This window comes from Natronobeatus ordinarius (assembly GCF_024362485.1).
Taxonomy (GTDB): domain Archaea; phylum Halobacteriota; class Halobacteria; order Halobacteriales; family Natrialbaceae; genus Natronobeatus; species Natronobeatus ordinarius.
In genome coordinates this window covers 2891831-2948605 of sequence record NZ_CP101456.1, presented here as the reverse complement: position 1 = coordinate 2948605, position 56775 = coordinate 2891831, and the positions used below count along the sequence as shown (strand labels likewise).

Genomic DNA, 56775 nt, shown 5'->3' with positions numbered 1-56775 from the left:
CGACCGGCGAGGTCGTCGCCCAGCCCGGCGACCTCACCGACGAAGACGACATCGTGGCGCTGGTCGAGACGACCGTCGACGAGTTCGGCGGCCTCGACCACCTCGTGACGAGCGCGGGTGGGCCGCCGTCGGGGCCGTTCCTCGAGACCGACGACGAGGACTGGTACGAGGCCTACGACCTGCTGGTGATGAGCGTCGTCCGTCTCGCCCGGGAGGCCGAACCCTACCTGCGTGACGGCGACGGCGGCACGATCGTCACGATCACCTCTCGCAGCGTGAAGGAGGCCATCGACAGTCTCGTGCTCTCGAACGCCGTTCGGATGAGCGTCATCGGCCTCGAGAAGACGCTCTCGAAGGAGTTCGCGCCCGACGTCCGTGCGAACGCAGTGTTGCCGGGTCCCCACGAGACCGCCCGCATCCGCGAACTGGTCGAACAGGCAGTCGAGCGCGGCGATTACGACGGCTACGAGGAGGGGCTCGCCGACTGGGGTGCTGGCGTGCCGCTCGAGCGTATCGGCGACCCGATGGAGCTCGGAAACACGGTCGCGTTCCTCTCCTCGCCGCTGTCGGGCTACGTCAACGGCGTCGCGGTTCCGATCGACGGCGGTTCGGGAGCGTCGAACCTATGAAGCCCGTCGAATTCGACGAGGCGGAGACGTACGAGCCCGAGGAGGGCTGGCGTCGCGTCTCGATGGCCGGCAGCGAGGCGTTCGCCTTCGAGTGGTTCGAGAAGCCGCCGGGGCACAGTTCGCCGATGCACGACCACGAGAACGAGCAGGTCTGCATCTGTCTCGAGGGCGAGCTGACGGTCGTGACCGAAGACGACGAGATCACCCTGCAGCAGTACGATTCCGTCTGGCTCGACGCCTGGGAGGCCCACCGGGTGGAGAACACCGGCGACGAGCGAGCCGTCGGCCTCGACGTGTTCGCGCCCGGACGTTCGTTCGACTTCTGGACCGATCGCGAATGAAGTACCTCGCACGCACCGCAGCCGGCCGACCGCTGCTCGGCGACGACGAGGGGTTCGTCCCGCTCTCGGCGGCAGACCCCACGCTGGGAAGCGTCTGCGAGGCGCTCCCGAGAGCCGCGGCGGGGACGCTCCCCGACGTCGAGACGGCGACGGCCGACCGGATCGACGCCGACGCGGTCCGGTTCGGTCCGCCACTCGCGTCGTTCGGGAAGCTGTGGGGTATCGGCCTGAACTACGCCGAACACGCCGGCGACCTCGACGAGCAACGGCCCGACGAACCGGCGAGCTTCATGAAGCCCGGGACCGCCGTCACGGGGCCGGGCGGCCCGATCAGGCTCCCGCCGCTCGAGCAGAGCGAGCGGGTCACCGCCGAGGCGGAACTCGGCGTGGTGATCGGCCGTGAGTGTCGCGACCTCGAGGAGGAGTCCGTCGACGACGTCGTCGCGGGCTACCTGCCGGTCATCGACATGACCGCCGAGGACATCCTCCAGCGCAACCCCCGCTTCCTGACCCGGGCGAAGAGTTTTGACAGCTTCCTCGTCGTCGGACCGGCGATCGCCGTCCCCGACGAGCCGCTGGCGCTCGAGGAGGTGACCGTGCAGACGGTCGTCGACGATCGAGTCGCAGCCGAGAACGAGATCCGGAACATGCTGTTCTCGCCGCGAGAACTCGTCTCGTTTCACTCGCGCGTGATGACCCTCGAGGTGGGCGACCTGATCAGCACGGGGACGCCGGGTGCGGAACCGATCGAGCCGGGCGATCACGTCAGCGCTGCCGTCGAAACGATCGGTACCGTCGACGCGCCGGTGATGCGGTGTAGTACTCGTTGAGACGACTTTCACCCGGCTACAGTCGAGCGGCCAGCCACAGCCGAGCGGCCGGCCTCGGCAACGAGGTCGAGGCTGGCCGCCGATGTTCGTGGCCAGGTGTGCAATGACGTTCAACGAGTACTATCTCGACCGAGAGGAAGTCCCAGCCAACACCGATGTGGATCTCGTACGACGCGCTACGGTCGGTTCTGCCAGGAGGCGATTAATCTTGAGCAGTATATATTACGACAATAATGAAAAACCACATACGATATTCAGTAACATTTATTAGTTCATGTTGGTGTGTAGCAATTGTAATGACTGGCTCTAGCCGTTACGGATACGACCGTCGGACGTTCCTGAAAGCGACGAGTGTGAGTGCAGCCGGTGGACTCGCTGCGATGGCGGGCTGTCTCGGTTCCGACGACCAGTTCGTCACCATCGGAACGGGCGGAACCGGTGGCGTCTACTACATCCTCGGTGGCGGGATCGCCGACTTGCTCAACGAGGAACTCGAGGGGATCAATGCGTCTGCGGAGTCGACTGGCGCGAGCGTCGAGAACGCTCGAGAGGTCGGCGGCGGGGAGATGACGATGGCGCTCGCGCTCAGTAACTCGGTGTTGCTGGCGGTCGACGGAGAAGGCGACTTCGACGAGCCCGAACCGCTCCAGGCGATGTTCGGCGCGTACGTCAACCACACACAGGTCGTCGTCCCCGAAGACTCCGAGGTCGAGACGCTCGACGACCTCGAGGGACTCGACGTGAGCGTCGGTTCGCCCGGCAGCGGCACGGAGGTCATCGCCCAGGAACTGCTCGAGTGGTACGGCCTGAGCTACGACGACATCAACGAAGAGCGGCTGTCGTTCGCCGAGACTGCCGATGCGCTGATCGACGGACAGATCGACGCCGGCTTCTGGAGTGTCGGCCCGCCGACGTCCTCGATCGAGGAAGTCACCAGTCAGCGTGACATCCGCCTGCTGAGCTTCCCCGAGGACGACCTCGCGGCGATCGACGACGAGTTCCCCTACTACACGGCAGCCACGATCGAGCCCGACACCTATCCCGACCAGGACTACGAGGTCCACAACCCCGGCGTCGTGAACACCATGATCGTCAACGAGGACGCTGACGAAGACCTCGTCTACGACATCACGGAAGCGATCTACGAGAACCTCGACGACCTCGCTACCATCCACGACGTCGTCGGGGAGTTCGAGGGGACCGCTCGCGGCTCCCCGATCGACCTCCACCCGGGATCGGAAGCGTACCTCGACGATGTCGGCCTGTAAGGCGTCGAGGATACTCCGCGTCGCCGGCGCCTCCATCCTCGTCGGTGCGGTCTTCCTGCTCGCTGTAGCCGCGGCCGCGCCGACGATCACGACGGTACAGCTCACCGACAGGGAGTCGGGAGAAACACTCGCCGTCTACCCGCTCGAGGAGGGCGAGGAGTTCGAGATCCGGTACGTCCACTCTTTCGAGAAGACGCCGATCCACGAGACGTACGTCGTCGACGGTTCCGACATCGTACAGGTTCGTGAGGCGTACGCCTACCACGCAGCGGGCCTCGAGCACAGTCGCGAGACGTACCGGGAGGGGAACATGACCGTCAGCGAGTTCGAACGTGAACTGGGGACGTTTTCGGTACGCGTCGCGTCGACGACCGAACAGGACCTCGTGATCGACGGGCGGGAACGGCCGCTCCAGTCGTACGCAGAGAGTGGGTCGACGATCCAGTTCTCGGCCGAACGGACCAACTACGCCGTCTATCGGCTGCTCTCCGCGGCCGGCCGCTGGTAAGAGGGAACACGACAACCGCCAACCATGAGTAGCAGTAATCCAAACGAAGGGCTCGACATCGATCTCAGTGAGGAAACGGACGAATCCACGAGAGGTAGTCACTTCAGTGGGATGACCAAGCGACCGCTATCGGGCAGAATCATGCATCTCGCGATGGCGATCGCCGTCGTCGCGGGGATTTACCACACGGTGACGCCCGCACCGTGGATCGGCGTTCCGGGCGCGTTCATCCACCGACCGATCCACCTCGCGTTCATGGCGGTGCTGGTGTTCCTCTGGTATGAGTCGCATACGGGCGAGTCTTCGGGCCGCGTCCCGTGGTACGACTGGCTGCTCGTGGGCATCACGATCCCGAGCGTCCTCTACCTCGCGTACGCCGTCGAGTACGGCGACTTCGCGGCGCGAGCGGGCGCACCGACGACGCTCGACATCGTCTTCGGCGTCCTCTCGATCCTCGTCGTCCTCGAGATGACCCGGCGGACGACCGGTATCATCCTCCCGCTCATCGCGATCACGTTCATCGCCTACGCCTTCCTCGGGCCGGTCATGCCCGGGCTCCTCGCCCACCGCGGCTACGGCGTCGAGCGCGTCGTCTCACACCTCTACCTCTCCACCGAAGGGATCTTCGGTATCCCACTCGGCGTGAGCGCCACGTTCGTCGTCCTCTTTATCATCTTCGGGGCGTTTCTCGAGGTCACAGGCATCGGCGACTGGTTCATCGACCTCGCGTACGGCTACACCGGACGGATGGCGGGCGGCCCCGCCAAGACGTCCGTCCTCGCGAGCGGCTTCATGGCGAGTCTGAACGGAAGCGCCGTCGCGAACACGGCGACGACCGGAGCGTTCACCATTCCGCTCATGAAACGGACCGGGTTCGACGACCACTACGCCGCCGCCGTCGAGTCCTCGGCCTCGAGCGGCGGTCAGATCATGCCGCCGGTGATGGGCGCTGGCGCGTTCATCATGGCCGTCTGGACCGGCATCTCGTACGTCTACATTATCGCCGCGGCGGTGATCCCCGCCCTGCTGTACTTTCTCTGCGTCGGCATGGCGGTCCACTTCCGCGCAAAGAAACAGGGGCTCGAAGGGCGACCGAAGTCCGAACTACCGGACTCCTGGGAGCTGCTCAAAACCGGCGTTCACTTCACGATCCCGATCATCGCGCTGGTCGTCCTGCTCGTCCAGGGCTACACCGCGATGCTCGCCGGGTTCGTCGCGATCGTCCTGACGGTCGTCGTCGCAACGCCCCCATCTGCAGTGATCGCGTTCCTGCGGGCGCTCGGCTCGGGTGACACGCAGACGGCCCGATCGATGGCCGCCACTGCGGCCGGGACCGCAGTGGGTGCGTTCGACCGCGGAATTCGGATGACGCTCGTCGTCGCGGCCGCGTGTGCCACGGCGGGAATCGTCGTCGGCGTCGTCACCCTCACCGGGCTGGGGCTGGCGTTCAGTTCGCTCGTGGCGAACCTCTCCGGCGGTGTGCTCATCATCGGCCTCGTGCTGACGATGATCGCGTCGATCGTCCTCGGGATGGGACTGCCGACGACCGCAGCGTACGTCGTCGTCGCAGCGCTCGGTGCACCCGCGCTCATGGACCTCGGCGTGCCCGAACTCGCAGCGCACCTGTTCATCTTCTACTTCGCGATCATCAGCGCCATCACGCCCCCGATCATGCTCGCGGTGTTCACCGCCAGCGGGATCGCCGAATCCGACCCGTGGCGGACGGGTGCCACCGCACTCGGCATCGCGCTCGTCGGGTTCATCATCCCCTTCCTGTTCGTCTACGGACCCGAACTCATCCTCATGGCCGACCCGGCTTCGGTCACGATGGGGCACGTCCCGGCGATCGCCCTCAGCGTGGCGACCGCCATCGTCGGGGTGGTCGCCCTCTCGGCGTCGACGCAGGCGTACCTCTTCGACGATACGTCCGTGCCCGAGCGGCTCGTCCTGTTCGCCGGCGCGCTGACGCTGCTGGCCCCCGGCGTCGCGACTGACGCGATTGGACTCGCCGTGGTCGTCGTTATCGCCGGTCGGCAGTACACCGTCGTGAACGGCGGACTACCGTTCGTCTCCGGCGCGAAGCGATAATCCTGCGTCCGGTCCGTCGACGAAACGGATCACTGACGCGCCGTCGGCTCGTTCCGTTTTATCGCGACCGCAGGACGGATCGCGACCGAATCAGCAACCAGTCACGACCGGCAAACTCACACGACGACGACGGGACGGTCCAGCGACAGGATCACCGACTGGGCGACGCTCCCGAAGACCGCTTTTCCCGCCGGCGTCCGATCGCGGCCGCCGAGGACGACGTACGCCGCGTCACGCTCGTTGGCGTACTCGACGATCGATTCGGCCGGCTCACCGTCCAGTCCGGCGATCTCGATCGCGTCGTCCTCCGCGTTCACGAGTTCGCGCGCCCGTTCCGCCGCGACGTCGCGCCGGCTCAGGACGCCGCCCTCGGCGTCGGTACTCGAGACGTGTTCTCGTTGGAGTTGCGCGAACTCCGCCGAGCCCACCGCGTGAACGACGTGGAGCGGAACCTCGAGCGCGCTGGCGAGTTGCGTTCCCTCCGCGATCACGTCCTGTGCATCCTCCGATCGGTCAACCGCTGCGACGACGACCATACGCTCTCACTCGCTTCGAACCGGATAACCGTTATGTCACGAATAAATTGATTACGGACGAGCAGGCCGGTAGGACGGCTCGTCGGGTCCGTCGTGAGCCGTGGGACGATCCCGCCGAAAACCGTCAGACGACCTGGTCCTCGCGCAACCGTTCTCGTTCGTCCGCCGAGTACCCGAGTTCGGCGAGCACCTCGTCGGTGTGCTCGCCGAGTTTCGGCGGGTGGCTGCGGATCGTCGTCGGCGTCCCCGAGAGGTGCATCGGGCTGCCGGCCATCTCGATCGATCCCACGTCGGGATGGGGGACCTCGTGGTGCATCCCTCGAGCCTCGACCTGTGGATGGTCGAAGACGTCCCCCACGTCGTGGACCGCGCGAGCGGGGACGTCGCCCGCCTCGAGCGTCTCGACCACCTCCTCGGTCGTCCGGTCTGCGAACTCGGCCTCGAGGAGTTCCTCGAGCGCCTCGCGGTGTTCGACCCGGTCGGCGTTCGTCTCGAAGCGCTCGTCCTCGAGGAGGTCCGCGCGCTCGAGGGCACGACAGAGGTTCCGCCAGAGCTTCTCGGAGGCCGCCGCGACGACGACGTAGCCGTCCCGGGTGGGGAACGCCTGGTAGGGGGTGATCGTCGGGTGTTTGCTGCCCATCCGTCCCGGTGGCTCGCCCGTCGCGAAGTAGTAACTTGCCATGTACGAGAGCCAGGCGACCTGGCCGTCGAAGAGGCTGACGTCTACCTTCTGGCCGCTCCCGCCGCGCTCGCGGTGGAACAGCGCAGAGAGGATCGCTTGCGTGGCGTACATTCCCGCGCCGATGTCGGCGATGGCGACGCCGACGCGAACCGGTGGGCCGCCTTCTTCGCCGGTGATGCTCATGAACCCGCCCTCGGCCTGCATGATCAGGTCGTAGGCGGGCCGCTCGGCGTACGGCCCCCACTCGCCGTAGCCCGATAGCGAGCAGTACACCAGGTCGGGGTTCTCGGCCGAGAGCTCCTCGTAGCCCAGTCCCCACTCCTCGAGCGTGCCGACCCGGAAGTTCTCGACGAAGACGTCCGCGTCGCGGGCGAGCTCGCGAAGCAGCTCACGACCCTCCTCGGACTTGAGGTTCAGCGTGATCGAGCGCTTGTTCCGGTTGACACTCGAGTAGTAGGCGCTGACGCCCTCGTCGCCCTCGCCGAACTGGGGCGGATGCCAGCCGCGCGTCTGGTCGCCGACGCCGGGGCGTTCGACCTTGATCACGTCCGCGCCCAGGTCGGCCAGTTGCATCGTACAGAACGGCCCGACGAGCACCTGCGAGGCGTCGAGGACGGTGATCCCCTCGAGCGGCCCCGTCTCGGAGTCGGGCTCGCGTGCTTCTCCGACCATCTGCTCACTCGAAGGCGGCGATGCCCGTGAGGTCGTGGCCGAGGATCAGCGAGTGGATGTCGTGGGTCCCCTCGTAGGTGTAGACGGTCTCTAAGTTGGCCATGTGGCGCATCGGCGAGTAGTCGGACGTGATGCCGTTGCCGCCGAGCATCTCGCGGGCGACCCGCGCCTGGTTGCGTGCCATCCGGACGTTGTTGCGCTTGGCCATCGAGACCTGCTGGGGGCGGAGCTCGCCGCGCTCTTTGAGGTCGGCCAGTCGGTACGCCAGCAGCTGCGCCAGCGTGATCTGAGTGGCCATCTCCGCGAGCTTCTCCTGCTGGATCTGGAAGCGAGCGATCGGGCCGCCGAACTGCTCGCGATCCAGCGCGTACTGCCGTGCGGTCTCGAAGCAGTCCCGGGCGGCGCCGACGGCGCCCCAGGCGATGCCGTAGCGCGCCTGGGTGAGACACGACAGCGGCCCCTTCATGCCGGTGACACCCGGCAGGACGTTCTCCTCTGGGACGTGCACGTCGTTCAGGCCGATCTCGCCGGTGATCGACGCGCGCAGCGAGAGCTTCTCGGTGATCTTGTTGGTCGAGACGCCGTCGCGGTCGGTCTCGACGACGAACCCGCGCACCGGCTCGTCCTCGCTCGAGCGGTCGCGCGCCCAGACGACCGCGACGTCGGCGATCGGAGAGTTGGTGATCCAGGTCTTCGAGCCGTTGAGCACGTAGCCGTCTTCGTCGCGTTCGGCGTGGGTCTCCATCCCCGACGGGTTCGAGCCGTGTTCGGGCTCGGTGAGCCCGAAACAGCCGACGGCCTCGCCCGAACCGAGTTTGGGGAGCCACTCTTCTTTCTGGGCCTCGCTGCCGAAGGCGTGGATCGGGTACATCACGAGCGCCCCCTGCACGGAGGCCATCGAGCGCAGTCCCGAGTCACAGGCCTCGAGTTCCTGCATCAACAGGCCGTAGGCCGTCTCGGAGACGTTCGGCGAGCCGTAGCCCTCGAGGTTGGGTGCGAAAAAGCCCATCTCGCCCATCTCGGGGATGAGTTCGGTCGGGAACGTGCCGTTCTCGTAGTGTTCGCCGATGTCCGGCTGCACCTCTTCGGCGACGAATTCGCGAGCGGTGTCACGGATGAGTCGTTCCTCTGCGGAGAGGTCCGCCTCCAGGTCGACGTAGTCGAGCATACACCAGTAGGTATTTTCAGGGAGACCATAATCTTTCGCGTTCTGCCGCTGTCCGTCCGAGACTGCGCTCCCGGTCGCTCGAGGTCGCGTCAGTACTCCGCCAAGCGTCGACTGCATGGTCGAACCGGCCTTCAGCGACGAATTCGACCCTGCAGAGCAGGCTTGGCAAAGCACTCAGCGATAGGTGAGTTTCAGCTCGATCTCGTTCACTGCGCCGAGAAGCAGGTCCGGAATCTCGGTCCTGAAGTACTCCCCCGTCAGCCGCTTGGCCGGACCGGCAACCGAGACCGCGCCGTGAACGTGCCCGTCGAGCACGATCGGCGTGCCGACCGCGCGGATCCGGTCGTGTGATTCCCGGTCGTTGAACGAGACGCCGCGCTCGCGGATCTCCTCGAGTTCGCGCTGGAGCTGTTCGCGGGCCGTGATCGTCCGGTCCGTGGCGGGCGGGAGCTCGCGACCCGCGACGATCGCTTCTAGCCGATCCTCGGGCAGGTGCGCGAGGATCGCTTTCCCCGCGGAGATGGCGTGCAGTGGCTTTCGCTTCCCCACCCAGGAGTTCGTCGGCACCCCGCGTTCACCGGTGAGTCGGTCGACGTAGACGGCCTGTCCGTGTTCTTCGACCACGAGGTTCACCGTCTCGTCGGTCTCCGCGACCAGTCCCTCGAGCGCCGGCGTCGAGGCCTCGACGAGGTCCCGGTATCGGCGTTTCGCCTGCGTCCCGTGGTCTAAGAACTTCAGCGAGAGGCCGAACTCGCCGTCTTCCTCGACGACGTAGCCGAGTTCCTGCAGCGTCGCGAGGTGTTCGTGGGCGGTGCTGTTGGCGATGCCGACCCGGTCGGCGAGTTCCGTCAGCCGAGCCCGCCGCGTGTCGTGCAGCGCTTCGACGATGGCGAACGTCGTTCGGGTCGACTTGATCCCTCGTCCCTCGTCCGGTGTGGCTGGCATTCGATACTACACAGGCGTATTACCCCTATATTGCTTGCTATCACGATCTCCAGACGGGTTCGATCGGTGCCGTCGTTCGCCGTCACGTCCCGATCGTGTCGAACGCGGCTCACGTCCGTCGCGCCTCGATTTCGACAACGCCGAAATTCGACGTCGAACGCGTTCGTCGTGACGTCGGACGACGACGCGCCGGGGCGCAGTCCGCTCTGAGGCGTCGCCGACTGCGATCTCGCGGCGCTCGAAGAAACTGCTCGGCTGGCATCGAGTCGTGATCGGACCGATAGCCTCGAGAAAGATCCCGTGTTGGCGACAATATGTTACAGTCTTATGCCTGTAACGGACGGTCGCCATCGAGCGATCTTGCCGACGAGGTTAATTTCGACGACGCCGAAATACTGGTGAACGACTCGAGTTCGCAGCTGGCGGTCAATCGGGCCCGACCGGCGATCCCAACGACGAAGTCACACTAACAAATACAATTAGAATATCTAGTAAGTAGTGCTGGCAGGCGGCCTATTCGCCACCGAGTGATCGCCGATCAGTCTTGAGTCAGTTACTCGCCTTCGGGTTCCACGTCGCGGCGCGAACGGCGGTTCCATCGGGACACCCTCCTCCGGCTCGTGTCTCGGAGCGCGTTGGACGATACGGCGGTTTACGACGACTGACCGTGGGTCTAGCTCTGGTAGCCGTGCTGAACGATTCGATGCGGATCGTCACCGAGTCCAATATGACTGCCCGCCAGGGTTAGTCCAGTAATAGTGGTATGCTGTCATACTCGGATCGAGTCACACTTCGCGTCTCGAGAGCGAACCCGGGTCGTGGCCTCGAGTACCTGACTCCCGTTCGACTCGAGTGACACCCGTCGCGATCGACCACCCTTCACGAACACGCCTTTACCACGGCCTTCGCCGCCTGGCGACCACTCTCCATCGCACCCTGGATCGACGACCAGCGGGTGTAGTCACCGGCGAGGTACACCGGCCCCTCGGGTGCGCGAACGTCAGGGAGTCCGTCGTGAATGCCGGGCGGCTGGGCGAACTGGGCGAACGGCACGCGCTCGGTGTGCAGGAGGTCGAACCGGCCGAACAGCCGTTCGGGATACCACGACTCGAGCGCCCGGTCGGTCGCCTCGGCGAGTTCCTCGTCCGTCGCGTCGGGGTCGCCGAGGAAGGTCGCGCTCACGAGCGTGACGTCGTCGGGGGCGTATTCGGGCGCGACCGCGCCCAACGGGGCGACGTGGTTGGGGCCGTCTTCCCCGGCGTTGAGCAGGAGTCGGCGGCCGGTCTCGAGGTCGGCCCGTTCGTCGAGGGCGTAGTACTGAGTCACGCAGGCGCGGGCGGCCGTCGGGATCGACTCGAGCCCGGTGAGTTCGCGGGCGCGTCGTGGATCGGTGGCGACGACGACGGCGTCGGCCTCGTGCGTTTCGCCGTCGACGGTGACGGTCGCCCGCCCGTCGTCGGCGGTGACCGACGTGACCTCGGCTCCGGTCTCGATCGCCGCCCCGGCGTCGCGGGCGTGCTCGGCCAGCTGGCGCGGAATCGCCCCCATTCCCTCGGCGGGGACGGCGATGTCGCCCCTCGAGAGCGACCGGAACGTGTACTCGAAGACGCGCTTCGAGGTCGACAGCGAGCGGTCGAGCGTGATGCCGCCGTAGAACGGGGCGGCGAAGTTGTCGACGAACCGGTCGGAGAAGCCCTGCTGGCGGAGGAAGTCGGCGATCGAGGCGTCTTCGCCGGCGAAGATCGTCTCGGGGTCGGTGCGAGCGAGCCGTCGCCGGAGACGAAGGACGCGGAGCTTGTCGCCGAGGGTCACGTCGGGGTTGAAGATCGTCGCCGAGAACGCCCGCGGATCGCGAAGCGGATCCGACAGCGTCGAGCGGTGTCCCGCCCGGGCGATGGTCGCCCCCGGGGCGAACCGCCGGAGGTCGAGCGACTCGAGGTCGAGTTCGCGCGTCACGGCGGGGTAGGCCGTAAACAGCACCTGGAATCCGCGATCGAAGCGGTAGCCGTCGCGCTCGAGCGTCCGCACGCGGCCCCCGACCTCGGGCCGTCGTTCGAACAGCGTCACCGCTCCCCCACCGGCGGCGAGGTGGCGGGCGGCGACGAGACCGGCCAGGCCGCCACCGACGACGAGGACGCGTGGTGTCGACGTCATGGCCGACTGTTCGGACGCGAGGTATAAAGTCGTCGACCCAACGCAGGTGGGTCGGTCGAGGCCGCGTGGCGGGGTCGAAGCGGTGTGGCGCACAAATATTGATGTGCACTCGAGCCGACACCTCGGCTATGACTCCTGACGAGCGAGGACGTGACGTGGTCCTCGTCGACGGTGCTCGGACGCCACACGGAACGTTGCTCGGCGGGCTCGCCGACGTCGAGGCGGTGTCGCTCGCGCGGACGGCGATCGACGGGTTGCTCGAGCGGGCCGACGTCGACGGCGACGAAATCGACTGGGTGAGTCTCGGCAACGCCATCCAGGCGGGGATCGGCCAGGTTCCCGGCCGGCAGGCCGTCGTCGAGTCGTCACTCCCGAACGAGACGCCGGCGACGACGGTGAACGAGGCCTCGGGTTCGGGGCTGCGGGCGATCACCCTCGCGGCGGATCGGATTGCGGCTGGCCGGTCGAAGTTCGCGGTCGCGGGCGGCTTCGAGTCGATGACCAACGCCCCGTGGATCCTGCCTGAGTACCGCAAGGGACGCCGGTACGGCGACGTCACGCTCACCGATTCCATGATCCTCGACTCGCTCTGGGACGTCAACCTCGACGTCCACATGGGCGAGATCACCGAGGGACTCGTCGACCGCGAGGACGTCTCCCGGGCAGCCCAGGATCGGTACGCCCTCGAGAGCCACCGGCGGGCAGCCGAGGCGATCGACACGGGCGCGTACGACCCGGAGCTCGTCCCCGTCGAGACGCCCGATGGGATCGTCGAGCGCGACGAGGGGCCGCGTCCCGAGTCGACGTTCGACGACCTGGCCGCACTGGCGCCGGCGTTCCGCGAGGACGGGACGATCACCGCGGCCAATGCCTCGAAGCTCAGCGACGGCGCTGGCGTCGTGTTGCTCGCCGACGCCGAGGCGGCCGCCGACCACGGGCTCGAGCCGATGGCGACGGTCGCCGACTACGACCTCGTCTACCGGAATCCCGACGAGTTCAACGAGGCGGTGGGCGACGTCGTCGAGGGGTTACTCGAGCGCAACGACCTCGCGGTCGACGACGTCGGCGCCTGGTGGCTCAACGAGGCGTTCGCCGCCCAGTCGGTGTACGTGATGGAGCGACTCGGGATCCCCCGCGAGAAGCTGAATCCGCGCGGTGGTGCGATCGCCTACGGCCACCCGATCGGCGCCTCCGGCGGGATGCTCGCGACCTCGCTGGCCTACCAGCTCCACGACGAGGGACTCGAACGCGGCCTGGTCGGGATGAGCGTCGGCGGCGGCGGTGCGATCGTGGCGCTGCTCGAGCGGCGGTAATCGTCACCGACGGGCGTCGACGTCGCTTCCGAACGTGATAGTGGACCGAACAGCTTACTATCGACGAGCCGTCGACTCTGGTATGACGCTTCCGCCCACCAGCCGCTCACGTCGACTGGACGGTGAGCGGTGATGTCGCTGGCTTCCCTGAGCGCCGCGTCACGAACCCCCCTGATCATCGCAGCCACGGAGTGTCGACGGACGGTGCGCGTGGTCGCCGGTGACCGGACGAAGCTTCTCCTGCTCGGCGTCGTCGCCCTGTTCGCTCTCGGACCGTCGCTGCTCGTCGGGCTGCTGTTGCTCCCCGTCGCCGGCGAGCACCTCGCGGCGGAGGGTGCCGACGCGTTCGGACCGATCTCGGCTGTCGAGGCCGTCACCGGCGCGACCGCGCTCGTCTGGCTGTTGCTGACGCTGATGGCCACGATCCGGACGGTTACGACCGTTGCCGACGTCGACGAGCCGGCGTGTCTCCTCGTCTCGACGCGACTCCGGAACGTCGTGATCGGACTGGTCGGAGCCGAGGTAGCGTTGTTCGCCGCCTGGGTGCTTCCACCTGCGGTGGTCCTTTCAGCGGCGTTCGCACGCGGCGCGGGCACGATACGTCCCGTTCTCGTCGTCCCGGCCGTCGCCGTCCTCGTCTTGCTCACCGCCGTCCCCGTCGGCTTCCTGCTCGGCATCTGGATCCGACACCTGCTCACCGTTTTCGAACCGATCGCCCGGTACCGGACGCCGCTGATCGTCGTCGTCGCCGTCGCCTACTTCGGGGCGATCGCGGCGGGCTGGCTGGACGCCATCACGGTACACCTGTTCGGCCTGCTCTCGGGGAGCCCGCTGGGCTGGCCCGGCCACCTCTTGCTCGTCGCCATCCCGGGCGTCTCACCGTCGACCGTCGGCGTCGGTGGCGCGATCGTCGGCTCGGCGTTCTTCGCCACGCTCGCCGTTGCCGGGGGCGTCGCCTCCGCCCGCGTCCACTGGTTCGCCGACCCCGCCCGAACCGACGAAGAGCCGACGGCCGAGGTCGGCTCTTCTGACCGACTCGGGAGCCTGCTCGAGCGCGTCGGTTCACGCCCCGTCCGGACGGTGGCCGTCACCGCGATCCGTCGAACGCGGCGAGCACCGATCCGGCTGCTGTACGTCGTCTATCCACTGTTCGGCGCGATCTTCGTCGTCGACGACGTCGTCGCGACCGGGACGCTCCCGACGCACGTGGCCGTCCTGCTCTGTTTCTACGTCGTCTGGGGGGCCGGCGCGCTGTTCACGCTCAATCCGCTCGGCGACCTCGGGCGATCGCTCCCGGCCGTGATGACGTCGACCGTCTCGGGCCGACAGGTGATCCTGGGTCGACTCCTCGCTGGTGTCCTCGTCGCCGTTCCTACCGGGCTCGTCGTCGCCCTCCTCGTGGGAGTGGTGAGTCCACTCACACTCGAGCAGACCGCGCTACTGGTGACCGCAACCGTCGCCGGAGTGGTCGCCACGCCGGCGCTCGCCGTCGGCGTCGGCTCGGCCTTCCCGCGCTTTGGCAGCGTCCGGGTGACGAACAACCGCGAGGCGGTGATGCCGAGCAAGACGGCGTTCGCCGGCTACACGCTCGGAATCGTCGCGCCGGGGGTGTCCGCCCTCGTCCTCTACGTCGACGGTGCCCCTGGACTGGTTGCAGCGCTCGCGACGGGGTTCCTCTCGCTCCTGCCGGGCCCCGAGGTGGCCGTTCCCGCGACCGTCGTGACCGTCGCCGCCTGGGTCGTCCTCGCGCTCGGACTGGCCGCGCCGCTGGTCGCAGTCGGCTACGCGATTCGACGGTTCGACGGCTACGCACTCGAGTGAGCCGGCTCGAGCGACCCTCGACGAATCGACACCGACGCTACTGGAACCTCGAGTCGTTCCCTACGGTCTCGGGTAAGTTACTATGAAGTAATCGCACAGGTTACGTTCTGCACAGCTATCATTTCATAATCACCTCGCTGTAATGGACCTGGCATGAGGGGTATCAGCCGGGAAGAATTGACAGGCAAATGCCTTCCCTCAGAAGGTACGCAGTGATGAAGCACTATCAATGATAAACGAAACACGATCGTCCTCAACGGCCGAGTCGTCTCTCAACGAGCGACTCGAGCGACTCGAGTCGATCATCGAATCCCAGCAGGAGACCATCGAAAAACTCGAGGATCGAAACGAGACGCAGCAGGAGACGATCGAGAAACTCGAGAAGGAAACGGACGAGCGAACGAATCGGGACGACTCGAGTGGATTCTCGCTGGTCAGCAGACGTTCAGCACTGGCCGGGATCGCGGGCCTGGCCGGCCTGGGAGCGATGTCGTCGTCGGCCAGCGCGGCGACTCCGCAGGGACAGGTCGGGACCGCCGACCGGCCGCTGAACGCACTCTACGCGCAGCAACTCCAGGGTGTGCCCGACGGCGAAACGCCGTTCGACGTTCTCGTCGGCAGTGAGCGCGCGCTTCGTTTCACTGCCGGAGACGGCGGGGATGCCGGGAACGTGATCGCCGGCCACTCCACGAACAGCGTGGACGGTGACGGCTTCGGCGCGACGATCGGCGGAGGTGGGGAATCCCTCGCTCCAAACACCGTCAGCGGATCGTATTCGACGATCGGGGGCGGCCTCGGGAACGAGACTGGCGACGAGCAGGCAACGGTCGGCGGTGGCAGCGACAACGTCGCCAGCGGCGGTTCTTCGACAGTTGGCGGGGGCGAACACAACGAAGCCAGCGGGAACCGATCGACCGTCGCTGGCGGGGATGTGAACGAAGCGAGTGGGAGCCGATCCACCGTTGGCGGCGGCTTTCAAAATACGGCCGACGGGACACGTTCGACGGTCAGTGGTGGCGATCAAAATCAAGCGGGCGGGACCAACGCGTTCGTCGGTGGCGGCGAGAAAAACGAGGCCAGCGCTTGGAACGCAACGGTGGGCGGCGGCTACGAAAACACCGCTAGCGGGCAGCATTCGACCGTACTGGGTGGCCGAAACAATACGGCTGATGGAACCTACAGCGTCGTCGCCGGGAGAAACGCGAATGCCTCGCGCCCCGGCCAGTTCGTCTTCACTGACTCCCACACCGAGACTGAAAATCACTCGACCGGGATCGCCAATCGCTTCTACTGTATGTTCCAAAACGGCTATTACTTCCGCACCGACTCCGTCGAGGGCAACGCGGGCGTCTGGATGGGCAACGGTGACACTTCGTGGTCCGCTATCAGCAGCGCTGAATCGAAAACGAACATTACTCCCGTCGATGCGAAAGCCGTCCTCGAGAAAGTGGCTAACCTCGAGCTCAGCACCTGGTCGTACAACTGGCAGACCGACACCCGCCACATGGGGCCGATGGCCGGCGAGTTTTTCGAGGCGTTCGGACTCGGTGGCAGCGACGAAGGGATTCAGACGATCGATGCCGACGGCGTGTTGTTCGCCGCCGTCCAGGGTCTCGCCGCCGAGTTGGCAGACCGCGACGAACGGATCGACGACCTCGAGTCTCGAGTCGAGGAGCTCGAGCGCGATGAGGCCGTCGCGACCCCGGAGGTGACCGCGGATGACTGATCGCTCGATCGGCGACTCGAGGCTGGCCCTCCTCTCTATGGTCCTCCTCGTCGGCCTCGCAGCCGTGGTCGGCGCCGCCGCGGGAGCCGGGGTCGGAGACACCGTCACCAGCATCGTCGGCGACGACGAACCGGAGCCGATCGACGATTCGATGGGCGATCTCGAACTGGTCACACAACACGACCTCGAGCCGGCGTCGCTCGAGGACCCCGCCGACCTGACGTGTGCAGTGGGCGAAGACACGGGTCCGGTCTGGGTGACCGACACCGGCCTCGAAGTTGTGGACGACGGTCCCGGCGGGTCGCCGTATCCGGAGTTCCTCGACGATGAAACGGTCGCGTTCGGCAACGTGACCTTCAGCACCGACGGACCGGGTGTGCTCATCTACGAAGGTGGCACCGGATCGGTCACCTGCATCTCGGCCGTCGACGCGACGCTCCGGATCGACCCAGCCGACGCCGACGCCGTGGCCATCGACGGGGCGGTGGACGCGCTCTCGTTCGGTGCCGTCGACTACGACAGCGACGAGACGGACCTCGCCTACGACGCACCGGCCGCGTTCGACCTCACGCTCGAGCCCGCCGAGGCGAACCTCTCCGACGGAACGGAAGTGGTCGCGACCGTCGACGGCTCGACGCTCGAGTCGACCGTCGAGGACGGCCAGGTGACGTTCACGCTCCCCGGCGGCGAGCACGACGTGACGTTCCAGACCGAGATCGGTCTCGCGAAGTACGCCGGCGACGACGGAACCGTCGGCACCGACGGACTCCGCGACGCGATCGACGACTGGCGATCCGGCGAGATCGGCACCGACCTGTTACGGGACGTGATCGACGCCTGGCGATCCGGCGAGGTGGTCACGTGATGGGGGCGCCGCTCGAGCGAACCGCACCGGGAATCACCGCTTCGAGAGCGGACACCCAGCGTCCCGGAACGCGCTCGGCGGTATCCGGGTCAATCGACCACAGGGTGGTGAGCGATGCACCGAACGCATCACGGGCGAGTGAGGACGAGCAACCGCGAAACGCCGAAACCGAGACCAAACGAAACGAGGAAACTCATGACTGACGAACCACAGCGATCGACGGAGACGACCGACGAACAGTCCATCGAAGACCGCATCGAGGCGCTCGAATCGATCATCGAGAGCCAGCAGGAGACGATCGAGCGACAGGAGAATCGGATCGACGAACTGGTCGACGACGGTCCGGCGGCCCCACCGTCCAGTGACGGCGGAACGCTGTCGGTCGGTCGCCGCGGCGTCCTGCAGGCGGGTGGCGCCCTCGCGTTACTGGGCCTCGGAGCCGGGACGGCCACCGCTCAGACGCAGCCACAGGGGCAGGTCGGAACCGCGGATCGCCCCCTCAACGCGTTGCACACGGTCGACCTCGAGGCGACCGAGATCGTCGCGACGACGGACGACGACGACGCCACCGGCGTCACCGGCCACGCATCCGCCACGGATGTCGCGGCGGAAACCCGCGGCGTTGCCGGAATCGCCGACGCCGACGCGAACAACGGTTCGACCCCGGAAGTCGTTCCTGCCGGAGTCGAAGGAACGGCGACCGGCGACGAAACCACCCACGGCGTCAGGGGCGTCTCCGAATCCGTCAACGGACGGGGTGTCGCTGGCTTCGCTACCTCGGACGACTACGACCACAGTTCGTTCACGGGCTCGGGCATCGGCGTCTCCGGCGTCACCGATCTGAGTGGCGACGACGACGGGGTGGTCGATGCTGGTGGCGTCTTCGGGATGGCGGCGGCGACGAGCGGGATGGCCTACGGGGTTCTCGGGCGAAGCTATACACCGGATGGCTGGGCCGTTGGTGGAATTGACTCGTCGGGGTCGGGCTACGGGGTGTACTCCTCCGGCGACAGCAAGACGGACGGCGACCACGAGACGACCGGCGACACCGAACTCGGTGGCGAGCTCGCGTTCGCGGACGAAACCCCGCAGCGAACGGCCGGCCCGATCGCGAAGGGCCACATCAACGCCGATGGGTCGATCGAGAACGCCGTCAACGTCGAGAGTGCCCAGTGGAACAGCGGTGGAGAGCGCTACCGGATCAATTTCACTAACGAATATTACTTCTTCAACAACTATGTGACCGTCGTGACGCCAGTCAACCATGCCCAGTGGCGCATAACCAGCAACTCCGGCGACCTCATTGTCGAGTTCGAGGATTCCGACGGCAACGCCGTCCAACGAGCGTTCCAGTTCGTAACGTACAAGCTACCGAACGGGACGGTGACGACGACGGCGGAGACGGCAGACTCGAGCGAGCACTCGGATACGCTGACGTCGGACGAGCCAAACGGGGCGGCGGACCCGAACTCGTAGTTGGGCGCTCGAGTGACCGATTCTGCCGGGTAAACGAATCGATGACGGGTCACACAAACTGGCGCGCTTAGGGACGACGATGGTGATGACCTGTCCCGTGAATAAACCAATCGACTGTAGCAACATACTTCGAGGTAACCTCGAAGATTACTCGTTCGTTAGTCCGGGTTTATGATCGTTTGGCTGAATGAGCGGGCATGACCAGATGGACCGCTGTGCGGTCGTCGCCATCGCGAATACAAGTAGCTGGGATACTCGGTGTCCTGCTGCTCGCCGTCTCGATCGGGTTGCTGTTCGGGGCAGTCGGCGGCGTGACAGCCGGTGTCGAGAGTGCCGACCACGAGGCGACGGGTCACGCCGACGGCGTCGAAGTCCTCGAGGATGACCTCGAGGGAGACGGGACGCCGGACGATCCGTACCGGATTCACGGCGTCGACGAACTGCAGGCGATAAACCAGAATCTCTCGGCGCACTACGAGCTGTCGGGTGATATCGACGCGAGCGAGACTGCAAACTGGAACGGTGGTGACGGGTTCGAACCGATCGGTGACAGGATGGACGACGACCCGATTATCCTGATCGCAGACGATGAGTCCGACCCGTTCACCGGCTCGTTCGACGGGAACGGATACGTCATTTCGAATCTCACCATCGACCGAACTGACGAGAACGACATCGGTCTGTTCGGTGTCGCGGCGGGCGCGACGATCGAATCGGTCGAACTCGAGAACCCGTTCGTGAAAGGGGACGAAAACGTCGGTGCGGTTGTGGGTGAGCTGACGGACGGCGAACTGCACGACGTGACGGTCACCGACGGCTACGTGCGGGCGTACTACGGGAGCAACGGTGGTGGGCTGGTCGGCACGCTCGTGAACGGAACGGTCGACTCCGCTCACGTCGACGGCCAGGTTCGTGGGAGCGGGGACTACATCGGGGGGCTGGTCGGAGTGATGGACACCAATGACGCATTTCACACCAGCGTCGTTCAGAACTCCGCTTCGGCGGCCGACGTCGACGGTGGAATGTACGTTGGCGGTGCCGTCGGAGAGATCCAAAGCGGGTACGTGGCCAACACCTACACCGCGGGCAACGTGACGGGCGATTACGAGGAAACGATAAAAGCAGGATACCGATTCGGCGGCCTCGTCGGCTCGATCAACGAGGGCGTCGTGGAGCGATCGTACGCGACCGGCGACGTCAACGGAAGCAATCAGGTGGGTGGACTCGTCGGAAACGTCGGCAGTAGCGGGCAGGTAACTGAGACGTACGCCACTGGCATGGTGACGGGAGACGTGACGGACGACTCCGACCACGGCGGTCTCATCGGGCAGAACGACGGTGACGTAACCGACTCCTACTGGGACTTCGAGAACAGCCCCGAACTGGCTCAGAACGACGGCGTCGGTTCCGGTGATACCACCGGCATAACCGGACTTTCGACCGACGACATGACTGGCGAAGACGCCGAGGACAACCTGCTCGAGTTCGACTTCGCGGACACATGGACGACTACCGATTCGTACCCGGCGCTCGCGTGGGAGCTCGAGCACCCCCTCACACCGTACACTGACGGCGATGGGATCGTCGGGACCGATGGGCTCCGGGATGCGATCGACGACTGGCGGGGCGGCGAGATCGACACCGACCTGTTACGGGACGTGATCGACGCCTGGCGATCCGGCGACCCGGTCGTCTGACGACGGCCGTCCCTGCGAAAACGGTGGTTTTGGACTCGAGTGCGGTGACGTGACGATCGACGTCGGTCACAGTTGAGCCGTGAGCTGCTGGTTCGATCGTGACCCATGAGCCGGCAGGGGAGGCTCGCCACCGTAGCCGTCGCTCTTCGACCGAACGGATGCGCTCCGTGACCAGTACGGCTGGCAGCAGGAGCGATACGACGGCGCGGACACTGTGGGAGTGCTGACCAGCGACGACAGTTGTGGAACGGGCCGATTCCATGGGCCCACTCAGCACTCGGCTTTCTCAGCCCGTCGTGTGGCTTCCCCGAGAACTTACTCTGAACTCATCGCATACATTACTATCAGATCACCTAACAAATATACACAGTCATCGTAAGTGAACAGTATGGAGAGGCAGAACGAATCGAAGCGACGAGCAGTTGCGGGCACACGAGATGCGGATCAGCGAACCGGGCGCAAGGCTGGAGCCAGTGAATCGATCTCGCGACGGACGGCACTCACGACGATCGGGGTTGGGCTCACGGGTGCCGTCGTTGGGTTCAGTGGAACCGTGAGTGCGGATGAGTTTGCCGGCGGTTCCGGTACCGAACAGGACCCCTACCAGATCGAGACGTGGGGGCAACTCGAGAACGTCACGTCCAACATGGACGACCAGTTCGTGCTGATCGACGACCTGGACGAGGAGACGGCCGGCTACGACGACTACGCGGCCCCCTCGGCGAACGGTGGCGAGGGATGGGATCCGATCGGGACCAGTACGTGGCGGTTCGACGGAACGCTCGACGGAAACGGCCACACGATTTCTGGTCTCGCGATCGACAGAACTGGAACGGGGGACGACTACATCGGGTTGTTCGCAAACATCGGTTTCGATGGGGAAGTAACGAACCTTCACGTCGACGTGCCCGGTGTGACAGGGAGGAATAACGTCGGCATCATCGCAGGTGGATCGGGGGGTGAGATTACCGACTGTTCGGCGAACGGGGCCGTTACTGCGGAGGACCAGTATCAAGCTGATTTTGCCGGTGGGCTGGTCGGTCGTAACGACGGCTCCATCGTGGACTCCCACGCGACGGGGCCCGTAACTGGTGACATCACTGTCGGCGGATTGGTTGGAAAGAACAACGGAAGCATCACGAACGCCTCTGCGACGGGAATCGTCGAAGGCGCGATGTCCTTCCTGGGTGGATTGGTCGGAGAGAATACGGGGACGATCTCGAAATCGTGGGCGACGGGTGATGTCTCTGATATCGACCTCTCGTGGACCTCGACCGGCGTCGGCGGATTGGTCGGAAAGAACTCCGACGATGGCGTGATCGAAAATTCCTACGCCAGAGGGAGTGCGACGATCAACGGTAACGACAACGTCGGTGCGTTAGTCGGTGAAAACGTCCAGCAGGCAGAGATCAGAACGTCGTACGCGACGGGAGCAGCCTCCGGACCACTGGCTAACGAGGGCGGGGTGGCCGGGCTGAACCAGGCCACCGTCGAAGACGTGTATTACAATTCGGATGTGATGGATTCCGCCTTCGGCGAGGTCGACGGCGGAACGGGCTCAGGGACCGGACTGTCCACGGACGAGATGCAGGGTGCCTCCGCCGAGGACGAGATGGACGACCTCGATTTCGACGGCACCTGGACGACCACCGACGGATACCCTGAACTCGCAGCCGAGGACGATGACGAGAGCCCCCTCGAGCCGTACACCAACGAAGACGGCGTCGTCGAGACCGACGGCCTTCGCGACGCGATCGACAACTGGCGCGGCAGCGAGATCGATACCGATCTGTTGCGCGACGTGATCGACGCCTGGCGAAGCGGCGATCCGGTCAGCTGAGCTGTCTCACATATAGCCCAGATCGCGCAGCCGTTCCATCAACTCCTCTTTGTCCTGGGCCCGCCCGGCGCGTTCGGTCGTTCCCTCGAGGTCCTGTAACCAGGCTGGCTCGTCGTTTGCTTTCTCCGTGCTGATCTCGCTGCCGAGCGATCGAAAGCCCTCCCAGTACTTCGGCGAGACGGGGGTGTCTTCGGGCTCGAGGTCGCCGGGCATGTCGTCCGTTCCCTCGGGGACGTAGCCGTCGTCGGGGAACGCCGCTACGGTGTCGGGAACGACGAAGTTCCAGAACGCCTCCCAGACGGCGGCCTCGTCGAACTGGAGGATCGGGTGGACGCGGTCGTGGGGCGGGTAGATGTCGGGGTCGTGCCGTGGCGAAAAGAACGTCTCGTCCGCGCGAGCTTCCTGTTCGTCCCAGCGGACGCCCGAGATAACGCCGTCGACGTCGTCCGCCTCGAGCGCGTCGTTCAGCGCGACGGTCTTCAACAGGTGGTTACCCGCGTAGGTGTCGAGCAGGAAGGGGAAGCTGTCCTCTTCGTACTCGAGGATCTCGCGGACGTGGTGCTGATTGTGCTCTGAGAGCGCCTCGATCGGGATGTCGTCGCCGGGTTCGAGGTCCTCGGCCTCGACGTACTCCCCGATGTCCTCGTTTCGGGCGTAGACGACCTCGAGGTCCCACTCGTCGGCCCACCGGTCGACGAACGCGTGGATCTCGTCGAAGTGCTGGTAGTGGTCGATAAAGATCGCCGTCGGCAGCTCGTGGCCGTACCGTTCGGCGACCTCTTTCACGAAGTAGAGCACGAGCGTCGAGTCCTTCCCGCCGGTCCACATCACTGCGGGATTCTCGTACTGTTCGAGAGCCGTCTCCGTGACCTCGATGGCCTTCTCGATCTTGTTCTGGATGTGCGGGTAGTCCTCGGGGTCCTCGTCAGTGCCGTCTTGATAGTCGACGGCTACGTAGTCAGGGAAGTTCTCCAGCATGAGTCGTAATTAGATATAATTAGCTCGTGTAAATCGTTTGTGCCGGCGGAAACCTCTGACGGTAGACTCGTTCCGTGGGCGACCGAACCCTGCCGTCGTGGCAAGAACGTGTTCCTCGAGGACGGTCAGTCGAGGCTCGGTATCGGTGAGGCCCAGCTCGTCGACCAGCGGCAAGAGCGCCTATGTGTCGGTGTCGACGATGGTGCAGCGGGCGTGCTCGGTGGCAGTCATCGATACGGTGTGACGATCAACACGGCGGATACGTCTCGACTTCCCGTTCGGCCAGTTCGACGTGCACCGACTGGAGATGATCGATCTCGACCGTGAGCGAGTCGGCGCGCAGGTCGTAGACGTGGCCGCCGCCGTCGCGGTCGGCCGTGATGAAGTGTGCGTGGTAGCCCGGCGGGTGGATCCCCTCGAACTGTTCGGGGATGAAGAACGTCGGCATGCTCCCCTCGACGCCCTCGAACTCGAAGATCGTCTCGTTCTCGAGGACCTTCTCGAGGGTCGGATACGGTTCGATCTGTCCGTCGACGCTTCGCGTCCGGAGGTACTCGAACGTCCCCTCGACGCGCAGCGCGTGGAAGTGGTCGGTTCGGGGCAGCTCCTCGGTCACGCGGTCGCCGAAGTCGGCGAAGCTCTCGACGTTCTCGAGTTCGACGGTCGCGTCGGGCTCGAACGCCGTCACGGCGGCGAACGGCGTCCGCGTCGAGCGCTCGAGCTCGGTCGCCGTTCCGTCACCGCTGACCGCGTACGCCTCGCCGTCGACCACCGCCAGCTCGCCGTCGATCCCGTTGACGGTTCCGAGGCCGAAGCCGCCGTTGTCGAGGAGCTCGCCGATGGCGACCTCGTCCGAGAAGTGGCCGCAGCTGAGCGCGTCGATCGTCGAGACGTGATACAGCGTGTCCGATCCGTCCCCCGCGTCGGCGTTCTGTCCCTGCTCACGCTTCGTCGCCGGCGCGGCACAGCCGGCGAGGGCGCTCGCGAGGCCCACGAGAACGGTACGTCTGTGTTCCCCCATCGTGTTCGTCTTGTGAGGACTCTATAATATAGATACGTATACGCGACGAACTCGCCGACCGGCTCCGGCTGGGGCGACCTCGTGCTCCGCCAAGCGTCGACTGCAGGGTCGAACCGGCTTTCAGCGACGAATTCGACCCTGCAGAGCAGGCTTGGCAAAGCACTAGTACTCCGCCAACCGTCGACTGCAGGGTCGAACCGGCCTTCGGCGACGGATTCGACCCTGCAGATCTGGCTTGGCAAAGCACTAGTGGCTTCCCAAGCCTGAATTGATGAGCGAAACCAGCTGAACACAATCGGTTTCGCTCATCAGTCGACGGTTGGGAGGGTACTAGGGGAACGTCCCCGCTTCCTCGAACGCGTCGACGACGCGCTGGATCGAGACGACGTACGCCGCGGTGCGGAAGTTCTCGAGGTCGTGTTCTTCGTACGCCCCGGTCAGCGCGTCGAAGGCGTCGCCGATGATCGCCTCGAGTTCGGCGTTGACTTTCTCCTCGGTCCAGTAGAAGCGCTGGCGGTTCTGCACCCACTCGAAGTAGGAGACGGTGACGCCGCCGGCGTTCGCTAAGATGTCCGGGATGACGACGACGTCCTTCCCGGCGAGCACCTCGTCACCCCCGGGGGTGATCGGCCCGTTGGCGGCCTCGGAGATCACGTCGGCTTTCACGTCCGCGGCGAGCTCGGCGTCGATCGCGTTCTCGAGGGCGGCCGGGATCAGCAGGTCGACGTCGAGGGTGAGCAGCTCGTCGTTGGTGAGCTCCTCGTCGGCGTCGGCGTAGCCCGACACCGACCCCGTCTCGTTTTTGAACGCCTTGACGTCGCGGGCGTCGAGACCGGCTTCGTTGTAGACGGCGCCGCTCGAGTCGGAGACGGCGACGACGGTCGCGCCGAGTTCCTCGACGAGCTTCGCGGAGATCCAGCCGGCGTTGCCGTAGCCCTGGACGGCCACGGTCGCGTCGGCGATGTCCCGTCCGAGGTAGTCGAACGCCTCTCGAGCGGCGATCACGGTCGAGCGGCCCGTCGCCTCGACGCGACCCTCGCTACCGCCGCTGTCCAGCGCCTTGCCGGTGATGACGCCCGGCTCGGTCGTGTCCTCGATCGTCTCGTAGGTGTCCTTGATCCAGTTCATCTCCCGCTGGCCGGTGTTGACGTCCGGGGCGGGGATGTCCTTGTCCACGCCGATCATGGGCGTCAGCTCCGCCGCGAACGCACGGGTGATGCGCTCGAGTTCGGCCTCGCTGTACTGGGAGGGGTCGACGATGATGCCACCCTTGCCGCCGCCGAGCGGAATGTCGACGATGGCCGTCTTGTACGTCATCCACCCCGAGAGCGCCTTCACCTCGTCGCGGGTGACGTTTGGGTGATACCGGATGCCGCCTTTGTACGGCCCGCGGTCGCCGTTGAACTGCGAGCGAAACGCCTTGAAGCGACCGAGCGAGCCGTCATCGAGTTCGACGGTGAGGTTCGTCTCGAGCACGCGCTCGGGGTGTTTGAGGCGCTCGATAACGTCGTCGCCGACGTCGAGGTACGCCGCTGCGTCGTCGATCTGCGACTGCAAACTTTCGAACGGATTCGCTTCCTCGCTCATTACTCGCCACCTTTTCTCGACCCCAAAATAAGCGTGCCGAATAACGGCCAAGGTATGGGATATAATAACATACTATTTCACCATACTGTGTCCAATGCTTTAGATTGTCGAATGGACGTCTCGGCCCGTAGAGTCAGTCGATAACCGGTCGAACGTCCGCTTTCGCTCGGCGAGCGGCGTTGACGATTCCGCATCGTTCGCCGCATAGCTGTAAAATCAGCGCACACGCTGTGAGAACGTATCCGCCGCGACCTGTGCAACCACGTCGGACCCCGGGGTAGCCAACGACACGTCGCCCCTATCAGATAGATTCGAGGACGGTCGTCTCTCGGCGACTGACTCGTTACTCGTCTTCGAGTTCCGTCTCGAGGCCGGCCGCCTCGGCTCGTTCGAGGAGTTGTTCGGCCTGGGCGATCAGGGGTGCGTCGATCATCTCGCCGTCGACCTGAAAGACGCCCCGGCCCTCGGCGTCGGCCGTGCGTTTCCCCGCGAGGACGGCTGTCGCCCACTCGAGTTCCGCCGGATCGGGGGTGAACGCCTCGTTGATCGGCTCGACCTGGGCCGGGTGGATCGCCAGCTTCCCGTCGAAGCCGAGTTGGATGGCGAACTCGGTGTCGGCGATCAGGCCCTCCTCGTCCCCGAAATCCGTGTAGAGGGTGTCGATCGCTTCGACGTCGTTCGCGGCGGCCGCGATCACGACCCGTTCGCGGGCGTAGAGCACCTCGAGTCCCTCCTCGGTTCGCGTCGCTCCGACGTCGGCCGAGAGGTCCTCGGCGCCGACGATCAGGGCGTCGGTCGCATCGACGCCGGCGATGGCGTCGGCCTCGAGGACGCCGCGGGCGCTCTCGACGAGCGCGAGGACGGGAACGATCGCCTCGCGGCCTGCCAGGTAACTCACGAGTCGCTCGACGTCGGCGGCCGACTCCGCTTTCGGGAGCATGATGCTGTCGAGTCGAACGTCGTCGTCGCCGAGGACTGCCTCGAGGTCGGCGTCGGCTCCGAGGCCGACGGGATTGACCCGAACGCAGACCTCGACCTCGGGGTCGAAGTCGGGATCGGCAAGCACCGACCGGACGGCTTCTCGGGCCTCGGCCTTCCGGCCGGGGGCAACGGCGTCCTCGAGGTCGAACACCACGACGTCCGATCCCGCACCTGGAGCCTTTCGCATCATCTCGGGTCGATCGCCGGGCGTAAACATGACGCTTCTACGAACCATGTGCACGGAGTCGGGCGGAGACGGTTTGAATCTTGACACCGTCGTCGTCGGTCAGCGAAACAACTACGTTTCGAGCGAATCAGCTATCCCGTATGAAGAACCTGCTCTTCGAGTTCGAAGAGGAGAAGATGCCGCCAGCCGTAATCCTGGCGACGGCCATCCTGATCGCCGTCTTTCTCCTCGGAATCGCCTATCAACTACTGTTGCTCGTGCTGTGATCGAGGGAGGAGTCCCCGGGCGCACGCAGCTGATGCGTCCCGTTCTCAGGAGCTGACACTCCGTTCTCAGGGCCAGAGACCGCGTGCGCCGTGGGCTTCGGCGACCCGCTTGAGCGCGACGATGTAGGCCGCATCACGCCAGGTGACGTCTCGGACCTCGTACTCCGCTTTCATCGCGTTCCACGCTCGCAGCATCTCGGTCTCGAGCTCCTCGTTGACGCGCTCGAGAGTCCACTTTCGGCGGTTGATGTCCTGGAGCCACTCGAAGTAGGAGACGGTGACGCCGCCGGCGTTCGCTAAGATGTCCGGGATGACGGGAATCCCCTTCTCTTCGAAGATCTGGTCGGCGGTCGAGGTCGTCGGCCCGTTCGCGCCCTCGACGATGATGTCAGCCTGGATGTCGCGGGCGTTCTCGCCAGTCAGCACGTTTCCGATGGCGGCCGGGATGAGGACGTCGACGTCGAGGGTGAGGAGCTCCTCGTTGGCGAGCGTCTCCGGGGCGTCGTAGCCCGAGACCATCCCCGGTCGCTCGTCGTGGCCTTCGACGTCGTTCGTGTCGAGCCCGTCGGGGTCGTAGATGGCGCCGTCGACGTCGGAGACGGCGACGACCGACGCGCCGAGGTCGTCGAGGTAACGGGCGGCGTTCGCGCCGACGGAACCGAAGCCCTGCACGGCGACGGTCGTGTCGGCCGGATCCATATCGTAGTGCTCGAGCACCTGCTCCGTGACGATCCCGACGCTGCGACCGGGTGCTTCCTCACGACCGTAGCTTCCGCCGATGGACGGGGGTTTGCCGGTGACGACGCCGGGGCAGGTCTCACCCTCCTGCATCGAGTAGGCGTCCATGAACCACGCCATCGTCTGCGGGTCGGTCCCCATGTCCGGGGCGGGGATGTCGTTCATCGGACCGATCACCGGTCGGAGTTCCTGGGCGAGTCGTCGGGTGAGTCGTTCCTTTTCGTCCCCGCTCAGATCCTTGGGGTCGACGACGACGCCGCCTTTCCCGCCGCCGAAGGGAATGTCCATGACCGCACACTTCCAGGTCATCCACATCGCGAGGCCAACGCACTCCTCTTCGTTGACGCCCGGATGGTAGCGGAGCCCACCCTTGTACGGTCCTCTCACGTTGTCGTGGTGGGCTCGGTAGGCCGTGTAAACCTCCATCGTCCCGTCGTCACGCTCGACTGGGACCGTGAAGCGGTGGACGGACTTCGGGTGACGAAGCCGTTCGATGACGCCCTCGTCGACGTCGAGATGGGCCGCCGCGCGCTCGAGTTGACGTCGGGCGGTCTCGACGGCTGTCTCCTCTTCTTCCAGGTCGGGTGTAGATTGGGTGGATGCCATGGTGGATCGTTCGACCATATTACGCGTGCGTTGATGTGGCACACGTCTGAGTGAAAACCGACCGGCGACGGCGGGGTGTTCGCCAGTGAGTTCGCCGGTGCATTCACCCGACGTTTCCCATCCACCTTATTAACCCTTGCTACTCTGCCCAGATTCGAGCAATACTTGCACAGCCCCTGACGTGAGCCGTCATTCGGGCTGTTCCTTCCCGAATGTTGTTTCAATTTACCCCCGCGAGGAGGCGTGGGAACCGAACCAACGAGCATATCCGCGTTCGTTCCTAGGATCGGATATGGACAGGCGCACGTACCTTCGCTCGCTCGGGGTTGCGGGCGTCGCCGCGACGGCGGGCTGTCTCGACGGCGTCGCCGGGATGCTCGACGACGGCAGCGCCGACGGGGCGATTCTCGGCCCGCCGGAAGTCGACCTGAGCGCGGCGAGTCACCCGAGTTACGGCGACGACGTTCCGTCGTTTACCCTCCCCGACCCGCTCCTCGAGGAGGAGATCTCTCCGGAGCGATTCGTGGGCGAACGCGCGTTCTTGCTGACGTTCATCTACACCAACTGCCACGACGACTCCTGCCCGATGCTGCTTTCGCGACTCGTCCACGCACAGCAGGCAGCCGCCGAAGCGGGACTCGAGGACGAGATCGCGCTTCTGGCGATGACGTTCGATCCGGAACGGGACACCGAAGACGTGCTCAGAGAGGAAGCCGAGATCGTCGGTGCCGACCTCGAGGCCGGGAACTGGCACTTCCTCAGACCCGAGAGCTACGACGAGGCCGAGACGGTCCTCGCCGAGCAGTTCGGGCTCCAGCTCGACCACCACGGCCTCGATGACGACGACCACGAACACGACCACGACGACGACCACGGACACGACGACGACCACGGACACGACGACGACCACGGACACGGGAACGAAGCCGACGAGTACGACATCGTCCACTACAACCTGATCCTGCTGGTCAACCGAGACGGGATCGTCGAGCGCGCGTACCCGAACGCGGCGTCGGTCGAGTGGTCGGTGATCACGGACGACCTCCTGACGGTCGTGGAGGACGGATGAGACGACGCGACGTCATCGCGGGGATCGGAAGCCTGGGCGTCCTCGCCGGGGCCGGCGTCCTCGCTGCTCGAGGGCCATCGTTGCTCGACTCGGAGGGCGACTCCAACGGTGGCGGCGATCCGATCGAACTCGAGACGATCGACGCGCCGGGAAGCGAGGCCGGCACGATCACCGTTCCCCAGCCCGGTCAGGCGATGGTCGTCGACTTCTTCGCGACGACGTGTTCGTCCTGCGCGTCGCTGATGCCGACCGTCGCCGAGGCACAGGAAGCTGCCGAGGACGTCACGTTCCTCTCGGTGACGATCGAGCGGGACGAAGAACCGATCAGCGCGTGGTGGGAAGAACACGGAGGGAACTGGGCCGTCGGGATGGACCCCGGAATCAACCTCTACGAGCGCTACGACGTCGTCGCGACGCCGACGACGGTTGCCATCGACGGCACTGGCGAGGCCCACTGGCGCAGCCAGGGGAGCAAGACTCTCGAGGAGATCCTCGAGGGGGCGGCGGCCGCCAGAGAGGCCACCCTGGAGGAGTAGCGGCTGGACCGTCGTCAGTTTGCGGGTTGCAACGGTTTTTCTGGGACGGGTTACCGGCCAGCTACGCTCCCAGTATCCAACGAAGACGTTCGGTTTTGCCACGCCGAATCCACCAGCCCGAAACAGTCGATTGACTGGGATGTCGGCCGGAGTAGTGGATCCCCACGAGTGAGTACGGCTGGGATAACTAATCCGGCGGTCCGATTACGGGGTGTGCATGTCACGATCGAGTCCATCTAATATGCGTATCGGCTGCCCCCGGTGTAACGCGACCGTAACCACCACCGTCCCGCCAGGCGCCGGGATCGCCGACCCGGACGGCGACGAGTCGGCGAGACTCCGGGGCAAAGAGACGAACTGTGGTAACTGTGGCCACGAACTCGAGCTCTATTTCTACTGATCTCGGCCCCGAACGCGTTCGGTTCGGCTCCCGATCGCGCCTCTCCGCAGTCGAACGTGGACCACGACCGCTCCGCAGTCGAATGTGAACTTCGAGGAGGCCCCGACTCCACTGTGCAGGATCGTCCGCCGCGTCGAACAGTCAGGATCTGCCGCAACGAACGTTATGACCACACGGGGCTGTAGCGTCGTCTATGAACGTCGTCGTCGTTGGCGGTGGTCTCATCGGGGTCGCGATCGCAGCCCGCCTCGGCACAGGCGACACTGACGTCACCCTCTGTGAGCGCTCGAGCCTCGGCTCCGAGACGACAGAGGCCTCCGCAGGGATGTTTCTCCGGGGGACGTCGTCGCCGACCCGGTTCGACCAGCGACTTCTGGATCGGGCCTGGTCGACGTACGAGCACTTCCTCGACGACGGAGCGATCACCTCAACCCGGCTCGGTTCGCTGTTCGTCGCCGAGAGCGACGACTACGCCGCGACGCTCGAGGAGGCCGCGACCACCCTGCAGGCGTACGGCGTCGACGCGACGTTCGTCGACGCGTCGGAACTGCACCGGTTCGGGGTCGAGACCGATGGCTTCACGGGCGGGCTCTCCACCGCGAGCGACACCGCGTTCGAGCCCCAGGAACTCGTCGACGCCTTCGCCGAGCGCGCCCGCGAACGCGGCGTCGAACTCCGCACGGGAACCGACGTGACCGACGTCGTCCTCGAGGACGGATCGGTGGCGGGTGTCGAGACCGAGGCCGGGCGACTCGAGGCCGACGTCGTCGTCAACGCGGCCGGCCCGTGGGCGCCGGCGCTCAACGACCTGGTCGGCGTCTCGCTCCCGCTGGCACACACGCTCGGACCGATGCTCGCACTCGAGGGACGGTCGACCGCCGACCTCCCGTTCACGATCTTCGAATCGCGCCGGTATCTCCGCCCGGTCGACGAGGTTACGGTTTACTTTGGCGCGTTCACGACCGACTACGTGGAGGGGCAGCGATACGAACCGACGGCGCTGCGGATTCCCGAGGCGATGCGCACGGCCTCGAGGACGATCGACGAACTCGTCCCCGGATTTACGAACGCCTCGATCGTCGACGAGTGGGCTGGCCTCCGGACGGTGACGCCAGACGGCCGACCGATCGTCGGCGAGACCGACGTTCCCGGCTTTCTCGTCGCCTGTGGACCGACGGGGCTCGGAATCACGCTCGCGCCGGCGATAGCCGACGTCGTCGCGGGACTCCTCGAGGGGACGAGCGATCGGGAGAGCCGAGTCCGGCTTTCACCGGACCGATTCTGACGGCAGTCTGGTAAATACAAAGGACTTTACCAATCGTCGACCGCGTTCCGTACATGGCCGTGGACAGCGATTCGCCGATTCTGTACCTCGTACTCGGGGTCGCCGTGCTCGTGACGGCCGTCGTTCACGTCTCCGTTCTCCCCGACTACTTTCCGGACGACGCCACCCGTGCGGCTCCCTTCCTCCTGATCGGCTGGTTCACCTTCGGCGTCGCCTTCTACGCGATGGGGCGGCTCTTCTCCACGCCGGGTTCACTGCCGAGCATGCGTGGCGCTGACGTCGGGACGGCGCTGTTTCTCGTCTCGTTGCTCGTCGCTGGCGGCCTCGACGCGCTGGGATTCACCCCGGAGGTCGTTCTCGTGGCGTACGTCCCCCCAGCGATCGGGATCTACGCCGGACTCGCGTTGATCGGCTGGGCCGTCGGAAAACGCACGAAAGCCATCAACCGGATGGTCCACGAGGCGGCGTGATCGACGTCACCCCGTCACGTTCTCTCTCGCTTCCAGTCACTCCGGCGCTTTCACCTTGCTCACCAGCACCTGCACGTCCCCGAACCGGATCACGTGGTCGGCAACGCTGCCGAGCGCTGCCCGGTGGAAGCCGCCACGTCCTCGCGTGCCCATGACGATGAGGTCGGCGTCGACGGCTTCTGCGTACTCGAGCAGTTCGCTTCCCGGGGGCCCCGACGGCGTGGCCGTCGTCACCTCGAGTCCCTCCGCGTTCGCCCGGTCGGCGATTCGGGCGACGAACTCGTTCGCCCGATCGCGGATCGCCTCCTCCGCGCTCGCCGCATCGCCTGGCAGTCTGAGGCCGCCGAACGGGCCGGTTTCGACCACGCAGACGACGTGGACGGCCGCGTCGTGGACGCCTGCGAGCTCGATTCCCGTCTCGGCGGCTGACTCGGCGTACTCGCTGCCGTCAGTCGGAATCAGGATGACGTCGTACATTCGAGCGTACTCACGCACGCCGGTGTGAAAAGTTCAGCCCCGACGAAACGACCGCCGGTCGACCATCGTCGCGAGAACGCTTAACCGAGCGCGTTTCGAATGTGAGACTCATGCACGCAGTCATCGTTGGTGGCGGGATCGTCGGGCTGGCGAGTGCGTACGCTCTCGCTGACGAAGGAGCGACGGTCACCGTCTGTGAGAAGGGGTCGATCGGCAGCGGGAGCACCGAACGCTCGGTCGGCGGCATCCGCGCGCAGTTCTCGACGCCGGTCAACGTTGACCTCTCGCTCGAGAGCATGCGCGTCTGGGAGACGTTCGAGGACCGCTTTGGCATCGATATCGAGTACCGGCGGACGGGCTACCTCTTTCTCGCCCGGACCGAAGCGATGGCCGACACCTTCCGCGAGAACGTCGCGATGCAGACCGACCGCGGGGTCCCGAGTACGTTCCTCGAGCCCGAGGAAGCGCTCGAGTACTGTTCGGGGATCCGACCGGAGGCGTTCGTCGGCGCGACCTACTCGCCGACCGACGGCTTCGCCGACCCGCACCTCGCCGTACAGGGGTACGCACAGGCAGCCACCGAGGCGGGTGCGACGGTGCTGACGAAGACGGCCGTGACGGACGTCCGTCAGGACGGCGGTCAGGTGACGGGTGTCGAGACCGAGACCGGGCGACTCGAGGCCGACGTCGTCGTCAACGCGGCCGGCCCGTGGGCACGGCAGGTGGCGGCGATGGCCGACGTCTCCCTGCCCATCGCGCCCAGGCGCCGCCAGCTCGCCGTCGTCGAACCCGAGACGTCGGTGCCGGAGTCAGACCCGCTGGCGATCGACATGGCGCGTGGCTCGTACTTCCGGCCGGAACGCGACGGCGACGCCCTCGTCGGTGGCCACTTCGCCGACGTCGACCCCGACCACGATCCCGACGCCTACTCGACGTCGTTCGATTTCGACTGGGCCGCGTCGGCACTCGAGGCCGCCGCCGACTGGACGACCTACTTCGGCCCCGAGTCCGGGATCAAACGCGGCTGGGCGGGCCTCTACGCCGTGACGCCGGACAATCACCCGATCGTCGAGGAGACGGCCCCGGGCCTGATCACGGCCGCCGGCTTCTCCGGCCACGGCTTCCAGCACGCCCCCGCTACCGGCCGGCTCGTCGCCGAACTCGCCCTCGACGGGGAGGCGTCACTCGTCGATATCGACGGACTCTCGAGCGATCGGTTTGTGGCGGACGAACGCCACGTCGAGCAAAACGTCGTTTGAGGCAGGTCGGGGTATAGTACTCGTTTCAACGGTTAGGATAACCGGGCACCGACGAACGCGGGCGTTCGTCAGAAATCAGTGAGCCGAAGCTGGTCGCTGGGCGTGCCTTCGTCGGGTTCGGCACCCAGCAGCCGCGGGAGTGCCGTGTCCGCGAAGGTGAGCCCCAGCACGAGCAAGATCGGCGCCAGAAAGAGCCCGTAAAAGCCGAAGACCACCGGGCCGAGGATGTACGCGAGCATCAACAGCCCGACGTGGGTTCGCTCGCCGCTGAGGTACGGCCGGAGCACCAGGTCCGGGATCGTATCGACGATCACGATCGCCACCACGAGGAAGGCGCCGATGTAGACGAGCAGCGTCGTCTCGCCCGACAGGACGATCGGGAACGCGGCGGCTCCCGCCAGCGGCACGTAGATGATCTTCATTCCGACGACCGGGATCAGGCTCGCAACACCTGTGAGCGCACCGGCGAGCACCGGGTACGGAACCTCCGCACTGGACGGGACTGCGAAGTTGTATCCCGTGAAGGCGACGATCGCGACCAGCGAGATGATGATCACGTTCAGCAAGTTGCCAAAGAGGACGGCCTCGAGTTCGGCGTCGACGGTCTCTAAGTACTCACGGACGATCGCGTCGTCGTCGAACTGCAAGAGCCAGTTGCGAAGCCGTACGCCGTCGATCAGGAGGTAGTAGGTGACGACGGCGACGACCAAGAGGTTGAGCGCGAACGACGTGGTGATACTCGTGACGGCCGACGCGTGATCCTCGAGGAAGCCGATGAGAGGGTCGAACTCTCCGGCGGAGTACGCGCCGGCGAGTCCGTCGAAAGTTAACTCGGGGAGTTCGCCGCCGTCGTCGATCCAGCCGATGTTCTGGGCGGCCAGTTCGATGACAGCGTACTGTTCGTTGAACTCGTGCAGCTCGAGGACGACGAGGACGGCCGTGTAACTGAGCAGGACGAAAAGCGGTATCGAGAGCGCCGACAACGTGAGTACCGCCCGCGTCCGCACGGGGAGCTTGAACCGTCTGAGGCTCTTGTGGAACCGCCGCGTAGAGTAGTAGACGAACACCGAAACAGTGAGTGCTGCGATGAAGTGGTACGCGACGAAGGTGATCGCTGCGGCGACGGTGAGGCCAAACAGGACGACGAGTACGCGCCTTTCATTCATTGTAATTGACCATTCTGTTGAAACTGGTTACTTATAAATGTACTAGACGTTTCTGTCGGGGAGACGGTGTCAGCGAATTTCAAGCAGACCTGGAGTTTCAACGTCCGCTAAAACCCATCGCGCAGGTAGACCGTCTCGAGCGGGAACAGTCGTTCGAGCGTCTCGACGGTCTCCGAACGCGCCTCGAGTCGGCCTGCTATTCGAGTGTCACAGCTCGCCGACGAACGCCTCGATTCGCCGGAGCGCCTCGCGGAGCTCTTCGAGCCCGGTCGCGTAGGAGACGCGGAGGTGGCCCTCGCCGCCCTCGCCGAAGACGTCGCCGGGGACGACCGCGACGCCCTGCTCGCGGAGCAGCGATTCGGCGAACTCGTCGGCCGTCCCCGCCCAGTTCGGCGGCACCTCGGGGAAGAGGTAGAACGCGCCCCTAGCCTCGAAGCAGGGCATGCCGATCTCTTCAAATCTCGAGCGGACGAACCGTCGACGGCGGTCGTACTGGGCCACCATCTCCTCGACGTCGTCGTCACAGGCGGTGAGTGCCTCGAGGGCGGCGTACTGGGCGGTCGTCGGTGCGCTGAGCATCCCGTACTGGTGGATGCGATTCATCGCGCCGATCGCGGTAGCGGGCGCGAGCGCGTAGCCCAGCCGCAACCCGGTCATCGCGTACGCCTTCGAGAAGCCGTTGAAGACGACCGTCCGCTCGCGCATCCCGTCGAACGTCGCGATCGACGTGTGCTCGCCCTCGTAGGTGAGTTCGGCGTAGATTTCGTCGGTAAAGACGGTGAGGTCGTGAGAAACGGCGAACTCGGCGATCGGCTCGAGCTCGGCACGCGTCATCACGGCCCCCGTCGGGTTGTTCGGGTAACACATGACGAGCACGTCGGCGTCGGCCGCCCCGGCGGTCTCGAGCGCGTCGACCGTCAGCCGGAACTCGTCTTCCTCGCGGGTGACCACGGGCAGGACCTCGCCGCCGGCGAAGAGCACGCCCGGCTCGTAGGAGATATACGCCGGCTGGGCGATCGCCACCGTGTCGCCGGGGTTCACGAACGCCCGGAACGCGAGGTCGACCGCCTCGCTCGCGCCCGCCGTGACGATGATCTCCTCGTCGGGGTCGTACGCGAGGTCGAACCGCTCGCGGCTGTAGGCGGCGATCGCCTCGCGCAGTTCGCGCATCCCTCGGTTTGCCGTGTACGAGGTTCGCCCGCGCTCGAGCGAGGCGATGGCGGCGTCGCGGGCGGCCCACGGCGTCGAGAAGTCGGGTTCGCCGACGCCCAGCGAGATGACGTCGTCGCGCTCCTCGGCGATCTCGAAGAACTTGCGGATGCCCGACGGTGGCACCGCCTGGACGCGCCTGGCGGGCTCGATCGTCATGGCGAGATCGAGAGCCGGTCGTCGTCGTCGCCGTCACCGAATTCGATTCCGCTCTCCTTGTAGGAGGTCATCACGTAGTGGGTGACCGTCTGGGTGATCTCGGGTACTGGCGCGACCTTCTCGCTGATAAACTGCGACACCTCCCTGATCGAGTCGCCCTCGACCTCCATGTCGAAATCGTAGTCGCCGCTCACGAGCCGCAACGCCTTCACCTCCGGGAACTTCGCAAGGCGCGACGCGATGTCGCCGTAGCTCGTCTCCCGATCGAGCGTGACGTTGAGCTCGACCTCGGCGCGGACGCGCTCGCGTTCGAGTTTGTCCCAGTCGACGACCGCCCGGTAGCCCCGGATCACGCCCGCCGACTCGAGCTCCTCGATCGTCGCTTCGACCTCGTCCGCGTCGAGGCCGGTCATTCGCGCGATGTCCGCGACGTCGTACCGCGCGTTCTCACGAAGCAGCTCGAGCACCTCGCGTTGGCTCATATCGCTTCCCAGCGCGAGCGCGAGTAAAAGGGTTTCCTCACGTGCAATGTTGGCGAGCCGAGCGGTCGTCTTCGAAGACCGAGTCCCACAACTTCGGTCGCGTGGACGGGGCGAGCGGATCGACGACCGTCGGTATCAGTAGTGCTGGAACAGGAGCGCGCGCACGTCGTCTTTCGTCTGGACGTCCTCGGTCGTTCCGTCGGGGAGCGTGACGCGGTATCGGTAGTCTGCCGACGGTGACTCCTCCCACTTGTCGTCGTGCGTATCGAGCAGGTTCATCATCCGGTTGAGCATGTCGTCGTCCGAGGCCGACCCGTCGCCGTCGTCTGCGTCGTCTTCCCCAGCTTCGTCTGCGTCGTCTTCCCCAGCTTCGTCTGCGTCGTCCTCCCCAGCTTCGTCTTCGCCGTCGTCTACGTCGGCCTCCCCAGCTTCGTCCTCGGCCTCGTCTGTGGCGTCCTCACCGTCTCCAGCCCCGTCTTCGTCTTCGTCTGTCACATCCTCATCGTCTTCAGTCTCGAGGTCGTCTCCGGCACCATCGCCGATCCCGTCGTCGACGCCGGCTGCGCCTTCGTCGAACGCGATGGCCTCCCGGTCGTCGAGTTCGGCCGCGACGGAGGCGGCGACGTCGTCGGTCGCGGAGGCGTCTCCTGTCCCGTCGACGTCGAGTTCGAGGTCCCCGTCGAGGTTGTCGATCAGAAACTGGACGGCGTCCCGTTCGCGGACGTAGCCGTACCTGCCGACGACCTGTGCCGAAATTTCTTCGCGGAGCTGCTGGATGAACGCGTACTGCTCGTCCGTGACCTCGAGCGTCTTCATGTGCTCTCGATGTCGCGGCGGGTACATAATAGTTCCACGCACTGTCTCGACAGTCGAACGGGTCGGCACGTTCCGCGACCGGAGGTATTTACCCGACGCCTGCCGAATCGAGAGCACATGGTCCTGCAAGAGTCCGAGTCCGAACTCGAGGCTGGCGACGCCGCACCCGACTTCGAGTTGCCCGGAACCGACGAGGAGCCGTACACGCTCGAGTCGTTCGCCGACGACGAGGCGCTGCTCGTGGTGTTCACGTGCAACCACTGCCCGTACGCGAAGGCGAAGTTCGACCTGCTGAACGAACTCGCCGCCGAGTACGACGACGTCTCGGTCGTCGGGATCAATCCCAACGACGCCGAGGAGTACCCCGAAGACGCCTTCGAGAAGATGGTCGAGTACGTCGAGGAGGGAGAGATCGCCTTCGACGCCTACCTCCGTGATGAGTCCCAGGCGGTCGCCGCCGCCTACGGTGCGGAGTGTACGCCGGATCCGTTCCTGTTCGAGCGTGCCGACGAGGAGTTCCGCCTGGTCTACCAGGGGCGCCTCGACGACGCGCCGAACCCGGACGATGAACCCACCGAGTTCCCCATTCGGGAGGCCATCGACGCCGTGCTCGCAGACGAGGACGTCGACCTCGAGTGGGTCCCCTCTCGAGGCTGTTCGATCAAGTGGACGGACGCATAGGTCGGCCCGGTTTCACCCGGCTCGACGGCTCACCGAACGACGACGACCGGAACCGGTGCCCGCCGGACGACTTTCTCTGCGACGCTGCCGAGCATGACGCGAGCGACGCCCGTTCGGCCGTGGCTGCCGATGACGACGGCGTCGAACCCGCCCTCGGCTGCCTGGTCGACGATCACGCGGTGTGGTTCGCCCGTCTCGAGGTCCGTGTTTACCTCTCGGCTCGCCGCGTCGGCCGTCTGGCTCGCTTCCTCGAGCAGTTCTTCCCCGCGATCGACGGCCTCCTCGTAGCCGGGAATTCGATCCTCTCGACCGCCGAACGCCGACCAGTAGCTCTCCGGGAGCGTCACGACGTGGAGGACGGTCACCGTCGCCTCCGGAAACTGCTCCAGTGCGTACGTCAGCGCGTCCGTCGCCGGATCCGATCCGTCGTATGGGACGAGTACCTCCTCACCCATAGGTCGATACTCTCCCAGCACGACGATAACTTCTTCCATAATCATTCGTGATGGTCGGGCGACGATCCGATCGAACTCGTGCTAGCTGCGCTCTTCGGACTGGCCGGAGCCGTTCGCGTACGCCGGTCCCGTCGCGTCGTCGGCTGTCGCGAGGTCGGCCGAAAAACCGCCCTGGGGGCCGACGTAGCGCGTCCACAGCACGAGGAACGTCGGCAGGACGAAGACGCTCCCGAGGAAGGCGTAGGTGATCGTCAGTCCGGTGATCAGGCCGAACTGCTGGAGCGGCGGCAGGATGGCGAACGTGAGGACGCCGAAGCCGCCGACGGTCGTCGCGGCGCTGCCGAACAACGCCCCGCCGGTTCCCGTGACGCTCCGGGAGAGCGCCTCCCAGAGGTCCCGCCCGCGGCGACGCTCGAGGACGTACCGTTCGGCCATGTGGATGTTGTACGCCACCCCGAGCCCGACCGTGAGGCTGGTGATCGTGCCGGTCATCACGTTGAACGGGATCTCGAGCAGGTACATCGTCCCGAGGATCCACGTCACCGAGAGGACGATCGGCAAGAGCGTGATCGCGCCGAGGATCGCGCTCCCGTGGTACCGGCGGTAGGCGAGCATGAGGAAGGCGAAGACGGCTACGAGCGTCACGAGCAGGCTCTCGAGGACGGTCTGGAACAGTTCGTCCTCGATGATGCCGAAGACGATCACCTGTCCCGTGGCCGTGGCCTCGAGACCGTTCCCGTCGAGGACGGCGGCGACGTCGCGAGTCTCCGCGTCGACGAGGTCGCTGCTCGCGCCACCGCGGACCGAGACCGTCAGCAAGAGGGCCTCGTACTCGTCGTCCGCCCGATAGACGACGTCCGCCGCCGCGTCCTCGTCTGCTTCGTACAGCGCATCGTACACCGACTCGAGGTCGGTGTCGGGAACGTCGTCGCCGGTCGTATCCGCGTCAGTGAACGTCTCGTTGAACGACTCGTTCTCGGCGGCGACCGACTCCATGACCGACAGGGGGCTGTCGACGTCGGCGCTGCCGTCGGCGAGAATCACCGTTGCGTCCCCATCGGCGGCGAGCGACTCGGCCTCGTCGATCCGCTCGAGGGTGTCGTCAGCCGTCACGTCGCCCTGGACGAGTACCTGTGACTGGGTGTCACCCCGGAGGAACCGTTCGTCGACGAACTCGAGGTTCTCCTTGGCGGCGTACTCGCCGGGTGCGAACGGCTCGGGGAGCGAGTCCATCCACTCGGGCGGGTCGTCGGCGATGAAGTCCTCCTGTTCGAAGGAGGTGTCGAGCTGGGTCGCCCCGGCGACGCCACCGGTGGTCAGGAAGAAGACCACGATGACGACCGTCCAGGGTGCGCGACGTGCGACCCGCTGTCCACCCAAGAGGACGCCACTCACCCGGCCCCCGCCGGTGCCGAACGCGCGTTTTCGCCGATCGATCCCGCGACGCTCGAGGACGTCGTCGAGCGCCACCTTCATCGCCGGGACCAGCACGGCGAAGATCGCGAACGCCGAGGCGATCCCGAAGGCGCTCGCGACGCCGAACTCCCGGATCGGGGCGACCGGGCTGACGAGGTTCGAGAGGAAGCCGATGACGGCCGTCGCGGTGACCCAGAGGAACGCGACGCCGAGTCCGCCGAGGACGATCGCCATCGCCGGGCGCGTCCCACGCGTTCCGTCGTCGGATTCGCCGCGTTGCTCGCGGTGGCGCATGAAGACGTGGATCGCGTAGTCGATGCTCAGTCCCACGAGTAACACCGGCACGGCGATCATGATCTGATTGAAGTCGATCCCGGACCAGCCCATGAAGCCGAACGTCCAGAGGAGTACGAGGACGATCCCGAACAGCCCGAGGAGAATGTCGAGGAGGTCGCGGTAGGCGATCGTCAAGACGACCGCGACGAACAGCAACGCGAGCGGGAGGACGATCGCGAAGCTGTCGAAGAGCGATCGATCGATCTCGTCGGTGATGATCCCGACGCCGAAGACGAACCCGTCGTCGCCGAATCGCTCGTCGACGAGGTCAGACATCGTGAGCTGACTCTCGACGATCTCTTCCGGCGCTTCACCCTCCACGGCGTCCGCGACCGGCATCTCCTGGGTAACGAAGATCGTTCTCGCGTCGGTGCTCGTCTCTCCCGGATCGAAGTCCGACGGAACGAAGGCGAACGCGCCGTTTTCGGCGTCCTCGCCAAGCACCGCGTCGATGGCGTCCTCGAGTTCGTCCTCGTCCGCTTCCTCGAGTTTCTCGATCTCTTCTTCGAGCGTCGTTTCGATACCCTCCTCGAGTTCGTCGAATTCGTCTCCGAGTTGCTCTCGTCGCTCTTCGAGTTCGTCTGCGTCCTCCTCGAGTTGTTCGCCCCGTTCTTCGAGTTGTTCGGCGTCTTCATCGAGTTGTTCGGCGTCTTCATCGAGCTCTGCTGCGTCCTCCTCGAGTTGTTCGCCGCGTGCTTCGAGTTCGTCTGCGTCCTCCTCGAGTTGCTCGCCGCGTGCTTCGAGCTCCTGTTGGTCTTCCTCGAGCTGTTCGCCGCGTGCTTCGAGTCCCTGAATCTCGTCTGCGAGGATCGTCTCCTCGATCTCGCCGTAGATCGCCTCGAGTGCTTCGGGATCTTCCTCGACTGGTTCGCCTCGTTCGAGGGCGGCGAGCGTCGAGACGGCGGCTCGTAGCTCGTCCATCAATTCGAGGAAGGTTTCAGCCCCCTCGTCGTCGAGCGCTCCCTCGGCCTGGGCCTCGATCACGTCGAACTCGGCCTCGAGCTCGGCGGCTTCCGCCTCGTACTCTTCTTCCTCGATCAGTCCCTGCTCGTACGTCGCGTTCAGTTCCTCGTACTCCTCCTGGAGGGTCTGGGTCTCCTGGAGGAGTTCGGTCAGCGTCTCGGCCGTCTCATCGAGTTCCTGCTGGTCTTCCTCGAGTTCCTGGCTCCGCTGCTCGAGGAGCGCCTGATCCTCCTCGAGTTGCTGGCTCCGTTGTTCGAGCTCCTGTCTGTCTTCCTCGAGTTCCTCGCCTCGTTCTTCGAGTTCCTCGCCCCGTTCTTCGAGCTCCTCGCCTCGTTGTTCGAGCTCCTGTCTGTCTTCCTCGAGTTCCTCACCCCGCTCTTCGAGTTCCTCGGCCGTCTCCTCGAGTTCGTCGCCGCGTTCCTCGAGGTCGTCCGCCAGCTCCTGCTGGATCGCGGTCGAGGCGACGATCGAGGAGAGATCGGAGAAGGCGTCCTCGTCGGCGAGCGTCTCGTTCACCGTCTCGTTCTCACGGAAGTCCCGCTGTAGCTCGAGCGTCGCGAGCAAGCTGTCTCGAGACAGCGCGTTCTCGTCGCGAACGACGATCTGTGCGGTCGTCTCGTTGTCCGCGGTGCCGAAGTTGTCGTCGACGTAGTCGAGAGCGTCGGCTTCCTCGCTTTCGGTCTCGAACTGGTCGAGTCCGGGCGTCTGGTCGAGGGCGGTCACGCCGCTCCCGAGCGCGAGCGAGAGGACGAGCATGACGACGATCACGGCGCGACTTCGTCGGGTGATCGCCGCGATCGCTCGATCAGCGACGCCCACGCGACCCTCCGCCGACGCACCGACTGGTGAAACGAGTAGCGAATCTCATATATCTCTCGTGAACGTTCACGAAATCGTTCGGGAACTGGACGGAGCTAAACCGTGCTACGGGCCCGTCGAAGGAAAACCTTGTCCGACGGTTCAGCTTCTGAACTCGAGGCCGGCCGAGACGACACGCGTTCTGTCAGCTGTTCCGAATCGAAACGACCGACTTATTGGAGTCGAGAGCGGGGAACCGAGGTATGAGAGACCTCTTCCTGCGCGCCGCCCGGGGCGAACGCACGGAGCGGCCGCCAGTCTGGCTGATGCGTCAGGCCGGCCGCTACCTGCCCGAGTACCGGGAAATCCGCGCCGAGCACAGTTTCTACGAGGCGATCACGACGCCCGACATCGCCGAACGGATCACCCTCCAGCCGTGGGAGCGGTTCGAACCCGACGGGGTCGTCATGTACTCGGACATCCTCACCGCCATCGAGCCGCTTGGCTTTTCCTACCACATCGAGCCCGGCGTCGGTCCCGTCGTCGAGAACCCCGTCGAGGGACCCGACGACGTCGAGCGTGACCGAACACCCGTCGACGAGGAACTCCCCTACGTTGGTGAGCTACTCGAGCGCCTGCAGGAGCGTCTCGACGGCCGGGCAGCGGTTCTGGGCTTCGCTGGCGGGCCGTTCACCCTCGCCGCCTACACCGTCCAGGGCGAGCCCTCGCGGAGTTTCATGGCCCTGCGAGAGCTGCGCGCGGCCCACCCGGAGGCGTTCCGGGCGCTGCTCGAGCAGTTCGCCGACGTCGTCGCCGAGTTCCTCGAGTACCAGGTCGCCCACGGCGCGGACGTCGTCAAGCTGTTCGACACCTACGCCGCCTTGCTCGGTCCCGAAGACTACCGGGAGTTCCTGCTTCCGCTGCACCGGCGGATTCTCGAATCGGTCGACGTCCCGACGCTGATCTTCGCTCGGAACATGGGCGGCCGACTCGAGCTGCTCGCCGACAGCGGCGCGGACGTGGTCGCGCTCGACTGGACCGTCGACATGGCGGCCGCCCGGGCGGAACTCGGTAACGTCCCCGTACAGGGGAACCTCGATCCGGCCGTGCTGCTCGGCGACGAGGAGACCGTCCGCGCGCGGACGCGAGAGGTTATCGAGGCGGCCGGCCCGACGGGGCACATCCTGAACCTCGGCCACGGGGTTCACAAGACGACGCCGCCCGAGAACGTCCGGGCGTTCGTCGAGACGGCGAAAGGCGTCGAGCGGTCGTGAACGCGGATCTGTTGCGGTAAGACGATATTACCGCCAGCAGACGACGGGATGTGTGTCGAATCGGGGCCATCCGCGACCGTCACGGTCCGTCGTCAGGGGCTGACGGTCAGGATTTTCGCCCCAAACGGATTTGGGAGTGTGCTTTTGCACCCTCTCGAGTAAGCACTGGATAGATGACCGTCCACAACCTCGAAACCCGTGAGGAAATCTCCAATACGATCTTTACGGCACTCGCCAGCGAACAACGGCGGCTTGTGATCGACATCGTCGGCGCTCAGAGCTCACCAGTCGACGAGCGGGAACTCGCGACGTACCTCGCGGCACGAGAACGAGACATCGAACTCGGCGACGTGACCCGCGAGGACCGACGACGCGCACTGGCTACGCTTCGTCACCGCGTCCTCCCGGAACTGGAGGCGGCTCGACTCGTCGAACGACGCGACGACGGCGTCACGATGGCCGATCACCCCACCGTCGGTCACGCCACGATCGGCCGACTCCTCGAGGCCGACCCGCCGGACGACGTGCTTCGCGCCCTCGCGAACGGCCGTCGGCGAGACGTGTACGCGATCCTCACCGCGGAAGGGCCGTCGATCGACCGTCGAACGCTCGCGCGAACTGTCGCCGCCCGCGAGTACGACGTCGATCCCGTAGACGTTCCCGACCAGGAGGTCGAGGACGTGCTCGTGACTCTCCACCACGTCCATCTGCCAGCGCTCGAGGACGCCGGCCTGCTCGAGTACGATCTCGAGGTCGGACGAGTCAGCTTCAACAGCCACCAGGCGCTCGAGGATGCCACCCTCGAGGCGGACGAATCCGTGACGGTGATTCTGGCCTCGGCGTGATCGACTCGCGGTCGAGCCACGGGTCGTTCGGCCCTGCGGCTGCGAAACGAAGCGTCCAGCCCGGGTTCTGCGGCGCGAGTCGCGGTCGGTTCGCGCGTCTCAGTACTTCGGATCCGCGCCCGTCGTCTCGTAGACGGCCTCCATCAGCCGGTCACGCTCGGCTTGCCAGGCGGGCAGATCGGTGGGGCTCGAGGGGTAGGCCTCGTAGTGGGCGAGGATCTCGTCGGCTCGTCGTTTCGTCTGGTAGAGGTTCCAGATCGTCCCCCAGTGGCCGCGGCTCTTCAGCAGCGCCTCGAGTTTGAGCTTGAGGCCGATGTCGGTACTACCCGAGTAGAGCGCCTCGGCGAGTTTGTCGCCGGGCATCGCCGCGAGCAGCCCCATCAGGTCGTCGACGTCGACCGCCGTCGAGAGGATGTTGTAGACGTCGAGGGCGGCGTAGCGAGCCCCGTAGTGGTTCATCACGCGCTCGTTGTACCGCCAGAAGGTTTCCTCGCTCGGATCGCCGGTCTCGAGGGCCTCGATCACCTGCTCGCCGGCGTAGCTGCCGGCGTAGGCGGCGCCCGCGATGCCGCCGCCGGTAGTGGGGTTGACGTGTCCGGCGGCGTCGCCGACCGCGACGAAGCCCGGGTGGACGGCCGAATCGTAGGGTCGGCGCGTCGGCAAGGCGGCGCCGAGTTTGTCCTCGACGCGCGCGCCCGCGAACTCGGGGCGCTCGCGCAGGTCGCGTTTCAGATCCTCGACGAGCTTCATCGGCTCTTCGGTCATCTGGAAGCCCAGGCCGGCGTTGATCTCCGTCTCCGTGCGCGGGAAGTACCAGAGGTAGCCCGCCGCTCGCTCGGTCGGCTTGAACACGAGCGCGTCCGACCACTCGACCGGCTCCTCGACGTGGATGATCTCGCGGTAGGCCGAACAGAAGTGGGTGTAGTTGACGTTCGTGTCGAACGTCGAGTCGGCGAAGTCGACCTTATCCTGCAAGAGCGAGAGCGAGCCCGCCCCGTCGACGACGACGTCGGCCTCGTACGTGACCGGTTCGCCCTTCCGAATCGCCGTCACGCCCGTGACCCGACCGTCGTCGGCCTGGCGCACGTCCTGCACGACGGTGTCGTAGTGAAAGTCGGCGCCGGCGTTACCCGCACCCTCGATGATCCGTCGGCCGTACTCCCAGCGGTCGATGACCGCGAGTTCGCCGGGGACCGGAATCTCGAGCACCGTCTCTTCCTGTGGGATCTCGAACCGGCCGTGGTCGACGTCGGTGTTCGTGAAGGCCGGCTCGAGTTGTGACTTGGGAATTACGTCCGGGAAGGCGTCGGCCCCCTTCAGGGCGTCGCCGCAGGCGATGTGTCCCGCTTCCTCCTCCGTCTTTCGCTCGAGGACGACCACGTCGTATCCCTCTCGAGCGACCGTCGCGGCGGCGTAACAGCCGGCGGTTCCCGCGCCGACGACGACCACGTCGGGCGACTGCGTCCCCGCCGTCGTGGCGTCGGCAGACTGCTCCTGAAGGCTCATACCACCGTGTGCTAACCGGAACGGGAAAACGTTTGTCTTGCCCGACGCTGCCGCCGGGATTCGTCGCCTCGATCCCCCGCCCTCCGGTGAACGAGCGCGGCTCACCGGAAACGCCAGGCTCATAGGCGCTCGCTCGAGTCGGTCACGTAGACACGTCTCAGATGAACTGGCAGTACCGGCACGTGGTTCTGCTCCTCTGTATGCTCGCGTTTTTCGTCACGTACTTCGCTCGGCTGGCGATCAGTCCGGTCGTCCCGTTCATCACCGAGGAGTTCGAGATTTCGAACACGCTGATGGGTATCGCCCTGACGGGGATGTGGCTCGCGTACGGTCTCGCGCAGTTTCCGAGCGGGCTCCTCGCCGATCGCCACGGCGAGAAGCTGATCATCCTGGTCGCCGTCGGCGGCACGACGGTGATGAGCCTCCTGCTCGCGCTGTCGCCGGCCTACGGCGTGTTCGTTCTGGCAGCAATCGTCCTCGGTGGCGTCGCGGGGCTCCACTACGCGGTCGCGACGACGTTGCTGTCGAGGACGTTCGACGAGCTCGGGACCGCCGTCGGCGTTCACTCGATCGGTGGGCCGCTGGCGGGCCTGATCGCGCCGGTCGCCGCGGCCTGGATCGGCGTGCGGTACGGCTGGCGTCCCGCGATCGCGGCGACCGCGATCGTCGGCATCCCGGTCTTCGCGCTGTTTCTCTGGCGGGTCCGTCCGACCGATCCCCGACGGCCGGACGAGCCGTTAAGAGCGAGCCTGGAACTCGGCGCACTCGTCGGGCTCGTCTCCCGGCCGAAAATCGCGTTTCCCCTCCTCATCGCGACGGCTGGCACGTACGTCGTCCAGGGATTGCTCTCGTTTTTCCCCGCGTTCCTGATCGCGTTTCACGACTACACGGCGACCGCAGCCGGCGTCGCGTTCTCCGTCTTCTTCCTGGTGAGAGCTGGCAGCCAGATCGTTCTCGGTCGCGCCTCCGACGCCTACGGGAGAGACGCCGCGATCGCCGGTTCGATGCTCGCCGGGGCCGTCGGACTGCCGCTGCTCCTCCTGAATCCGGGGCTCCTCACGATGGCCGTCGGCGTCGTCTTCATCGGCGTCAGTTCGAGTTTCTTCTCGGCGATCGATCCACGGTTCATGGACGCACTCCCCGTCGAAGAGCGAGGAACCGGATTCGGCCTCGTCCGAACGGTGTACACCGTCCTCGGCGCGAGCGGCTCGGTCGGCGTCGGCCTCACTGCCGACCTGTTCGGCTGGGCCGCCGCCTTCGGAACGCTGACGGTCCTCTTTTCGGCCTCGTTTCTCGCACTGGTGTTGAATCGAGTACTCAGTACGGGATACTGATCGAGTCGCAAAACGCTTATCTGGTCTGGCACAGCCAGTCATGGTATGTCAGAGCCACGCATCGTCACGGTCGGCGCGTCGCCGATCGGGGCGACCGAACTCACCGGTCGGGATCTGTTTTCGGCCGCGTTGACGGAAGCGTTCGATGGCCTGCCGGATCCCGCCGAGCTCGTCGAGGCGGTGTACGTCGGCAACCAGTCAGAACGGTACGAGGGACAGATCATGTACGGCACGCTGCTCGCCGAGTGGGCGGGTCTGCGAAACGTCCCGGCCGAACGGGTCGAGGGCTGTGCGGCCGCCGGCGCGCTCGCGCTAAAACACGCGGTCCAGGACGTTCGCGCCGGCACCTACGACGCCGTCCTCGCCTGCGGCGTCGAGAAGATGACCGCCGGCGGGACCGCGCTGGCGACCGACGCGCTCTCCTCGGCGTTCGACCGCGCGCTCGAGCAGCGTTCAGGGATCACGGCCCCGAGCCAGTACGCCCTGCTCGCCCAGCGCTACCTCCACGAGACCGACGCGACCGAGGAAGCGCTGGCGAAGATCGCGGTGAAGAACCACCGCAACGCGGCACAGAATCCGCGTGCGCACTTCGGGCGGGAAGTAGACGCAGAGACCGTCCTCGAGTCGGACTACATCGCCCCGCCGCTGAAGCTGTTCGACTGTGCGCCCGTGAGCGACGGCGCGGCCGCCGTGCTCGTGACGACTGCGGAACTGGCCGACGAACTCGTCGCCCGAGACGAGCGGGTCCGCGTTTCCGGCGTCGGCGCGGCGGCGAACAACATCGCCGTCGCCGAGCGCGACCTGACGTTCGTCGAGGGAGCGAACGTCGCCGCGACGACGGCGTACGAGCAAGCCGGCGTCGACCCCGAGGACGTCGACGTCGCGGAGGTCCACGATGCGTTCACCGTCTGTGAGGCCCTGCTCGCCGAAGCCGTCGGCTTCGCCCCGCGAGGTCGGGGCTACGAGAGCGCCCTCGAGCCCGACGAGCGCTCCGAGGGGTGGACCGACGTCCACCTCAGCACGAGCGGCGGGCTGAAAGCGCGCGGGCACCCGATCGGGGCGACCGGACTCATGCAGGCGATCGAGGCCTACGAACAGCTCACCGGGCAGGCCGGCGATCGACAGGTGGCCGACGCCGAGACGGGGCTGCTCCTGAACGAGGGCGGCGTCGCCGACGCCGTTACCGTCGCCCACCTGCTCACCGCGGAGGGATCGGCATGAGCGACGAGTACGCCGACTACGCCCTCGAGTCGCCCGCCGACGTGACCCCCGAGAACCCGTACACGCTTCCCGGCTTCTTCGCGGCGATGGCCGACGGCCAGTTCCTCGCCGCCCGCTGTACGGATTGTGAGACGCGCCTCGTACCCCCACGGCCGGCCTGCTACGCCTGTGGAAGTCGTGCGCTCGAACTCGAAGAGCAACCCCGGGAAGGAACCGTCGTCTCCTACACCGAGGTCAGGAACCCACCCTCGGCGTTCGCCGACGAGGCGCCCTACACCGTCGCCGTCGTCGAACTCGACTCCGGTGCGCGGCTGACGGGCCGGGTCGACGCCCCCTACGAGGCGGTCGCGATCGACGATCCGGTCCGACTCACGATCCAGGAGCCGGGGCCGGCCGAACTCGAGGTCGCCCGCGAGTACGAGGAGGCGTGGCCGATCCACGTCTTCGAGCCGCTCGAGTAACTGTTCTCTTCGGGCGGGAGTACCGCGAGCGTAAACGCCGGGGAGGATGTCACCTGAGAATCGGCTGGCGGCAACCCGAACCGAAATCGATCGGACTCGAGCCGTCGGTGGTGCGGTTCGTGGAACTCCCGCGTCAGTTCCACTCGCTCTGGGAGCGTCGCTCCAGCAGCGCTCGGAACTGTTCGGTCGTTCGCTCGAGTAGTTCGCCGGTCGACCAGTCGAGGATGACGCCGTATCGCCGGACGAGGTCGAGTTCGTCGAGTTCGCCCGCCCGGTAGCGCTCGGCGATCGACCTCGAGCGACTGCGCGGAGCCACTCGGTGCGGTGCTCGCGAATGTGTGCTCGCTCCTGTGCTGTCGCCTCTCGGTCGATCGCGTACTCACACAGGTCGGGGTCGACCGGTTCGATCACGACGCCGTAATCTTTCCGCGCCCGTTCGACGGAGACGTACTCGTCTTCGACGTCCTCGAGGACCGCCTCGGGATCGCGATCCAGTGGGTCGCCGAAGCCACCACCGCCCGAGGAGGGTCGCACGAACTCGTCGCCTTCGTCGATCGGGACGTTCGAGAACACCGTCCCCATCTCCGTCGGCTCGTCCCCCCTGGTGAGGGTCACGCCGTGGGGGACGCCTGGAAGGCCGCCGTTGATCCCCCACGTGATCGACCGCGCTCGGTCGGAGCAGTAGGAGATGACGCTGTTTTCACACTCGAGCAGTCGGCCACCTTTGCGGACGCCACAGCCGCCGCGGAACTCGCCGGGGCCGCCGGAGTCAGTGACGATCGAGTGCTCGCTCGTGAGCAACGGCGTGTCTCGTTCCTGGCCCTCCAGCGACTGGACGGCGAGCCCGGCACCGAAGACGGGTGCGGTCGCGTTCGAGCCGTCTTTGCCGTCGCGACCACCCCAGCCACCGGCCATCCAGTCGTACCACATGAACTCCTGACCGTTTCGGCCGGGTCGGTGGTCTCGACCGCCGGCGAGCAGATACTCGAGGTTGAACGCACAGGCCATCGCCCGCTCGGGGAGGACTTCGGACCAGAGTTCGAAGATGGCGTTCATGACCTTCTCGTAGGCACCCGCGATGGCGCCCGCCGTTGGTCCCGAATTCGCGATCCGAGCCGCGTAGTACGCGATGGCTTCGGTCCTGTTGTCGAGGCTGGCCGCAGACGGTCGTAATCGACCTGGAGTGACGTGAAACGGCTCCTGTAGAACAGGGGGTGAGAGACTGGACAACGTCGCAAGTCGATCGGCGCCCAGTGGAATGTATACAAAGATAATATAAGATAGGCTCCGAACGATCCCCAGATGAGTCAGGTATTAGATGAGCGAGACGTCGAGATCCTGTTCGCGATCGCGGAGGGGAAAACGCTCAGCACCGAGGAGATCCACGAGGAGACGGAGATTCCGAAATCGACGGTTCACTACCGCCTACAGAGCCTGAAAGAAGAGGGTATTATCACGAACGACCTCTATGAACTCGACCTCGGGAAGGTCGGCCTCGGTATCACCGTCATCTCGGAGATCTGGGCCGAGTTCGGCGAGGGTTATCACGAGCGGATCGGGCGGAAGCTCGCCGAGATCGAAGGCGCCAATCAGGTCTACTTCACGATGGGGGAGACGGATTTCGTCGTCATCGCCCGGCTCACCTCGCGGGAGATGGTCGAGCGGCTCGTCGAGGACTACGAGTCGATCGAGGAGGTGCATCGGACCAGTTCGAAGTTCGTCATCACGACGCTCAAATCGGACACCGGCATCGGCACGCTTAGAGACTACAGCCGGGAGTCGCTCCTCGCTGAACACGGGCTGGACGGGGACGAAGCCGAGCGGTGACGTCTCACCCTCGGCGTCCCTCGCAGTACAGGGACGCTCACTCAGATAGCCCGCCGTGACGGTAGGTCCGTGTGCAGGTCGGTGGAACGCACCCGGGCTCGAGACATCAGTGCGTCTCACGCCGGTTCGACCTCCGCTTTACAATCCACGGTGCCGTGGCCGCTCCTCTCGAGAATCTGCACCGACCGATCACGGGACACCCACGAAACACTAGTAAAGGCTGGCTCACGAACACTCACGCAGATGAACGCCACACTGGACGAGCGAGACGTCGAGATCCTGTTCGCGATCGCGGAGGAAGAATCGCTCAGCACGGAAACGATCCACGAGGTGACGGGGATTCCGAAATCCACGGTCCACTACCGCTTACAGAACCTGAAAGAGGAGGGCGTCATCACGAACGACCTCTACGAACTCGACCTCGAGAAGGTCGGCTTCGGAATCACCGTCATCTCGGAAGTCTGGGCCGAGTTCGGGGAGGGCTATCACGAGCGGATCGGGCAGAAGCTGGCCGAGATCGAGGGGGTAAACCAGGTCTACTTCACGATGGGGGAGACGGATTTCGTCGTCATCTCACGGCTCACCTCGCGCGATATGGTCGAACGGCTCGTCGAGGACTACGAGTCGATCGAGGAGGTGCGCCGAACCAGCTCGAAGTTCGTCATCACGACGCTCAAGGCGGATACCGGCATCGGCACGCTCAGAGATTACAGCCGGGAATCCCTGCTGGGCGCACACGGGCTATCCGAGCAGAACGCGGGGGAGTGACGCCGGGCCGTTCGAGCCGGCTGACCGATGGCCGTGGTCAGACGGGTTGCCGGACCGAGTTACCGGTACCCGCCGGCTGGTCGCATGTGTACCTGACCTCAAACAGCAGTTCGTCTCAATCGGTGCGGCGGTCCCGGGCGGTGGTTCGAATCGCCTCACAGATGACGTCCATACCGACGTCGGCCTGTTCGGCCGTGAGCACGAGTGGCGGGATCAGCCGAAGGACGTTCCCGTGTCTTCCGGCACTCCAGACGAGGACACCGTTTTCGTAACAGCGCTGCTGGATCGCCAGGACGAACTCTTTCGACGGGCCATCCTCGTCGGCGAACTCGACGCCCACGAACAGCCCCTTGCCTCTGACGTCCACGATCTCGGGGACGTCGGCGGCGATCTCGTGGAACCGGTCGCGGATGGCAGAACCGAGCGTTCGGGCGTGGGCGAGCAGGTCGTGTTCCTCGATGTACTCGATCGCCCGGAGGCCACCGACCATCGCCGGGACGTTGCCCCGGAAGGTGCCGACGTGGCCACCCGGTCCCCAGGTGTCGAACTTCTCGTGGTAGAGCATCGCGCCGATCGGGAGACCACTGCCGCCGAGGGCTTTCGCCATCGTGATCGCGTCCGGCGTCACGTCGAAGTGGTCGCTGGCGAACCACTCGCCCGTGCGACCGAGGCCGGTCTGGATCTCGTCGACGATCAACAGCGCGTCGTTGTCGTCGGCGATCTCACGGAGTCCCTGCAGGAACTCCGCTGGCGGGACGACGACGCCACCTTCACCCTGGATCGGCTCGACCCAGATGCCAGCGGGCGACTCGTGGCCGCCGTACGGGTTCTCGAACTTCCGCTGGGCGGCGTCGAGCGCCCGGTCGCAGTCGACGCCCCCGTCGCCGTCGGACGGATAGGGTGCGTGTACGACGTCCGGGAGCAGCGGGGCGTACCCCTCCTTGTACGTCTTGCCGGCCGTGAGGCTCAGTGCGCCCGCGGTCGTCCCGTGGTACGCTCCCTCGAAGGCGAGCAGGCCGTGTCGGCCGGTGTTGTGCTTTGCGAGCTTGATCGAGCCCTCGATCGCGTCGCTGCCGCTCGGACCGCCGAAAACGACGTTGCTCGCCCCGGCCAGCCCGCCAGGGGCGATCTCGCGTAGCTTCTCGATCAGATCGACGCGCGCCTGCGTCGGGAAGTCGATCGTGTGGGTGTATCGGTCGAGTTGTTCGTGAACGCCCTCGAGGACGTACGGGTTCGAGTGACCGACGTTGAGGACGCCGATGCCGCCGAAGAAGTCGAGGAACGTGTTTCCGTCGACGTCTCGAACCGTCGCACCGCGAGCCTCCTCGAGTGCGATCGGAACCCGTCTCGGGTAGGCAACGGCGCTACTGTCGATCTCCCGTTGGCGGGCGAGCAGCCGTTCGGAAGCGGGTCCCGGAACGGTGTCGACATCCGGCTCGGTGGAAAAGTGGAGTTCGTGAATCGGTGGATCAGCACACATACAAGCGTCTGTTCGCTATTTCGGCTTATACTTTGTTATGTGTTCTACCTGAGGGCGAAATATTGGTTGCTGTCCAACACCCGGTGTGTCCTCCCCCGTCGAAACCGCGTTCGACTATACCGTCGATGGCTCGGTCGTCCCCCCGATGGAGACGCGGTCGAAGATCGGCACGGTCTGACTCGGTCGCAGCCGGCGAGGTCTTTTTGTCGCTCGCTCCCTGAACCGGGGTATGCATCGCGGACTCGACACTGGCGACTTCTCGCAGTCGCTCCGCGTCCTCGCCCTGGGGCCGCCGTGGCTCGAGGAGGCGGCCGTCACTATCGAGGGCGAAGGAGTCACCGTCGACAGTGAACGGGCGGCCGACGACGGGACCGTCCCGACCGGCGAGGTCGACTGCGTGCTCACCGACGATCGGCGGACGATCGAGTCCATCGACGACCGGATGCCGGTCGTCCTCGTGGCCGAGCCAGAAGCGGCGGTCGACGTCGATCGGGTGCTCGAGGACGGCGTCGCCGACGTGGTGACGCGGGCGACGCTCGAGGACGGGTCGCTGCTTCGCCACCGACTTCGACGAGCAGCCGAGTGGTCGGGCAGCCGTCACGCGTTAGATCGACAGGAGGCGTGGTACCGGTTGCTGGCCGAACGCTCGTCGGCGATCCTCGTGGTCGTCGACGAGAACCGGAAGGTGACGTACGTCAGCCCCTCGGTCGAGCGGCTCACCGGCTACGACGTGAGCGAGTTACTGGACGGACAGGGGAGCGAGTTCGTCCATCCCGACGACTACGACGCGTGCGTCGACGCGTTCGAATCAGTGTACGGGGACGGGCCGGACGCGACGGAGACGTGTGAGTACCGAATCCAACACGCCGACGGCAGCTGGCACGTCCACGAGGCCGCGTTCACGAACCGGCTCGAGGATCCGATCGTCGAGGGCGTGGTCGTCTCGATTCGCGACGTCACCAAACACCGTCGAATCGAGCGTGAGCTGGGTGAATCCCTCGAGCGGGTTACCGACGCGTTCTTCGCCCTCGACGCGGAGTGGCGCTTTACGTACGTCAACGATCGAGCGGCGTCGATTTTCGGGATCGAACCCGAGCAGTTGCTCGGGCAACGATTCCTCGAGGTGTTCCCCGAAGCCGCCGGAACAGATCTCGAGCGGGCGGCCGTCGACGCGATGAGGAGCCAGGAGCCGGGGACGCTAGAGACCTATTACGAACCGTACGAGATCTGGATCGACGTCCGCCTGTATCCGTCGCAATCGGGCCTCTCGGTGTACTTCAGGGACGTGTCCGACCGGGTCGAACGCGAACGAGAGGTCGTCGACCGGACCGAACAGCTCGAGACGCTGGTCGAGAACGTTCCCGTCATCCTGTACGCGCTCGACGCGGAGGGGACGTTCACGCTCTCTGAGGGGCGGGGGCTCGAGCCCCTCGACCTTCAGCCGGACGAGGCCGTCGGCGAATCGCTCTTCGACCTGTTCGCCGACCAGCCCGCGATCTGTGCTGACGCGAGGCGGGCGCTCGACGGCGAACCAGTCCACAGCTACCGGACCGTCGGCGACCGGATCTTCGAGACGTGGTACCGGCCGATCGTCCGCGACGGACAGCTCGAGCGGGTGATCGGCGTCGGCGTCGACGTGACCGAACGCACCCAGTACGGGCGGGCGCTGAGTGCGTTACAGGAGACGACCGGCCGGCTGCTCGCCGTCGAGTCGAAGCAGGCTGCCTGTGAGTACGTCGTCGACGTCGCAGCCGACGCACTCGGCCTCGAGAACGCCGTCGTCTACCGGTTCGACGAACGGGAGAACGGACTCGATCCGGCGGCGTACTCGACGACGCTCGTCTCGACCGTCGGGATGCCGCCTCGTATCCAGCCGAACGAGAGCGTCACGTGGGATGCGTTCGTCGACGGCTCCCCGCGACTGGTTAGCGACGTCGGTGAACGTCCCCTCCTCGACGGCGACCACGGCGACGTCCGAAACGGACTCTTCGTTCCGCTCGGCGAACACGGCGTCTTCGTGGCGCTCTCGACGGAGCCCGGTGAACTCGACGAAGGCGACCTCGACCTCGCGCAGTTGCTCTGTGCGACCGCGGAGGCAGCGCTGGATCGGATCGGTCGAACCCGACGGCTCCACGAGCGCGAACGCGAACTCAAGCGACAGAACGCGCGCCTCGAGCGACTGAACCGCACCGGTCGGCTCAGAGAGGACGTCGAGGAACACCTCCTGCGGGCGGAGAGCCGAACGGAGATCGAACGGGGCGTCTGTGAGCGACTGATCGAACTCGATGAGTGCGTCTTCGCCTGGATCGGTGAACCCGATCCCGGTGGCACGCACGTCGTCCGCCGCGAGTCGGCCGGCGTGGAACGTGGCTACCTCGACGCCGTCACCGTGACGACCGTCGACGCCGACGCCGCCGAACCGGCAGGACGGGCGGTGCGGACGCGATCGACGGTCAGCGTGGAGAACGCCGCCACGTCGTTACGCGACGGTGACTGGCGACCCGAGGCGCTGTCCCGGAACTTCCAGTCGGTTCTCTCGATCCCGCTCGTCTACGACGACTTCCTCTACGGCGTGCTCTCGGTCTACGCCGACCGCCGAAACGCCTTCGACGAGACGATCCAGTCGACGCTCGAGGAACTCGGTGAGGCGATCGCGTACACGATCGACGCCGTCAGCAGAAAGAACGCGCTGTTGAGCGACGCCGTCACCGAAATCGACCTCGCGCTCGGAGACGAGACGGTGTTCGAGACACTGGCGACCCAGTTCGAGACGACGGTCGACCTCGAGGGGGTCGTCCCGGGTGACGACGAGGCTGCGGTCGTCTTCGTGGCCCTCGACGCCACCGTCGAGGGAGACGAGGTGGAAGCGTTCGACGGCGTCGACGAGGCGACCGTCATCGGACGGACCGAGGAACGGACGATGCTTCGCATTCGGCTCACGGAACCGTTTCTCGGAACCGCCGTCGAAGACCAGAACTGTGACCTCCGGGGACTCACGGCCGACGAATCCGGCGTTCGTGCGACGGTCGACGTCCCACAATCGGTCGACGTCCGTCAGGTGCTCGCCGGACTCAACCGCCGTGGTCACACCGTCTCGTTGCTCGCCCGGCGCGAGGCGGCCGCCAGCACGGAAAGCAGCCGCCCTCGTCCGGGCCACCA

Annotated in this window: 48 protein-coding genes and 1 pseudogene (2 of these 49 only partly in view); 29 read left to right on the top strand and 20 right to left on the bottom strand. The window is 65.7% G+C overall.

The annotated features are described in order from the left end of the window. From NMQ09_RS14995 to NMQ09_RS14970, 6 genes are all read left to right on the top strand, one after another. Positions 1-629 carry the 3' portion of an SDR family oxidoreductase gene (locus NMQ09_RS14995; RefSeq protein ID WP_255191391.1) on the top strand. 163 nt of this gene lie to the left of the window's left edge, so only the last 629 of its 792 coding nucleotides appear in the window; the start codon falls outside the window, past its left edge; the stop codon is at positions 627-629. Then, positions 626-970 (top strand): cupin domain-containing protein, encoded by a 345-nt coding sequence (locus NMQ09_RS14990; protein ID WP_255191390.1) that lies wholly within the window; start codon positions 626-628, stop codon positions 968-970. The genes NMQ09_RS14995 and NMQ09_RS14990 overlap by 4 nt, the downstream gene beginning before the upstream one ends. Next, a complete protein-coding gene (locus NMQ09_RS14985; protein WP_255191389.1) occupies positions 967-1800 on the top strand; it encodes a fumarylacetoacetate hydrolase family protein in 834 nt (277 codons plus the stop codon). The genes NMQ09_RS14990 and NMQ09_RS14985 overlap by 4 nt, the downstream gene beginning before the upstream one ends. Positions 1801-2096: 296 nt before the next feature. Next, positions 2097-3068, top strand: a complete 972-nt coding sequence (locus NMQ09_RS14980) for a TAXI family TRAP transporter solute-binding subunit (protein WP_255191388.1) — start codon at positions 2097-2099, stop codon at positions 3066-3068. After that, on the top strand, positions 3055-3576 hold the full coding sequence (locus tag NMQ09_RS14975) for a DUF1850 domain-containing protein (protein ID WP_255191387.1): 522 nt from the start codon (positions 3055-3057) through the stop codon (positions 3574-3576). Before NMQ09_RS14980 ends, NMQ09_RS14975 begins: the two co-directional genes overlap by 14 nt. Positions 3577-3717: 141 nt before the next feature. Next, entirely contained in the window at positions 3718-5664 is a 1947-nt protein-coding gene (locus NMQ09_RS14970; protein WP_255191386.1) for a TRAP transporter permease, read from the top strand. Between the two features lie 116 nt (positions 5665-5780). On the opposite strand, the gene NMQ09_RS14965 is transcribed toward NMQ09_RS14970, so the two are convergent. From NMQ09_RS14965 to NMQ09_RS14945, 5 genes are all read right to left on the bottom strand, one after another. Further along, positions 5781-6200, bottom strand: coding sequence for a universal stress protein (locus tag NMQ09_RS14965; RefSeq protein ID WP_255191385.1), 420 nt, complete (start codon positions 6198-6200; stop codon positions 5781-5783). A gap of 124 nt (positions 6201-6324) precedes the next feature. Continuing rightward, positions 6325-7554, bottom strand: a complete 1230-nt coding sequence (locus tag NMQ09_RS14960; protein WP_255191384.1) for a CaiB/BaiF CoA transferase family protein — start codon at positions 7552-7554, stop codon at positions 6325-6327. Positions 7555-7558: 4 nt separating this feature from the next. Beyond that, positions 7559-8722, bottom strand: coding sequence for an acyl-CoA dehydrogenase family protein (locus NMQ09_RS14955; RefSeq protein ID WP_255191383.1), 1164 nt, complete (start codon positions 8720-8722; stop codon positions 7559-7561). A gap of 174 nt (positions 8723-8896) precedes the next feature. Continuing rightward, entirely contained in the window at positions 8897-9667 is a 771-nt protein-coding gene (locus tag NMQ09_RS14950; protein WP_255191382.1) for an IclR family transcriptional regulator, read from the bottom strand. Positions 9668-10546: 879 nt separating this feature from the next. Next, on the bottom strand, positions 10547-11821 hold the full coding sequence (locus NMQ09_RS14945; protein WP_255191381.1) for an NAD(P)/FAD-dependent oxidoreductase: 1275 nt from the start codon (positions 11819-11821) through the stop codon (positions 10547-10549). 128 nt (positions 11822-11949) lie between these two features. Between NMQ09_RS14945 and NMQ09_RS14940 the strand changes: the two genes are divergently transcribed. From NMQ09_RS14940 to NMQ09_RS14910, 7 genes are all read left to right on the top strand, one after another. Further along, positions 11950-13134: a thiolase family protein gene (locus NMQ09_RS14940; RefSeq protein WP_255191380.1), complete on the top strand. Its 1185-nt coding sequence runs from the start codon at positions 11950-11952 to the stop codon at positions 13132-13134. 132 nt (positions 13135-13266) lie between these two features. Further along, positions 13267-14955 (top strand): hypothetical protein, encoded by a 1689-nt coding sequence (locus NMQ09_RS14935; protein WP_255191379.1) that lies wholly within the window; start codon positions 13267-13269, stop codon positions 14953-14955. A gap of 229 nt (positions 14956-15184) precedes the next feature. Continuing rightward, complete coding sequence (locus tag NMQ09_RS14930; protein ID WP_255191378.1) at positions 15185-16681, top strand: tail fiber domain-containing protein; 1497 nt, start codon at positions 15185-15187, stop codon at positions 16679-16681. After that, on the top strand, positions 16674-17546 hold the full coding sequence (locus NMQ09_RS14925; protein WP_255191377.1) for a hypothetical protein: 873 nt from the start codon (positions 16674-16676) through the stop codon (positions 17544-17546). The genes NMQ09_RS14930 and NMQ09_RS14925 overlap by 8 nt, the downstream gene beginning before the upstream one ends. Positions 17547-17741: 195 nt before the next feature. Continuing rightward, positions 17742-19022: a hypothetical protein gene (locus tag NMQ09_RS14920; protein ID WP_255191376.1), complete on the top strand. Its 1281-nt coding sequence runs from the start codon at positions 17742-17744 to the stop codon at positions 19020-19022. A gap of 197 nt (positions 19023-19219) precedes the next feature. Then, on the top strand, positions 19220-20719 hold the full coding sequence (locus NMQ09_RS14915; protein WP_255191375.1) for a M26 family metallopeptidase: 1500 nt from the start codon (positions 19220-19222) through the stop codon (positions 20717-20719). A gap of 388 nt (positions 20720-21107) precedes the next feature. After that, positions 21108-22559, top strand: a complete 1452-nt coding sequence (locus tag NMQ09_RS14910) for a GLUG motif-containing protein (protein WP_255191374.1) — start codon at positions 21108-21110, stop codon at positions 22557-22559. Positions 22560-22565: 6 nt separating this feature from the next. Here NMQ09_RS14910 and NMQ09_RS14905 read toward each other — a convergent pair whose 3' ends face one another. The 4 genes from NMQ09_RS14905 to NMQ09_RS14890 all read right to left on the bottom strand — a co-directional run bounded on the left by NMQ09_RS14905 (position 22566) and on the right by NMQ09_RS14890 (position 27361). After that, positions 22566-23537: a phosphoadenosine phosphosulfate reductase family protein gene (locus NMQ09_RS14905; RefSeq protein ID WP_255191373.1), complete on the bottom strand. Its 972-nt coding sequence runs from the start codon at positions 23535-23537 to the stop codon at positions 22566-22568. 247 nt (positions 23538-23784) lie between these two features. After that, positions 23785-24558 carry an acetolactate decarboxylase gene (gene budA / locus NMQ09_RS14900; protein ID WP_255191372.1) on the bottom strand — a complete coding sequence of 258 codons (774 nt, stop codon included), beginning with the start codon at positions 24556-24558 and terminating at the stop codon, positions 23785-23787. 330 nt (positions 24559-24888) lie between these two features. After that, on the bottom strand, positions 24889-26145 hold the full coding sequence (locus tag NMQ09_RS14895) for a Glu/Leu/Phe/Val family dehydrogenase (RefSeq protein ID WP_255191371.1): 1257 nt from the start codon (positions 26143-26145) through the stop codon (positions 24889-24891). A gap of 343 nt (positions 26146-26488) precedes the next feature. Next, positions 26489-27361 (bottom strand): HpcH/HpaI aldolase/citrate lyase family protein, encoded by an 873-nt coding sequence (locus tag NMQ09_RS14890; protein WP_255191370.1) that lies wholly within the window; start codon positions 27359-27361, stop codon positions 26489-26491. A 92-nt stretch (positions 27362-27453) separates the two neighbouring features. Here NMQ09_RS14890 and NMQ09_RS14885 point away from each other — a divergent pair, with 92 nt between their 5' ends. Further along, positions 27454-27579, top strand: a complete 126-nt coding sequence (locus NMQ09_RS14885; RefSeq protein WP_255191369.1) for a hypothetical protein — start codon at positions 27454-27456, stop codon at positions 27577-27579. 66 nt (positions 27580-27645) lie between these two features. Here the strand turns inward: NMQ09_RS14885 and gdhB are convergent, their stop codons facing one another. After that, positions 27646-28923, bottom strand: coding sequence for a glutamate dehydrogenase GdhB (gene gdhB / locus NMQ09_RS14880; protein ID WP_255191368.1), 1278 nt, complete (start codon positions 28921-28923; stop codon positions 27646-27648). A gap of 292 nt (positions 28924-29215) precedes the next feature. Between gdhB and NMQ09_RS14875 the strand changes: the two genes are divergently transcribed. The 5 genes from NMQ09_RS14875 to NMQ09_RS14855 all read left to right on the top strand — a co-directional run bounded on the left by NMQ09_RS14875 (position 29216) and on the right by NMQ09_RS14855 (position 32683). Continuing rightward, a complete protein-coding gene (locus tag NMQ09_RS14875) occupies positions 29216-29992 on the top strand; it encodes an SCO family protein (protein ID WP_255191367.1) in 777 nt (258 codons plus the stop codon). Then, positions 29989-30528 (top strand): TlpA family protein disulfide reductase, encoded by a 540-nt coding sequence (locus NMQ09_RS14870; RefSeq protein WP_255191366.1) that lies wholly within the window; start codon positions 29989-29991, stop codon positions 30526-30528. The genes NMQ09_RS14875 and NMQ09_RS14870 overlap by 4 nt, the downstream gene beginning before the upstream one ends. Before the next feature lie 241 nt (positions 30529-30769). After that, positions 30770-30928: a hypothetical protein gene (locus NMQ09_RS14865; protein ID WP_255191365.1), complete on the top strand. Its 159-nt coding sequence runs from the start codon at positions 30770-30772 to the stop codon at positions 30926-30928. A 193-nt stretch (positions 30929-31121) separates the two neighbouring features. After that, positions 31122-32213 carry an NAD(P)/FAD-dependent oxidoreductase gene (locus tag NMQ09_RS14860; protein ID WP_255191364.1) on the top strand — a complete coding sequence of 364 codons (1092 nt, stop codon included), beginning with the start codon at positions 31122-31124 and terminating at the stop codon, positions 32211-32213. A gap of 53 nt (positions 32214-32266) precedes the next feature. Beyond that, a complete protein-coding gene (locus NMQ09_RS14855; protein WP_255191363.1) occupies positions 32267-32683 on the top strand; it encodes a hypothetical protein in 417 nt (138 codons plus the stop codon). Positions 32684-32719: 36 nt separating this feature from the next. Here NMQ09_RS14855 and NMQ09_RS14850 read toward each other — a convergent pair whose 3' ends face one another. Continuing rightward, positions 32720-33160 (bottom strand): universal stress protein, encoded by a 441-nt coding sequence (locus NMQ09_RS14850; RefSeq protein WP_255191362.1) that lies wholly within the window; start codon positions 33158-33160, stop codon positions 32720-32722. Between the two features lie 110 nt (positions 33161-33270). Between NMQ09_RS14850 and NMQ09_RS14845 the strand changes: the two genes are divergently transcribed. Then, positions 33271-34419 (top strand): NAD(P)/FAD-dependent oxidoreductase, encoded by a 1149-nt coding sequence (locus NMQ09_RS14845; protein ID WP_255191361.1) that lies wholly within the window; start codon positions 33271-33273, stop codon positions 34417-34419. 68 nt (positions 34420-34487) lie between these two features. Here the strand turns inward: NMQ09_RS14845 and NMQ09_RS14840 are convergent, their stop codons facing one another. The 4 genes from NMQ09_RS14840 to NMQ09_RS14825 form a co-directional block, all read right to left on the bottom strand. Continuing rightward, complete coding sequence (locus NMQ09_RS14840; protein WP_255191360.1) at positions 34488-35585, bottom strand: AI-2E family transporter; 1098 nt, start codon at positions 35583-35585, stop codon at positions 34488-34490. Positions 35586-35792: 207 nt separating this feature from the next. Beyond that, positions 35793-36953, bottom strand: coding sequence for an aminotransferase class I/II-fold pyridoxal phosphate-dependent enzyme (locus NMQ09_RS14835; RefSeq protein WP_255191359.1), 1161 nt, complete (start codon positions 36951-36953; stop codon positions 35793-35795). Continuing rightward, positions 36950-37435, bottom strand: a complete 486-nt coding sequence (locus tag NMQ09_RS14830; protein ID WP_255191358.1) for an Lrp/AsnC family transcriptional regulator — start codon at positions 37433-37435, stop codon at positions 36950-36952. Before NMQ09_RS14830 ends, NMQ09_RS14835 begins: the two co-directional genes overlap by 4 nt. Before the next feature lie 135 nt (positions 37436-37570). Beyond that, the gene (locus NMQ09_RS14825; RefSeq protein WP_255191357.1) at positions 37571-38251 is read right to left on the bottom strand and encodes a hypothetical protein; all 681 of its coding nucleotides are present in this window, start codon (positions 38249-38251) and stop codon (positions 37571-37573) included. Between the two features lie 117 nt (positions 38252-38368). Between NMQ09_RS14825 and NMQ09_RS14820 the strand changes: the two genes are divergently transcribed. Then, on the top strand, positions 38369-38932 hold the full coding sequence (locus NMQ09_RS14820; protein ID WP_255191356.1) for a thioredoxin family protein: 564 nt from the start codon (positions 38369-38371) through the stop codon (positions 38930-38932). A gap of 29 nt (positions 38933-38961) precedes the next feature. Here the strand turns inward: NMQ09_RS14820 and NMQ09_RS14815 are convergent, their stop codons facing one another. Beyond that, positions 38962-39387 (bottom strand): universal stress protein, encoded by a 426-nt coding sequence (locus NMQ09_RS14815; RefSeq protein ID WP_255191355.1) that lies wholly within the window; start codon positions 39385-39387, stop codon positions 38962-38964. An 81-nt stretch (positions 39388-39468) separates the two neighbouring features. Further along, positions 39469-42921 (bottom strand): MMPL family transporter, encoded by a 3453-nt coding sequence (locus NMQ09_RS14810; protein WP_255191354.1) that lies wholly within the window; start codon positions 42919-42921, stop codon positions 39469-39471. A 242-nt stretch (positions 42922-43163) separates the two neighbouring features. Here NMQ09_RS14810 and hemE point away from each other — a divergent pair, with 242 nt between their 5' ends. Together hemE and NMQ09_RS14800 are read left to right on the top strand one after the other, a co-directional pair. Further along, positions 43164-44174, top strand: coding sequence for a uroporphyrinogen decarboxylase (hemE, locus tag NMQ09_RS14805; protein WP_255191353.1), 1011 nt, complete (start codon positions 43164-43166; stop codon positions 44172-44174). A gap of 173 nt (positions 44175-44347) precedes the next feature. Further along, the gene (locus tag NMQ09_RS14800) at positions 44348-45019 is read left to right on the top strand and encodes a DUF7344 domain-containing protein (RefSeq protein ID WP_255191352.1); all 672 of its coding nucleotides are present in this window, start codon (positions 44348-44350) and stop codon (positions 45017-45019) included. A 99-nt stretch (positions 45020-45118) separates the two neighbouring features. Here NMQ09_RS14800 and NMQ09_RS14795 read toward each other — a convergent pair whose 3' ends face one another. Beyond that, on the bottom strand, positions 45119-46525 hold the full coding sequence (locus NMQ09_RS14795; protein ID WP_255191351.1) for a geranylgeranyl reductase family protein: 1407 nt from the start codon (positions 46523-46525) through the stop codon (positions 45119-45121). 161 nt (positions 46526-46686) lie between these two features. Between NMQ09_RS14795 and NMQ09_RS14790 the strand changes: the two genes are divergently transcribed. The 3 genes from NMQ09_RS14790 to NMQ09_RS14780 are packed head-to-tail and all read left to right on the top strand — an operon-like array spanning position 46687 to position 49541. Then, positions 46687-47859, top strand: coding sequence for an MFS transporter (locus NMQ09_RS14790; protein ID WP_255191350.1), 1173 nt, complete (start codon positions 46687-46689; stop codon positions 47857-47859). Between the two features lie 45 nt (positions 47860-47904). Continuing rightward, positions 47905-49080, top strand: coding sequence for a thiolase C-terminal domain-containing protein (locus tag NMQ09_RS14785; protein WP_255191349.1), 1176 nt, complete (start codon positions 47905-47907; stop codon positions 49078-49080). After that, positions 49077-49541 (top strand): Zn-ribbon domain-containing OB-fold protein, encoded by a 465-nt coding sequence (locus NMQ09_RS14780; RefSeq protein WP_255191348.1) that lies wholly within the window; start codon positions 49077-49079, stop codon positions 49539-49541. Before NMQ09_RS14785 ends, NMQ09_RS14780 begins: the two co-directional genes overlap by 4 nt. A 133-nt stretch (positions 49542-49674) precedes the next feature. On the opposite strand, the pseudogene NMQ09_RS14775 reads toward NMQ09_RS14780, so the two are convergent. Beyond that, positions 49675-50636: pseudogene (locus tag NMQ09_RS14775) on the bottom strand (hydantoinase B/oxoprolinase family protein); the annotation flags it as partial. Between the two features lie 207 nt (positions 50637-50843). Between NMQ09_RS14775 and NMQ09_RS14770 the strand changes: the two are divergent. Both NMQ09_RS14770 and NMQ09_RS14765 read left to right on the top strand, forming a co-directional pair. Next, on the top strand, positions 50844-51368 hold the full coding sequence (locus tag NMQ09_RS14770; RefSeq protein ID WP_255191347.1) for an Lrp/AsnC family transcriptional regulator: 525 nt from the start codon (positions 50844-50846) through the stop codon (positions 51366-51368). 243 nt (positions 51369-51611) lie between these two features. Then, positions 51612-52136, top strand: coding sequence for an Lrp/AsnC family transcriptional regulator (locus NMQ09_RS14765; protein WP_255191346.1), 525 nt, complete (start codon positions 51612-51614; stop codon positions 52134-52136). A 115-nt stretch (positions 52137-52251) separates the two neighbouring features. Here NMQ09_RS14765 and NMQ09_RS14760 read toward each other — a convergent pair whose 3' ends face one another. Further along, a complete protein-coding gene (locus tag NMQ09_RS14760; protein ID WP_255191345.1) occupies positions 52252-53616 on the bottom strand; it encodes an aspartate aminotransferase family protein in 1365 nt (454 codons plus the stop codon). A gap of 229 nt (positions 53617-53845) precedes the next feature. On the opposite strand from NMQ09_RS14760, the gene NMQ09_RS14755 reads away from it, so the two are divergent. Further along, positions 53846-56775, top strand: partial view of a PAS domain S-box protein gene (locus NMQ09_RS14755; protein WP_255191344.1) — the 5' portion only. The gene runs 211 nt beyond the window's last position; 2930 of the gene's 3141 nt are visible here — the first part of the coding sequence; its start codon is at positions 53846-53848; its stop codon lies off the right edge, out of view.

What these genes read in the sequence shown, in the direction of transcription:
- NMQ09_RS14990 (WP_255191390.1), top strand. Translation starts at nt 626, where the DNA reads ATGAAGCCCGTCGAATTCGACGAGGCGGAGACGTACGAGCCCGAGGAG.
- NMQ09_RS14985 (WP_255191389.1), top strand. Translation starts at nt 967, where the DNA reads ATGAAGTACCTCGCACGCACCGCAGCCGGCCGACCGCTGCTCGGCGAC.
- NMQ09_RS14980 (WP_255191388.1), top strand. Translation starts at nt 2,097, where the DNA reads ATGACTGGCTCTAGCCGTTACGGATACGACCGTCGGACGTTCCTGAAA.
- NMQ09_RS14975 (WP_255191387.1), top strand. Translation starts at nt 3,055, where the DNA reads ATGTCGGCCTGTAAGGCGTCGAGGATACTCCGCGTCGCCGGCGCCTCC.
- NMQ09_RS14970 (WP_255191386.1), top strand. Translation starts at nt 3,718, where the DNA reads ATGCATCTCGCGATGGCGATCGCCGTCGTCGCGGGGATTTACCACACG.
- NMQ09_RS14965 (WP_255191385.1), bottom strand. Translation starts at nt 6,200, where the DNA reads ATGGTCGTCGTCGCAGCGGTTGACCGATCGGAGGATGCACAGGACGTG.
- NMQ09_RS14960 (WP_255191384.1), bottom strand. Translation starts at nt 7,554, where the DNA reads ATGGTCGGAGAAGCACGCGAGCCCGACTCCGAGACGGGGCCGCTCGAG.
- NMQ09_RS14955 (WP_255191383.1), bottom strand. Translation starts at nt 8,722, where the DNA reads ATGCTCGACTACGTCGACCTGGAGGCGGACCTCTCCGCAGAGGAACGA.
- NMQ09_RS14950 (WP_255191382.1), bottom strand. Translation starts at nt 9,667, where the DNA reads ATGCCAGCCACACCGGACGAGGGACGAGGGATCAAGTCGACCCGAACG.
- NMQ09_RS14945 (WP_255191381.1), bottom strand. Translation starts at nt 11,821, where the DNA reads ATGACGTCGACACCACGCGTCCTCGTCGTCGGTGGCGGCCTGGCCGGT.
- NMQ09_RS14940 (WP_255191380.1), top strand. Translation starts at nt 11,950, where the DNA reads ATGACTCCTGACGAGCGAGGACGTGACGTGGTCCTCGTCGACGGTGCT.
- NMQ09_RS14935 (WP_255191379.1), top strand. Translation starts at nt 13,267, where the DNA reads ATGTCGCTGGCTTCCCTGAGCGCCGCGTCACGAACCCCCCTGATCATC.
- NMQ09_RS14930 (WP_255191378.1), top strand. Translation starts at nt 15,185, where the DNA reads ATGATAAACGAAACACGATCGTCCTCAACGGCCGAGTCGTCTCTCAAC.
- NMQ09_RS14925 (WP_255191377.1), top strand. Translation starts at nt 16,674, where the DNA reads ATGACTGATCGCTCGATCGGCGACTCGAGGCTGGCCCTCCTCTCTATG.
- NMQ09_RS14920 (WP_255191376.1), top strand. Translation starts at nt 17,742, where the DNA reads ATGACTGACGAACCACAGCGATCGACGGAGACGACCGACGAACAGTCC.
- NMQ09_RS14915 (WP_255191375.1), top strand. Translation starts at nt 19,220, where the DNA reads ATGACCAGATGGACCGCTGTGCGGTCGTCGCCATCGCGAATACAAGTA.
- NMQ09_RS14910 (WP_255191374.1), top strand. Translation starts at nt 21,108, where the DNA reads ATGGAGAGGCAGAACGAATCGAAGCGACGAGCAGTTGCGGGCACACGA.
- NMQ09_RS14905 (WP_255191373.1), bottom strand. Translation starts at nt 23,537, where the DNA reads ATGCTGGAGAACTTCCCTGACTACGTAGCCGTCGACTATCAAGACGGC.
- budA (WP_255191372.1), bottom strand. Translation starts at nt 24,558, where the DNA reads ATGGGGGAACACAGACGTACCGTTCTCGTGGGCCTCGCGAGCGCCCTC.
- NMQ09_RS14895 (WP_255191371.1), bottom strand. Translation starts at nt 26,145, where the DNA reads ATGAGCGAGGAAGCGAATCCGTTCGAAAGTTTGCAGTCGCAGATCGAC.
- NMQ09_RS14890 (WP_255191370.1), bottom strand. Translation starts at nt 27,361, where the DNA reads ATGGTTCGTAGAAGCGTCATGTTTACGCCCGGCGATCGACCCGAGATG.
- NMQ09_RS14885 (WP_255191369.1), top strand. Translation starts at nt 27,454, where the DNA reads ATGAAGAACCTGCTCTTCGAGTTCGAAGAGGAGAAGATGCCGCCAGCC.
- gdhB (WP_255191368.1), bottom strand. Translation starts at nt 28,923, where the DNA reads ATGGCATCCACCCAATCTACACCCGACCTGGAAGAAGAGGAGACAGCC.
- NMQ09_RS14875 (WP_255191367.1), top strand. Translation starts at nt 29,216, where the DNA reads ATGGACAGGCGCACGTACCTTCGCTCGCTCGGGGTTGCGGGCGTCGCC.
- NMQ09_RS14870 (WP_255191366.1), top strand. Translation starts at nt 29,989, where the DNA reads ATGAGACGACGCGACGTCATCGCGGGGATCGGAAGCCTGGGCGTCCTC.
- NMQ09_RS14865 (WP_255191365.1), top strand. Translation starts at nt 30,770, where the DNA reads ATGCGTATCGGCTGCCCCCGGTGTAACGCGACCGTAACCACCACCGTC.
- NMQ09_RS14860 (WP_255191364.1), top strand. Translation starts at nt 31,122, where the DNA reads ATGAACGTCGTCGTCGTTGGCGGTGGTCTCATCGGGGTCGCGATCGCA.
- NMQ09_RS14855 (WP_255191363.1), top strand. Translation starts at nt 32,267, where the DNA reads ATGGCCGTGGACAGCGATTCGCCGATTCTGTACCTCGTACTCGGGGTC.
- NMQ09_RS14850 (WP_255191362.1), bottom strand. Translation starts at nt 33,160, where the DNA reads ATGTACGACGTCATCCTGATTCCGACTGACGGCAGCGAGTACGCCGAG.
- NMQ09_RS14845 (WP_255191361.1), top strand. Translation starts at nt 33,271, where the DNA reads ATGCACGCAGTCATCGTTGGTGGCGGGATCGTCGGGCTGGCGAGTGCG.
- NMQ09_RS14840 (WP_255191360.1), bottom strand. Translation starts at nt 35,585, where the DNA reads ATGAATGAAAGGCGCGTACTCGTCGTCCTGTTTGGCCTCACCGTCGCC.
- NMQ09_RS14835 (WP_255191359.1), bottom strand. Translation starts at nt 36,953, where the DNA reads ATGACGATCGAGCCCGCCAGGCGCGTCCAGGCGGTGCCACCGTCGGGC.
- NMQ09_RS14830 (WP_255191358.1), bottom strand. Translation starts at nt 37,435, where the DNA reads ATGAGCCAACGCGAGGTGCTCGAGCTGCTTCGTGAGAACGCGCGGTAC.
- NMQ09_RS14825 (WP_255191357.1), bottom strand. Translation starts at nt 38,251, where the DNA reads ATGAAGACGCTCGAGGTCACGGACGAGCAGTACGCGTTCATCCAGCAG.
- NMQ09_RS14820 (WP_255191356.1), top strand. Translation starts at nt 38,369, where the DNA reads ATGGTCCTGCAAGAGTCCGAGTCCGAACTCGAGGCTGGCGACGCCGCA.
- NMQ09_RS14815 (WP_255191355.1), bottom strand. Translation starts at nt 39,387, where the DNA reads ATGGGTGAGGAGGTACTCGTCCCATACGACGGATCGGATCCGGCGACG.
- hemE (WP_255191353.1), top strand. Translation starts at nt 43,164, where the DNA reads ATGAGAGACCTCTTCCTGCGCGCCGCCCGGGGCGAACGCACGGAGCGG.
- NMQ09_RS14800 (WP_255191352.1), top strand. Translation starts at nt 44,348, where the DNA reads ATGACCGTCCACAACCTCGAAACCCGTGAGGAAATCTCCAATACGATC.
- NMQ09_RS14795 (WP_255191351.1), bottom strand. Translation starts at nt 46,525, where the DNA reads ATGAGCCTTCAGGAGCAGTCTGCCGACGCCACGACGGCGGGGACGCAG.
- NMQ09_RS14790 (WP_255191350.1), top strand. Translation starts at nt 46,687, where the DNA reads ATGAACTGGCAGTACCGGCACGTGGTTCTGCTCCTCTGTATGCTCGCG.
- NMQ09_RS14785 (WP_255191349.1), top strand. Translation starts at nt 47,905, where the DNA reads ATGTCAGAGCCACGCATCGTCACGGTCGGCGCGTCGCCGATCGGGGCG.
- NMQ09_RS14780 (WP_255191348.1), top strand. Translation starts at nt 49,077, where the DNA reads ATGAGCGACGAGTACGCCGACTACGCCCTCGAGTCGCCCGCCGACGTG.
- NMQ09_RS14770 (WP_255191347.1), top strand. Translation starts at nt 50,844, where the DNA reads ATGAGTCAGGTATTAGATGAGCGAGACGTCGAGATCCTGTTCGCGATC.
- NMQ09_RS14765 (WP_255191346.1), top strand. Translation starts at nt 51,612, where the DNA reads ATGAACGCCACACTGGACGAGCGAGACGTCGAGATCCTGTTCGCGATC.
- NMQ09_RS14760 (WP_255191345.1), bottom strand. Translation starts at nt 53,616, where the DNA reads ATGTGTGCTGATCCACCGATTCACGAACTCCACTTTTCCACCGAGCCG.